General features: G+C 67.9%; 56 protein-coding genes and 1 pseudogene (1 of these 57 running past the window's edge). 31 read left to right on the top strand and 26 right to left on the bottom strand.

Annotated elements, in window-relative coordinates:
* The 5 genes from D577_RS0103505 to D577_RS0103485 form a co-directional block, all read right to left on the bottom strand.
* Positions 1-170, bottom strand: partial view of a glycine zipper 2TM domain-containing protein gene (locus D577_RS0103505; protein WP_018946192.1) — the 5' end (the start) only. The gene continues 295 nt to the left of window position 1, outside the view; only the first 170 of its 465 coding nucleotides appear in the window; it begins with the start codon at positions 168-170; its stop codon lies off the left edge, out of view.
* Positions 167-2,017, bottom strand: coding sequence for a DHH family phosphoesterase (locus D577_RS0103500; protein ID WP_018946191.1), 1,851 nt, complete (start codon positions 2,015-2,017; stop codon positions 167-169). The genes D577_RS0103505 and D577_RS0103500 overlap by 4 nt, the downstream gene beginning before the upstream one ends.
* A gap of 118 nt (positions 2,018-2,135) precedes the next feature.
* The gene (locus D577_RS0103495) at positions 2,136-2,810 is read right to left on the bottom strand and encodes a thioredoxin family protein (protein ID WP_026288890.1); all 675 of its coding nucleotides are present in this window, start codon (positions 2,808-2,810) and stop codon (positions 2,136-2,138) included.
* Between the two features lie 14 nt (positions 2,811-2,824).
* On the bottom strand, positions 2,825-3,271 hold the full coding sequence (locus D577_RS0103490) for a glycine cleavage system protein H (protein WP_018871202.1): 447 nt from the start codon (positions 3,269-3,271) through the stop codon (positions 2,825-2,827).
* Positions 3,272-3,273: 2 nt separating this feature from the next.
* Positions 3,274-3,672, bottom strand: a complete 399-nt coding sequence (locus D577_RS0103485) for a hypothetical protein (RefSeq protein ID WP_018946189.1) — start codon at positions 3,670-3,672, stop codon at positions 3,274-3,276.
* Positions 3,673-4,098: 426 nt separating this feature from the next.
* Here D577_RS0103485 and D577_RS0103480 point away from each other — a divergent pair, with 426 nt between their 5' ends.
* Positions 4,099-4,548, top strand: coding sequence for an Rrf2 family transcriptional regulator (locus D577_RS0103480; RefSeq protein ID WP_018946188.1), 450 nt, complete (start codon positions 4,099-4,101; stop codon positions 4,546-4,548).
* A gap of 79 nt (positions 4,549-4,627) precedes the next feature.
* On the opposite strand, the gene D577_RS0103475 is transcribed toward D577_RS0103480, so the two are convergent.
* On the bottom strand, positions 4,628-5,059 hold the full coding sequence (locus D577_RS0103475) for a DsrE family protein (RefSeq protein ID WP_018946187.1): 432 nt from the start codon (positions 5,057-5,059) through the stop codon (positions 4,628-4,630).
* Between the two features lie 288 nt (positions 5,060-5,347).
* Between D577_RS0103475 and D577_RS0103470 the strand changes: the two genes are divergently transcribed.
* The 5 genes from D577_RS0103470 to D577_RS0103450 all read left to right on the top strand — a co-directional run bounded on the left by D577_RS0103470 (position 5,348) and on the right by D577_RS0103450 (position 11,340).
* Complete coding sequence (locus D577_RS0103470) at positions 5,348-7,462, top strand: S9 family peptidase (RefSeq protein ID WP_018946186.1); 2,115 nt, start codon at positions 5,348-5,350, stop codon at positions 7,460-7,462.
* Positions 7,459-8,118, top strand: coding sequence for an ADP-ribose diphosphatase (gene nudF / locus D577_RS0103465; RefSeq protein ID WP_018946185.1), 660 nt, complete (start codon positions 7,459-7,461; stop codon positions 8,116-8,118). The genes D577_RS0103470 and nudF overlap by 4 nt, the downstream gene beginning before the upstream one ends.
* A 101-nt stretch (positions 8,119-8,219) precedes the next feature.
* Positions 8,220-8,519, top strand: coding sequence for a circadian clock KaiB family protein (locus D577_RS0103460; RefSeq protein ID WP_018946184.1), 300 nt, complete (start codon positions 8,220-8,222; stop codon positions 8,517-8,519).
* Positions 8,516-10,009, top strand: a complete 1,494-nt coding sequence (gene kaiC, locus D577_RS0103455; RefSeq protein ID WP_018946183.1) for a circadian clock protein KaiC — start codon at positions 8,516-8,518, stop codon at positions 10,007-10,009. Before D577_RS0103460 ends, kaiC begins: the two co-directional genes overlap by 4 nt.
* A complete protein-coding gene (locus D577_RS0103450) occupies positions 10,006-11,340 on the top strand; it encodes a diguanylate cyclase domain-containing protein (protein ID WP_018946182.1) in 1,335 nt (444 codons plus the stop codon). The genes kaiC and D577_RS0103450 overlap by 4 nt, the downstream gene beginning before the upstream one ends.
* 27 nt (positions 11,341-11,367) lie before the next feature.
* On the opposite strand, the gene D577_RS0103445 is transcribed toward D577_RS0103450, so the two are convergent.
* From D577_RS0103445 to D577_RS0103425, 5 genes are all read right to left on the bottom strand, one after another.
* Complete coding sequence (locus D577_RS0103445) at positions 11,368-11,568, bottom strand: hypothetical protein (protein WP_018946181.1); 201 nt, start codon at positions 11,566-11,568, stop codon at positions 11,368-11,370.
* A gap of 98 nt (positions 11,569-11,666) precedes the next feature.
* On the bottom strand, positions 11,667-13,064 hold the full coding sequence (locus D577_RS0103440) for a sigma-54 dependent transcriptional regulator (protein ID WP_018946180.1): 1,398 nt from the start codon (positions 13,062-13,064) through the stop codon (positions 11,667-11,669).
* Positions 13,061-14,599, bottom strand: a complete 1,539-nt coding sequence (locus D577_RS0103435) for a HAMP domain-containing sensor histidine kinase (RefSeq protein WP_018946179.1) — start codon at positions 14,597-14,599, stop codon at positions 13,061-13,063. The genes D577_RS0103440 and D577_RS0103435 overlap by 4 nt, the downstream gene beginning before the upstream one ends.
* Entirely contained in the window at positions 14,583-15,428 is an 846-nt protein-coding gene (locus tag D577_RS0103430) for a PhnD/SsuA/transferrin family substrate-binding protein (RefSeq protein WP_026288889.1), read from the bottom strand. Before D577_RS0103430 ends, D577_RS0103435 begins: the two co-directional genes overlap by 17 nt.
* A gap of 149 nt (positions 15,429-15,577) precedes the next feature.
* Positions 15,578-16,048, bottom strand: coding sequence for a peptidylprolyl isomerase (locus tag D577_RS0103425; protein WP_018946177.1), 471 nt, complete (start codon positions 16,046-16,048; stop codon positions 15,578-15,580).
* A gap of 359 nt (positions 16,049-16,407) precedes the next feature.
* On the opposite strand from D577_RS0103425, the gene D577_RS0103420 reads away from it, so the two are divergent.
* The 13 genes from D577_RS0103420 to D577_RS0103360 all read left to right on the top strand — a co-directional run bounded on the left by D577_RS0103420 (position 16,408) and on the right by D577_RS0103360 (position 33,896).
* Complete coding sequence (locus D577_RS0103420) at positions 16,408-17,397, top strand: MBL fold metallo-hydrolase (RefSeq protein WP_026288888.1); 990 nt, start codon at positions 16,408-16,410, stop codon at positions 17,395-17,397.
* A gap of 269 nt (positions 17,398-17,666) precedes the next feature.
* On the top strand, positions 17,667-18,926 hold the full coding sequence (locus D577_RS0103415) for a 4Fe-4S binding protein (protein ID WP_018946175.1): 1,260 nt from the start codon (positions 17,667-17,669) through the stop codon (positions 18,924-18,926).
* Positions 18,923-21,463 carry a molybdopterin-dependent oxidoreductase gene (locus D577_RS0103410; RefSeq protein ID WP_018946174.1) on the top strand — a complete coding sequence of 847 codons (2,541 nt, stop codon included), beginning with the start codon at positions 18,923-18,925 and terminating at the stop codon, positions 21,461-21,463. The genes D577_RS0103415 and D577_RS0103410 overlap by 4 nt, the downstream gene beginning before the upstream one ends.
* Positions 21,464-21,497: 34 nt before the next feature.
* Positions 21,498-22,244: a 4Fe-4S dicluster domain-containing protein gene (locus tag D577_RS0103405; protein ID WP_341853163.1), complete on the top strand. Its 747-nt coding sequence runs from the start codon at positions 21,498-21,500 to the stop codon at positions 22,242-22,244.
* 12 nt (positions 22,245-22,256) lie between these two features.
* Positions 22,257-23,468: an NrfD/PsrC family molybdoenzyme membrane anchor subunit gene (gene nrfD, locus D577_RS0103400; RefSeq protein WP_018946172.1), complete on the top strand. Its 1,212-nt coding sequence runs from the start codon at positions 22,257-22,259 to the stop codon at positions 23,466-23,468.
* Between the two features lie 87 nt (positions 23,469-23,555).
* The gene (locus D577_RS0103395) at positions 23,556-24,491 is read left to right on the top strand and encodes a molecular chaperone TorD family protein (RefSeq protein WP_018946171.1); all 936 of its coding nucleotides are present in this window, start codon (positions 23,556-23,558) and stop codon (positions 24,489-24,491) included.
* Complete coding sequence (moaA, locus tag D577_RS0103390; RefSeq protein WP_018946170.1) at positions 24,484-25,491, top strand: GTP 3',8-cyclase MoaA; 1,008 nt, start codon at positions 24,484-24,486, stop codon at positions 25,489-25,491. Before D577_RS0103395 ends, moaA begins: the two co-directional genes overlap by 8 nt.
* A gap of 144 nt (positions 25,492-25,635) precedes the next feature.
* Positions 25,636-26,931 (top strand): TlpA disulfide reductase family protein, encoded by a 1,296-nt coding sequence (locus D577_RS0103385; RefSeq protein ID WP_026288887.1) that lies wholly within the window; start codon positions 25,636-25,638, stop codon positions 26,929-26,931.
* Positions 26,932-26,953: 22 nt separating this feature from the next.
* Positions 26,954-29,485, top strand: a complete 2,532-nt coding sequence (locus tag D577_RS0103380) for an ABC transporter substrate-binding protein (protein WP_018946168.1) — start codon at positions 26,954-26,956, stop codon at positions 29,483-29,485.
* Positions 29,478-30,587: an ABC transporter permease gene (locus tag D577_RS0103375; protein ID WP_018946167.1), complete on the top strand. Its 1,110-nt coding sequence runs from the start codon at positions 29,478-29,480 to the stop codon at positions 30,585-30,587. Before D577_RS0103380 ends, D577_RS0103375 begins: the two co-directional genes overlap by 8 nt.
* Positions 30,584-31,912: an ABC transporter permease gene (locus D577_RS0103370; RefSeq protein ID WP_018946166.1), complete on the top strand. Its 1,329-nt coding sequence runs from the start codon at positions 30,584-30,586 to the stop codon at positions 31,910-31,912. The genes D577_RS0103375 and D577_RS0103370 overlap by 4 nt, the downstream gene beginning before the upstream one ends.
* Positions 31,912-32,901 carry an ABC transporter ATP-binding protein gene (locus tag D577_RS0103365; protein WP_018946165.1) on the top strand — a complete coding sequence of 330 codons (990 nt, stop codon included), beginning with the start codon at positions 31,912-31,914 and terminating at the stop codon, positions 32,899-32,901. Before D577_RS0103370 ends, D577_RS0103365 begins: the two co-directional genes overlap by 1 nt.
* Positions 32,898-33,896, top strand: a complete 999-nt coding sequence (locus D577_RS0103360) for an ABC transporter ATP-binding protein (RefSeq protein ID WP_018946164.1) — start codon at positions 32,898-32,900, stop codon at positions 33,894-33,896. The genes D577_RS0103365 and D577_RS0103360 overlap by 4 nt, the downstream gene beginning before the upstream one ends.
* Before the next feature lie 96 nt (positions 33,897-33,992).
* Here the strand turns inward: D577_RS0103360 and D577_RS0103355 are convergent, their stop codons facing one another.
* The 3 genes from D577_RS0103355 to D577_RS0103345 form a co-directional block, all read right to left on the bottom strand.
* The gene (locus D577_RS0103355) at positions 33,993-34,196 is read right to left on the bottom strand and encodes a DUF2892 domain-containing protein (RefSeq protein ID WP_018871287.1); all 204 of its coding nucleotides are present in this window, start codon (positions 34,194-34,196) and stop codon (positions 33,993-33,995) included.
* Positions 34,197-34,309: 113 nt separating this feature from the next.
* Positions 34,310-34,513: a DUF2892 domain-containing protein gene (locus tag D577_RS0103350; protein ID WP_018946163.1), complete on the bottom strand. Its 204-nt coding sequence runs from the start codon at positions 34,511-34,513 to the stop codon at positions 34,310-34,312.
* Between the two features lie 81 nt (positions 34,514-34,594).
* Positions 34,595-35,899, bottom strand: coding sequence for a citrate synthase (locus D577_RS0103345; protein ID WP_026288886.1), 1,305 nt, complete (start codon positions 35,897-35,899; stop codon positions 34,595-34,597).
* 130 nt (positions 35,900-36,029) lie between these two features.
* Between D577_RS0103345 and D577_RS13930 the strand changes: the two are divergent.
* The 3 genes and pseudogenes from D577_RS13930 to D577_RS0103330 form a co-directional block, all read left to right on the top strand.
* A pseudogene (locus D577_RS13930) lies at positions 36,030-36,125 on the top strand (nucleotidyltransferase domain-containing protein); the annotation flags it as partial.
* Positions 36,126-36,237: 112 nt separating this feature from the next.
* Positions 36,238-37,470: an AAA family ATPase gene (locus D577_RS0103335; RefSeq protein WP_018946160.1), complete on the top strand. Its 1,233-nt coding sequence runs from the start codon at positions 36,238-36,240 to the stop codon at positions 37,468-37,470.
* Positions 37,467-37,979 carry a hypothetical protein gene (locus D577_RS0103330; protein WP_018946159.1) on the top strand — a complete coding sequence of 171 codons (513 nt, stop codon included), beginning with the start codon at positions 37,467-37,469 and terminating at the stop codon, positions 37,977-37,979. The genes D577_RS0103335 and D577_RS0103330 overlap by 4 nt, the downstream gene beginning before the upstream one ends.
* A gap of 19 nt (positions 37,980-37,998) precedes the next feature.
* Here D577_RS0103330 and D577_RS0103325 read toward each other — a convergent pair whose 3' ends face one another.
* The 6 genes from D577_RS0103325 to D577_RS0103300 form a co-directional block, all read right to left on the bottom strand.
* Positions 37,999-38,958: a GGDEF domain-containing protein gene (locus tag D577_RS0103325; RefSeq protein ID WP_018946158.1), complete on the bottom strand. Its 960-nt coding sequence runs from the start codon at positions 38,956-38,958 to the stop codon at positions 37,999-38,001.
* A gap of 44 nt (positions 38,959-39,002) precedes the next feature.
* Positions 39,003-40,481, bottom strand: a complete 1,479-nt coding sequence (locus D577_RS0103320; RefSeq protein WP_018946157.1) for an FAD-linked oxidase C-terminal domain-containing protein — start codon at positions 40,479-40,481, stop codon at positions 39,003-39,005.
* 58 nt (positions 40,482-40,539) lie between these two features.
* The gene (locus D577_RS0103315; RefSeq protein WP_018946156.1) at positions 40,540-41,352 is read right to left on the bottom strand and encodes a creatininase family protein; all 813 of its coding nucleotides are present in this window, start codon (positions 41,350-41,352) and stop codon (positions 40,540-40,542) included.
* Positions 41,339-42,139 (bottom strand): FkbM family methyltransferase, encoded by an 801-nt coding sequence (locus tag D577_RS0103310; protein ID WP_018946155.1) that lies wholly within the window; start codon positions 42,137-42,139, stop codon positions 41,339-41,341. Before D577_RS0103310 ends, D577_RS0103315 begins: the two co-directional genes overlap by 14 nt.
* A gap of 70 nt (positions 42,140-42,209) precedes the next feature.
* Positions 42,210-42,713 carry a hypothetical protein gene (locus D577_RS0103305; protein ID WP_018946154.1) on the bottom strand — a complete coding sequence of 168 codons (504 nt, stop codon included), beginning with the start codon at positions 42,711-42,713 and terminating at the stop codon, positions 42,210-42,212.
* The gene (locus tag D577_RS0103300) at positions 42,704-43,006 is read right to left on the bottom strand and encodes a nucleotidyltransferase domain-containing protein (protein WP_019570532.1); all 303 of its coding nucleotides are present in this window, start codon (positions 43,004-43,006) and stop codon (positions 42,704-42,706) included. The genes D577_RS0103305 and D577_RS0103300 overlap by 10 nt, the downstream gene beginning before the upstream one ends.
* Before the next feature lie 272 nt (positions 43,007-43,278).
* Between D577_RS0103300 and D577_RS0103295 the strand changes: the two genes are divergently transcribed.
* Together D577_RS0103295 and D577_RS0103290 are read left to right on the top strand one after the other, a co-directional pair.
* Positions 43,279-44,343 carry a ChaN family lipoprotein gene (locus tag D577_RS0103295; RefSeq protein WP_018946152.1) on the top strand — a complete coding sequence of 355 codons (1,065 nt, stop codon included), beginning with the start codon at positions 43,279-43,281 and terminating at the stop codon, positions 44,341-44,343.
* Positions 44,343-46,439, top strand: coding sequence for a hypothetical protein (locus D577_RS0103290; protein ID WP_018946151.1), 2,097 nt, complete (start codon positions 44,343-44,345; stop codon positions 46,437-46,439). The genes D577_RS0103295 and D577_RS0103290 overlap by 1 nt, the downstream gene beginning before the upstream one ends.
* A 13-nt stretch (positions 46,440-46,452) precedes the next feature.
* On the opposite strand, the gene D577_RS0103285 is transcribed toward D577_RS0103290, so the two are convergent.
* Positions 46,453-47,157: an SDR family NAD(P)-dependent oxidoreductase gene (locus D577_RS0103285; RefSeq protein WP_018946150.1), complete on the bottom strand. Its 705-nt coding sequence runs from the start codon at positions 47,155-47,157 to the stop codon at positions 46,453-46,455.
* Positions 47,158-47,254: 97 nt separating this feature from the next.
* Here D577_RS0103285 and D577_RS0103280 point away from each other — a divergent pair, with 97 nt between their 5' ends.
* Genes D577_RS0103280 through D577_RS0103265 form a run of 4 tightly spaced genes read left to right on the top strand, consistent with a single transcriptional unit; the run spans position 47,255 to position 50,805 of the window.
* The gene (locus D577_RS0103280) at positions 47,255-48,775 is read left to right on the top strand and encodes a DUF1538 domain-containing protein (RefSeq protein ID WP_026288885.1); all 1,521 of its coding nucleotides are present in this window, start codon (positions 47,255-47,257) and stop codon (positions 48,773-48,775) included.
* Complete coding sequence (locus D577_RS0103275) at positions 48,772-49,119, top strand: P-II family nitrogen regulator (protein WP_018871355.1); 348 nt, start codon at positions 48,772-48,774, stop codon at positions 49,117-49,119. Before D577_RS0103280 ends, D577_RS0103275 begins: the two co-directional genes overlap by 4 nt.
* Before the next feature lie 27 nt (positions 49,120-49,146).
* Complete coding sequence (locus D577_RS0103270) at positions 49,147-49,539, top strand: CBS domain-containing protein (RefSeq protein ID WP_018871354.1); 393 nt, start codon at positions 49,147-49,149, stop codon at positions 49,537-49,539.
* A complete protein-coding gene (locus tag D577_RS0103265) occupies positions 49,540-50,805 on the top strand; it encodes a sensor domain-containing diguanylate cyclase (protein ID WP_018946148.1) in 1,266 nt (421 codons plus the stop codon).
* Positions 50,806-50,859: 54 nt separating this feature from the next.
* Here D577_RS0103265 and D577_RS0103260 read toward each other — a convergent pair whose 3' ends face one another.
* Positions 50,860-51,621 carry a class I SAM-dependent methyltransferase gene (locus tag D577_RS0103260; protein ID WP_020679154.1) on the bottom strand — a complete coding sequence of 254 codons (762 nt, stop codon included), beginning with the start codon at positions 51,619-51,621 and terminating at the stop codon, positions 50,860-50,862.
* A 521-nt stretch (positions 51,622-52,142) separates the two neighbouring features.
* Here D577_RS0103260 and D577_RS0103255 point away from each other — a divergent pair.
* Genes D577_RS0103255 through D577_RS0103245 form a run of 3 tightly spaced genes read left to right on the top strand, consistent with a single transcriptional unit; the run spans position 52,143 to position 54,044 of the window.
* Positions 52,143-52,370: a hypothetical protein gene (locus D577_RS0103255; protein WP_018946147.1), complete on the top strand. Its 228-nt coding sequence runs from the start codon at positions 52,143-52,145 to the stop codon at positions 52,368-52,370.
* On the top strand, positions 52,348-52,686 hold the full coding sequence (locus D577_RS0103250; protein ID WP_256377167.1) for a type II toxin-antitoxin system RelE/ParE family toxin: 339 nt from the start codon (positions 52,348-52,350) through the stop codon (positions 52,684-52,686). Before D577_RS0103255 ends, D577_RS0103250 begins: the two co-directional genes overlap by 23 nt.
* Positions 52,683-54,044, top strand: a complete 1,362-nt coding sequence (locus D577_RS0103245; protein ID WP_018946145.1) for a phosphomannomutase/phosphoglucomutase — start codon at positions 52,683-52,685, stop codon at positions 54,042-54,044. Before D577_RS0103250 ends, D577_RS0103245 begins: the two co-directional genes overlap by 4 nt.
* A gap of 105 nt (positions 54,045-54,149) precedes the next feature.
* Here D577_RS0103245 and D577_RS0103240 read toward each other — a convergent pair whose 3' ends face one another.
* The 4 genes from D577_RS0103240 to D577_RS0103225 all read right to left on the bottom strand — a co-directional run.
* Complete coding sequence (locus D577_RS0103240) at positions 54,150-54,593, bottom strand: transposase (protein WP_018946144.1); 444 nt, start codon at positions 54,591-54,593, stop codon at positions 54,150-54,152.
* Between the two features lie 233 nt (positions 54,594-54,826).
* Complete coding sequence (locus D577_RS0103235; RefSeq protein WP_018946143.1) at positions 54,827-55,111, bottom strand: type II toxin-antitoxin system HicA family toxin; 285 nt, start codon at positions 55,109-55,111, stop codon at positions 54,827-54,829.
* An 18-nt stretch (positions 55,112-55,129) separates the two neighbouring features.
* A complete protein-coding gene (locus D577_RS0103230) occupies positions 55,130-55,477 on the bottom strand; it encodes a type II toxin-antitoxin system HicB family antitoxin (protein WP_018946142.1) in 348 nt (115 codons plus the stop codon).
* Positions 55,478-55,584: 107 nt separating this feature from the next.
* The coding region (locus tag D577_RS0103225; protein WP_026288884.1) for a transposase at positions 55,585-55,859 on the bottom strand (275 nt) is incomplete at its 5' end.

Genomic DNA, 55,859 nt, shown 5'->3' with positions numbered 1-55,859 from the left:
GCGGCCATCTGCCCGCGGCCGCCGCCGATCTGGCTGCCGATGACGCCCCCGGCAGCACCGCCGATGACCGCGCCAGTCTGTTCGCGGGTGGGTGGATGGGTGCAGGCGGCCAGGGCCAGGGCGGTGCCGCCGACGATGGTGACGATGAGGGACTGGCGAACGAAGTTCATGGTTTTCTCCCCACGGCCGCCGACCGCGCCGCGTGAATGCGGACCTGCAGCCTTGACGTGCCGTTGTAATGGTTCCATTCAGGAGACCCCGCAAGCTGTATCCGGGTTCCCGGCGGCCACGGATCCCGTGCATCCGGTTCCAGCGCATTGAACCAGATCCCCTGCAGGTCGCCATCGGCCGTCTCCAGGCGCAGCCGCAGATGGCGTCCGTCGCCCATCCGGCGCAGGCCGTGCAGCTCGCCTTCCCAGACGAACACCGGGCGCGGGAAACCGCGACCCCAGGGGGCGAGGGCGTCGATCTGCTCGAGGGTCCCGGCCACCAGGGCACGCGGGGACGGGCCCTCGCCATCGATCTCCAGTACCGGCCCGGGTGTCCAGCCGTGCTCGCGCTGGCTGTCGGCACAGGCCCGTTCCCACGCATGGGCCAGGCGTTCGCGGTCGGCGCGGGCCAGCGTCAGGCCGCCCGCCTGCGCGTGGCCGCCGTGTTTCTCCAGCAGGTCGGGTTCGGCGGCGGCCATGGCCGCGAATGCATCGGCGACATGGAACCCGGGCACCCCGCGCGCGGAGCCGGTCACCCGCCGGTCGCACTCCCACACCGGCGACACGCAGAGCACCGGCAGCCCCCGGGCCTCGACCATGCGCGAGGCGATGATGCCGTGTACCCCCGGGTGGCCGTCGGGCAGCCACAGGCACAGACCCGAGACCCCGCGGGCGGCGGCCCGGGCGGCCTCCTCGCGGGCACGCACGGTGAGCTCGCGCTCGATGCGGCGCCGGTTTTGGTTCTCTTCGTCCAGCAGGGACCACCAGTGTTCGGCCTCCGCCTCATCCTCGGCCAGCAGAAAACGGACCCCGGCCATCGCCTCGTCCAGGCGGCCGCGGGCGTTGATGCGCGGCCCCAGGCCGAAGGCCAGGTCGGATTCGTCCAGCGGGCGCTCCCCGCCGGTGAGCCGCCGCGCCGCGACCCGCCAGCAGGGGCGGGTGTCGTCGGCGTTCATGCGCCGCAGGCCCTGATGGACCACCACCCGGTTGTTGAGGCTGTCGCCCAGCGTCACGCAGTCGGCCACGGTGCCCGCGGCCACTTCGGCCAGCAGGTCGATCAGCAGCGTGCGTCCGGCGGGGTCCTCACGTCCGGTGTCCTGCTGGCGCAGGCGGTGGACGCGCATCAGCAGCAGCCAGGCCACCATGCAGCCGGCGATCGCGGGGTCGCCATAGCGGCTGTCGCTGCGCGCCGGACTGACGCAGGCCAGTGCCGAGGCGGGCACGCCGTCCGCCGGGATTACGTGATGATCGGTGACGATGGTGTCGATGCCGGCGGCCCGCAGGCGGGCGATGCGCGCCTCGTCGCCGGAGCCGTTGTCGGCGGTGATCACCAGATCGGGCCGGGGGCGGGCGGCGAGGATGCGCTCGGCCAGGGCGTCGGACAGGCCGTAGCCCTCGCGCAGCCGGTGGCCGATCCAGGACTGCAGACGCGCCTCCGGGTGGCCCAGTACCCGGGTCAGGCCGCGATACAAAAGCGCGTGACTGGTGACCCCGTCGACGTCGTGGTCAGTTTCCAGGGCCACGGTCTCGCCGGCCTCCAGCGACCGCAGGATGCGCCGCGCCGCCGTATCCAGATCGGGCAGGGCGTCGGGGGGTGTCAGGGCGCGCAGCGGGCGTTCGACAAAGCCGGCCCGCAGGACATCCGGGTCGGTCTCGCTCACCCGGGCGGCGATCAGGCGGGCCTGCAGCGGGGTCAGTCCGGCCGCGCGCGCCGCGGCCTCCACGTCCGGGTCCGGCCGGCGCCGGACCCAGGCCGGCTCCGGCGGGGGCGCAAGGTTCTGATCAGGCAGGGGATCCGTGCTGGACATCGGGGCACCGCGACCGTGGGTCGTCGGGAAACGGGCGCACAGGATAGAGGGCGCGGCGTCTGCCGAGAAGTGTCCCGTCCGCGGGCAGGGCAACGCCCGTCCCGGGCAGCGCGGTCCGTCAGTGGTCGGACGCCGCCGCGGGCCACAGGGCCGGCCACAGGCGCAGGGTCAGCAGCGCCAGCCCGGCCGTGGCGAGGGCGATCCCGGTGGCGGCCAGTGCCGGGCCGACGAGCCAGCCGCCGATGGCGGTGACGGCTGCCCCGGCGTTGAGCAGGCCCCACTGGGTCCAGGACCACGGGCCCGCGCGCACCGGCCGCTCCATGAACCGCGGGATCATGTGTTCCGCCAGTCCGGCGATGAACGGGGTCACGAACCCGAGCAGGAAGACATGCAGTGCACCCGGCCACGGCCCGTCGGCTGGCAGCAGGCCGCCGTGCAGGGCCAGCAGGCCCCCGGCGATCGCCAGCCATACGACCGCGGACAGCAGATGGGCGCGGCTGGCCGGCGCCAGGGCGATGCCCACCGGCGTCGAGTGGCCGCTGCGCTCGGGCGTGCCGGCCACGATTTCGCGCGCCTCCTCCGGACTCTGCACACCGACCCCGCGCAGTTCGCCGTCCACGACCAGTGCGGGGACGGTCTTCAGGCGCAGCCGCTGGACCAGTTCGCGGCCTTCGGGCGTGCCCATGTCCACCACGCTGAAGTCGAACTCGCGTTCGGCCGCGATCCGGCTCCACACGGCCTCGGCCGAATCGCAGGAGGGGCACCACTGAGAGACCAGAAGCTGTACGCGCATGCGTGCCTCCGGGATCAGTCGGCGCAGCGCATGCACTGGACGCCGTAACGTTCGATCCACTGTTCCAGCGACTCGCGGGCCCGCTCCCCGGTGTACAGGTGCTCGCGCGCGGTCTCCGGGTCGTCCGGGCGCAGGCGCAGCAGCCAGGCCTCGTCGTAGGGTGCACGGTTCACCAGGTCGGGCTGTGCGGTCACCGCGGCATTCACCTCCTCGATGGTGCCGTCGAACGGTGCGGGCACTCCGCCGGCCCATTTGCCGGATTCCAGCCGTGCCAGTGTCTTGCCGCGCCTGCGGTGGGTGCCGGGGCGCTTGAACGTGGTGTACTGCAGGCGCCCGGCCATGGTCTGCGCCGGGTCGGTCAGCCCCAGGGTAAAACTGCCGTCGGCCTCTTCGCGGGCCCACAGGTAATCCAGATCGTAGTAGAGATCCTCGGGGATCTCGCAGCCGCGATATTCGCTCATGATCAGGCCTCCCCGGGACCGCGCCGGCGCACCGTGAGCAGGATGTTGAGGGTGAACAGCAGCATGGCCGCCCAGGTCAGCAGGCCCCCCGCGAGCAGGATCTCGCGGCTGCCGGCCAGCCAGCCGGCGGCCATCGCCGGCAGACCGGCGTTGGCCAGCACGAACTGGGCATCGGCGGTGCGCTCGGAAAACAGGTTGCGTCCCGAAAAGCGGGGCAGGGCATGGAGGCCGATCCCGTAGATCATCATGGTGACGAAGCCCAGCAGCATCAGGTGGGCATGCAGGCGCACCGCATCGCCGGTGATCGTGCCCGGCGCCAGCAGCCAGAGGACGGCCACCCCGCCACCGAGCAGGGCATAGACGAGAGCGATGGTGATGAACAGACGGTTGCGTGCAAGCATCCTGCGTCTCTAGAAGATGTAAAATAAATACATCATCAGTGTATTGTAGATTGGCGTCAAGCAGATCATAAAACCGTTTCGTCGGTTTTTTGATTGATTAATAAAGGGTAGTCTGTTTGCAGGTTCATCAGGGTCCGCGGCTTCGTCTTAATGACCGGGGAGTGTTCGCATGCTTGAACGCGAGAGTCGCGAGATCACTCGTTCGAGCTGGTGCCGGAAGACAGCGAGCCGGTTCCCGGGCATCGGCCGGGGCCGTATGTCTCGGTACGGCTGGAGCTGCCCGACGAGGGTAATGTCACCGGAGGCGACGGGCGCGGTATTCGACGCGTGCCGCCGGGTACGGGGCATGATAAATTAGTCGAAGCTAATACAAGGGCCGGCCCCGGCGTTGCGCGCGGGCCGGCCTTTCTGCAAGAGGTCGGTGCCATGCAGCTTACCCGCCATACGGACTATGCGCTGCGCGTGCTTCTGTTCGTGGCCGTGCAGCCCGAGGGTGGCCGCACCACGGTCTCGGAGATCAGCGAGCGCTTCGAGGTCCCGCGCAACCACATGGTGAAGATCGTCCACCGCCTGGGGCGGCTCGGTTACCTGGCCAACCGGCGTGGCAAGGGCGGCGGGATCTGGCTGGCGGTGGCGCCCGAGGAGATCAACCTGGGCGAGGTGGTGCGCAACATGGAGCCCACGCTGGACGTGATCGACTGCACCCGGCCATGGTGCCCGGTCGCGCCGGCCTGCCGCCTCAAGCCCCTGCTCGACGAGGCGCGCGACGCCTTTCTCGCCGTGCTCGACCGCTACACCCTCGCCGACATCGTTCGCAACGAAGCCCGTCTGCGAACCCTGCTGCAGATCGAACCGCACGCTCCCGACGCCGGCTGAGCCGACCCGCCCATAAAAAAGGGCCCTCCGGATGGAGGGCCCTCTGGCGTCTGCCCGGATTGGCCGGGCAGCGTGCGGCTTAGTTGGAGAAGTAGCGCACGTTGGGGTCGGCCATGTAGGCGCCCACGTCTTCCGGGTCGGCCGGGGTGACGCCGTCGATCAGGTCTTCCTCGGTGTAGTCGGTATTCGGCAGGAAGATGGCGCAGGTCTCGACCTTCGCCCCGTTGTTGATCAGGTTCATCAGCAGCTGCTGGGCGTTGCGGTCGGCGGGCTGCATGGTCGGGCCGTCAAAGTCGTTGGTCGCCATCTTGGCGGCCGGGCCGCACAGCAGCACGCGCACTTCCTGACCCTGACCCATGGCCTGGTTGCTCAGCACCATCGACATGAACTGGGTGTGGCTGTCACCGGAGGTGAGGCTGGAGAACATCTTCGAGGGTTCGTCGGCCTGAACGGCGCTGGCGCCGGCAAAGGTCAGGACGGCGGCGGCAGCGAGGGTCTTCATGGTACGCATGGGGTACGTCTCCCGTTTGGGTGGTATGTAAGCGTTTTCGAATGTAGTTTAATGCTTATATGGAATGCAAATCAGACTGCGTCCATATGTCGATTGCGTCGCATCGGGTGATTCGTTGTTCGGGCGGATTCCCGGCGGGTGCGGCATGCGGCTCCTTTCGGGAAGCTGGCCTGTCGCCGGAATCTCTCCGGTAGATGGGGGACGGGGAAAGAAGTTCCCGGGGCGGCGGCGGAACCGTGAACCGGCCGATGCTGTCATCCTGTATTCAGAGCGACTGGGGAGGACGTAATGCAGGAGACGCTGGACAGGACGAACCGGCGCGGCGTGCGCGACCGAGCAATCGGGGTGCCGGCGCGAACCGCGATCATGGGGGCGCTGCTGCTGACGCTGCCGGCCCTGGCCGGTGCGCAGATCGAGACCGCGCCGGCCGAGGAGGGCGTCGGGCCGTGGACCGAGGAGGCGCCGCCGCTGGTGAAGCTGGAGCGATTCTTCCGCGACCCGGAATACGCCTCCGCGCGGATCTCCCCGGACGGCGATCGTGTCGCCTTCCTGCGACCGTACGGGGGGGCGATGAACATCCATGTGGTGGCGCGGGGCGAGCCGGTCGAGCAGGCTCAGCCGGTCACCACCGAAGAGCGTTCCATCTCGGGCTTTTTCTGGTCGCGCGATGGCGAGTACCTTCTGTATGCGCGCGATGCCGACGGCGACGAGGACTTCGAGATCCGCGCGCTGCAGGCCCCGGCCGAACCCGACCCCGAAGCCGGTGAATACCCCGAATCCCGTCACCTGGCCGGCGGGGACGGTGTGCGTGCACGCATCTTTCACGTGCCCCGCGAAGCCCCGGGCGAACTGTTCGTGGGGCTGAACGACCGCGATCCCCGGCTGCACGATGTCTACCGGGTCGACATCGCCTCGGGCGAGCGTGAGCTCGTGGCGGAAAACACCGCGGAGATCGAGGGCTGGCATTTCCACGAGGGCGAGCTGCGCAAGGCGACGCGCACCACCGGTGATGGCGGGAGCGAAATCCTGCGCGTGGATGGCGAGGATGATTTTCGGCAGGTCTACGCCTGCGAGTTCGGCGAGAGCTGCTCGCTGGCCGGCTTCCACGCGGACGGCGCCAGGCTCTATCTGCGCACCAACGCGGGCGAGGATCGCGATCTGAGCGAGCTGGTCCTGTTCGACCCGGATTCCGGCGAAGAGACCCGGGTGCACCGCGACCCGGAAGGTGAGGTGGATCTCGGTCGCGCGCTGTTTTCCGACGAGGACCACCGCTTGCTGGCCACGCTGTACACCGGCGACCGGCAGCGGATCTACGCGCACGACGAAGAATTCGAGCAGGCGCTGGACTGGCTGCGTTCGGAGCTGGGTGACGCGGAGCTGTCGTTCACCTCGCGGACCCGTGACGAGGACGTGTGGACCGTGGGCGTGCAGCGCGATGTGGATCCCGGCAGTGCCTGGGTGGCGGATCTGCGTGAACGCGAGCTGGAACGCCTGTATCGCACCCGGCCGGATCTTCCCGAGAATGTGCTGGCGTACATGGAGCCGATCCGTTATGAAGCCCGCGACGGGACCGAGATCCCGGGCTACCTGACCCTGCCGCGCGGGGCCGGGGCCGAGGATCTGCCGCTGGTGGTGATGCCGCATGGCGGCCCCTGGGTGCGCGATACCTGGGGCTACAGCGGACAGGTGCAGTTCCTCGCCAACCGTGGTTACGCCGTGCTGCAGCCGAACTTCCGCGGTTCTTCGGGCTTTGGCAAGGCGTTTCTCAATGCCGGCAACCAGGAGTGGGGCACCGGCGTGATGCAGCACGACGTGACCGACGGGGTGAAACATCTGATCGACGAGGGCATCGCCGATCCGGACCGGGTGGCGATCTACGGCGGCTCCTACGGGGGTTACGCAACCCTGGCCGGGCTGACCTGGACCCCGGAGCTCTACGCCGCCGGGGTGTCGATGGTGGGGCCGTCCAGCCTGATCACCCTGATGGAGTCCATCCCGCCGTACTGGGAAGCGGGGATCAAGCGCATGCACGGTCGTGTGGGTGACCCGGACGATCCGGAGGACCGCGAGCGGCTGAAGGAGCAGTCGCCGCTGTTCCATGTTGACCGCATCGAGTCGCCGCTGCTGGTGGCCCAGGGGGCCAACGACCCGCGCGTCAAGCAGGCCGAGTCGGACCAGATCGTGGTCGCGCTGCGCGACGCCGGGCATCCGGTGGAGTACCTGCTGGCGCTGGACGAGGGCCACGGTTTCGTCAACGAGACCAACCGCCTGGCGTTCTTCGCCGGGCTGGAGGGCTTCCTCGCCGAGCACATCGGCGGGCGTCGCCAGGCGGAATACCCCGAGCCGGTACAGGAACGCCTGGAGCTGCTGCGTCAGGACATCGACGAGGTCGAGGCCCCGTGAGCGCCGGCGATGGCCGCCGCCCGGGCCTGGGGCCCGGAGACGTCGAGGTCCTCGAGCGCGAGTCGCTGTTCGAGGGCTTCTTCCGCATGGCCCGCTATACGGTGCGCCACCGGCTGTTCGGCGGTGGCTGGAGCCGGCCGCTGACGCGCGAGCGCTTCGAACGCGGACATGCGGCGGTGCTGCTGCCCTACGACCCGGTGGCCGACCGTGTGGTGCTGATCGAGCAGTTCCGCATCGGCGCGCTGGAGAAGCCGGCCGGACCCTGGCTGCTGGAGTTCGTCGCCGGGGTGATCGAACCGGGCGAGGAGCCGGAAGCGGTGGTGCGGCGCGAGGCCTTCGAGGAGGCGGGGGTGAACCCGGCGCGCATCGAGTTCGTGCAGGAGGTCTATGTCAGCCCGGGCGGCAATTCCGAGTCGCTGCGGATCTATTGCGGCGAGGTGGACAGCCTCGGTGCCGGGGGCGTGCACGGACTGGATGCCGAAGACGAGGACATCCGGGTGTTCACCGTGCCCTTCGACGAGGCGATGCAGCTGCTCGGGGACGGGCGTATCGACTCGGCGGCTCCGGTGATCGCGCTGCAGTGGCTGGCACTCAATCGCGAGCGGCTGCGGTGCGAATGGGGAGCGGGCGCCCGGGTGGATGAGCCGCGTCGCTGAAGACTCCCCCGCCCGGACCGGGTTGCGTTGACGCATGGCCGGAGGCTTCCGGATAATTCCCAGCTCGAGACAAGGGCGCAATCGCCGTCCGGGGAGGATACGTGGCGCAGGAATACCTGCTCCGCCTGTACGTGACGGGGCAGACGGCCCGGTCCGCACGGGCACTGGCCAATCTGCAGGCCATCTGTGAAGAGGAACTCCAGGGACGCTATCGGATCGAGGTGATCGACGTGCTCGAAAATCCCGAGCGCGGCGAGAACGAGCGCATCGTCGCCACTCCCACCCTGATCCGTGAGCTGCCTCCCCCGATCCGCCGCATCATCGGCGATCTCTCCGACCGCGACGAAGTGCTGCACGGGCTGGAGCTGGTGTCACCCGGGCAGCGGGAGTCCCTGCAATGAGCGCGGACGCACTGCCGGGGATCGACAAGCTGGCCACCGGGATCCCGGGTTTCGACGCGATTGCCCGGGGCGGTCTGCCCGAGGGGCGCACCACGCTGGTTGCCGGTACGCCGGGCAGTGCCAAGACGGTGTTTGCCGGCCAGTTCCTGGCTGCCGGTATCCAGCGCGACGACACACCCGGCGTGTTCGTGACCTGCGAGGAGGCGCCCGCGGACCTGCGGCGCAATTTCGGCGCCTTCGGCTGGTCGATGGCGGACTGGGAAGCCGACGGGCGCTGGACCTTCGTGGACGTGTCGCCGGATCCGGACGAGGAGACGGTGGAGGCCGGCAGCTACGACCTCGGGGCCCTGGTGGCGCGCATCGAGCATGCGGTGGAGCGCAGCGGGGCCCGCCGTCTGGCGATCGACTCCCTGGGCGCGATGTTTTCGCGCTTCCCGGATACGCGCCAGGTACGCCGTGACCTGTTCCGCATCGCCTCCCGGCTGAAGGCCCTGGGCGTGACGGCGGTCATGACCGCCGAACGCGAGACCGAATACGGCCCCGTTGCCCGTCACGGGGTCGAGGAGTTCGTCGCCGACAACGTGGTGATCCTGCGCAACATCCTGGAGAACGAAACCCGTCGGCGGACGCTGGAGATCCTCAAGTTCCGCGGTACGCAACACCAGAAGGGCGAGTACCCGTTCACCATCCTGCCGGAGGGCGGGCTGATCGCCATCCCGCTGTCGGCGATGGAGCTGACCCAGCATTCCACCGACGTGCGCACGACCTCCGGCAACGATGAGCTGGACCGGATGTGCGGCGGTGGTTTTTACCGCGACTCGATCGTGCTGGTATCCGGTGCCACCGGCACCGGCAAGACCCTGATGGCCACCGAGTTCACCGCGGGCGGGCTGGCGGCCGGCGAACGCTGCATGCTGTTCGCCTTCGAGGAAAGCCGCGAACAGCTGATGCGCAATGCGCGCGGGTGGAATGTGGACTATGCCCCGGCGGAGGGGGCCGGGAACCTGGCAATCCGCTGCGATTACCCCGAGGCCGCCGGGCTGGAAGACCATCTGGTCCGCATCAAGCAGGAAATCGACCGTTTCCGCCCGGACCGGGTCGCGCTGGACAGCCTGACCGCGCTGGAGCGGGTGGCCAGCCCGCGCGGTTTCCGCGAATTCGTGATCAGCCTGACCTCGTTTATCAAGGAGCGTCAGATCGCCGGACTGTTTACCGCTTCTACGCCGTCGCTGATGGGCGGCGCCTCGGTGACCGAGGCGCACATCTCCACCCTGACCGATTCCATCATCGTCCTGCGCTATGTCGAGATGCGCGGCCGGGTCGAACGCGGTCTGGCCGTGCTGAAGATGCGCGGCGCGGGCCATGATGCCGGGATCCGGTGCTTTAACATCGACGATCGCGGTATGCATATCGGCCAGCGCTTCAGCGGCGTGGAGGGCATCCTCGAAGGGCATCCCGTGCATGTGCAGCAAGGAGACGAGGACACATGATGCCGAATCCGGACCTTTCGATGCCCCCGGCCGCAGTGCCCGGCGCCGTGCTGTGGGCGGGCGACGGGGGCGGCGACTTCGCCGGCTCCGGTCCGTCGGGCGATGGCCTGCGGGCGATCCTCGAGGCCTCCGCCGATGCCATCATCGTGGTGGACTCGGCGGGCGTTCTGCGCTATGCCAACCCGGCCGCCAGCCGACTGTTCGGGCGCGACCTGCAGGCCCTTAGGGGCACCGGGTTCGGTTTCCCGACGGCTCCCGGACGCACCGAGATCGACGTGCTGCCTCCCGGCGAGGCCCCGCGCGTCGCCGAGATGCACGTGACCGCCCTGAGCTGGGACGGGGATGACGCCAGCCTGGCGATCCTGCGCGATGTCACCGAGCGCAAGGCCATGGAAGACGAGCTGCGCCTGGCGGCCCAGGTATTCGAGAACGCCTCCGAGGGGCTGCTGATCACCGATGCGGGGCAGCGTGTGCTGAAGGTGAACCCCGCCTTCATGTCCATCACCGGGTACCAGCCCGGCGAGGTGCACGGACGGCCGATGGGCGAACTGCTGGATTCCGAGCATCAGGACCCGGCCCTGCTGGAAACCATCGAAGCCGCGGTGCGCAGCGCCGGCCGCTGGGAGGGCGAGCTGGTCAAGCGGCGGCGCGACGGCGGGCCCTGCTACACCTGGACCACGGTGATCGCGGTTCGCGGCGAGATGGGGCAGCCGACCCATTTCATCGTGACCTTCGAGGACATCACCCGCTGGAAGGAGGCCCAGCAGCGCCTGGACCATCTGGCGCACGCCGATCCGCTGACCGACCTGCCGAACCGCACCGCCTTCCATCAGCATCTCGATCTGGCGCTGGGGCAGGCGCGGCGTCATGGCGATGTCGTGTCCGTACTGTTCGTGGATCTTGACCATTTCAAGCCCGTCAACGACGCTCTGGGCCACGCGGTGGGGGACGAGATCCTGCAGGCCGTGGCCGCACGCCTGCGCGAGACCGTGCGCGAGAGCGATCTGGTGGCCCGGCTGGGCGGGGACGAGTTCATCGTGCTGGTGCGGGACATCCGGCGCGAGGCCGATGCGGGAATCGTGGCCCAGAAGGTCATCGACGCACTGCAGGCTCCGTTTTACGTGCGCGATCACGAGATCCACATCGGGTCCAGCGTGGGCATCGCCATGTATCCGGATGATGGCCACGACTGTGACGGCCTGATCCACCAGGCCGACCAGGCCATGTATCGCGCCAAGGATTGCGGGCGCGGCCTCTTCGCATTCGCGAGCGAAGTCGGAGACAAACCGTCCCCGAAGCCGCCCCGGGGAGAGTCGACCGACTGCGCCTGAGCCCGGCCGCGGGGTTGCGGGATTCCGTCAGGCCGGGCAGGACTCGTCCGGGATCCTGCGCCGGTCGCCTTCATCGTCGCGTGCCTTGGCGGGCGTACCGACCGTCTCCAGTGGGGTCGCCGAGCGCTCGGTGTCGGCGACGGCGGAGCCCGCCCCGGTGATGAACAGGCCCAGTGCGGCCGCACCGGCGACCGTGATGGCGGTGTAGCGGGTGTAGCGATGGTTCATGACGCGCCTCCCGTGTTCCCTGCCCCGGAGATCGCTCGGCGGCGGTGACCCGGCGGCGGGAATGTTGCCTCTCGGTGGGTGACGGCCCGGCGCAGGGTTTATTCCGCCCCGGGTCCCTGCAGCCCGTGCCGGCGCATCTTCTCCCACAGGTTCTTGCGGCTGATGCCCAGGTGCTCCGCGGTCTGCGTGATGCGCCATTCGTGGTGTTCCAGCGCCTGGCGGATGTAGGCGGCCTCCTGCGCCTGTAGGTAGTCGGCCAGCGGAGGGCGGGATGCCGGGTCTGTCGCTTCGGTTGACGGGTCCCCGGAGGGCGGCAGGTGATCGGGGTCGGCCGGGTCGCACAGATCCGCCTCGCCCAGCACCGGGGCCGGGGAAAAGATGGTGGCCCGCTCCAGGCAGTGGCGCAGTTCGCGGACATTGCCCGGCCATTCGTGTTCCAGCATCGCCTGTTCCGCGTCGGCGGCCAGACGTCGGGGTTCGCCTCCTTCCCGGCGGGCCAGGTCCTCCAGGGTCTGGCGGGCCAGCCACAGGATGTCCTCGCGGCGGTCGCGCAGCGGAGGGATGCGCAGGTGCACGACGTTGATGCGGTAGAAGAGGTCCTCGCGGAAATCACCACGATCAACGTACTCGCGCAGGTTGCGATGGGTGGCACAGACCAGCCGCAGGTTCACGTCGAGCGGGTTTTCCGAGCCCAGCGGAGTGACCTGGCGCTCCTGGATGACGCGCAGCAGCTTGGCCTGCATGGCCAGCGACATGTCACCGATTTCGTCGAGGAACAAGGTCCCGCCGTCGGCCTGTTCAAAGACCCCGCGACGCTGGCGCGTCGCTCCGGTGAAGGCCCCCTTCTCGTGGCCGAAGAGTTCGGCCTCCAGGAGATTCTCGGGCAGGGCGGCGCAATTGACGGCCACGAAAGGGGCATCCGGATTCGGCCCCGCGTTGTGCAGGGCATGGGCGACGAATTCCTTGCCCGCACCGGACTCGCCGGTGATCAGCACGGTGGTCGCACGGGCGGCCACGCGTGGCAGCATCGCCGCCATGCGCTGCATCGGCAGTGACTTGCCCAGGGAAAGATCCGCTGCCGCAGAAACGGCATCAGCCGTTTGCATCCGCGGGTCTTCCTCGGCGCATAGTCCGCGGATCTGCCCGATCAGCGCGTCGAGGTCGAAGGGCTTGGTGATGTAGTCGGCCGCCCCCCGCTTGAGCAGGTCCACTGCGGTTTCCACCGCGCCATACCCGGTGATGAACAGGGTTCGCGGGGTCTCCTGGGCGAGGGTCTCCTGGAGTTGCGCAAACAGGGCGTCGCCCGTCAGGTCGGGCAGGCGGATATCGCTCACCATCAGGTGAAAGTGACGGTCGCCTTCGAGTGTCTCCCGGGCCGCGGCGGCGGTCTGGCACCAGGTGACTTCGAAGCCTTCCAGTTCGAAGCGGTCGTACAGCGATTCCCCCATGATGGGATCGTCCTCGACCAGCAGGATGCGGCAGGAAGATGTGGTCATGAGCGTTCCGAACGGTTGTCAGTGGGCGGCAGCGCGGGCTCCAGGGCCTCGGCCCGGGGCAGCCGGACCCGGAATTCGGTCCAGCCGGGCCGACTGTCGACGTCGATCGTCCCCTTGAGCTGGGTGGTGATCTGCCAGGTCATCCAGAGGCCGATGCCGCGTCCCGCGGCGGCTTCGCGCGGTTCGGCCCCCGGCGGGGCATCGGGTTCGAACAGGCGGGCGAGCCGGTCTTCCGGGATGTGCTGGCCGGTATTGCCGACCTGCAGGTTCAGGACATCGCCATCGTACCGGATGCGGCACTCGACCCGCCCGCCGTTCTCCACGGCCTGGGTGGCGTTGAGCAGCAGGTTGATGAGGATCTGCCGCACCAGCGCGGCGGGCAGGGGGATTGTTTCGCGCAGACCGTCATGCCAGTCGAGGCGCGCCTTCCTGCGCTGGATGTTCGGCTGGATCAGCGTGCGCACGTCCTGCAGGTCGGTGGGCGCCAGTGGCTGGCGTTCCGGACGTGCCTCGACCAGCAGCGCGGAGACGGTGTCGCGGATCTGCAGCAGGCCGCGTTCCAGCAGGTCCAGGGTGCGTGCTGTGCGGGCGTCGGTGTCACCGTGGCGTTTCTGTGTGCTGATGGCGTTGAGCATGCCGCCCAGCGGATTGTTGATTTCGTGGGCGATGCCGCCGGTGAGCCGACCGACGGCCGCCAGACGTTCCGAGGCCATGACCTGCTGCTCCAGGAGCTCCTTCTGGCGCAGTTCGGCGAGCATCTCGCGCAGGCGGCGGGAGAGCTGTCCGATCTCGTCGTTCGACTCCTGCAGCCGGCATTCCGGTTCTTCAGGGATGCGGTCACCGACGCGTTTCATGCAGTCGGCGAGGGTGGTCAGCGGGCGGGCCATGCGCCGCCCCCACCACCAGCTCAGTGGCAGGAGGGCCAGCAGGACCAGCAGGGTCACCGTCGCCGCGCGTTCCACCATCCCCACGAAGCGTGGCCAGTGGATGTCCCGCGGATAGCGCAGGATCAGGGTGCCCATCATGACCCCGTCGGCCATGACCGGCTGGAGCATGAAATAGTGTTCTTCCCCGACCAGACGTCGTGGAGCGGGCGGGGTGGCATCCGATGTTTGCGGGCGGCTGAACATGTCCTCGATGGCTTGCGCCACCGGGGTCGGGGATGCGCCGGCCTCCTCCAGCGAGGCGAGCATGCGGGTTTCCCCGGGCTGGCTGGAGACGAAGATGCGTTGCCGGTCGTCCACCAGCAACAGCTTGTCCGCGCCGTTGTCGCCCGCGACCAGGGGTGCGCGGATGATCTCGTAGGCGCGCCAGACGTCGTCGTTGCGCATCGGCTCGACCAGGGTCTCGCTCAGTACGCCACCGAGGATCTCGGCATTGTTGAACAGATCCTGGCGGAGCTCGTCATAGACTCGGGTCACGATCGCGCTGGTCAGCGCGATGGCCGTCACCAGCATCAGGGCCGTCGCCCGGGCCGGGATCTTGTAGCGCAGACTGAGGTTGGCCGGCGAGGGCCATTCAGATAGCCATTTCATCGGCGATCCGGCGCACGCTGTCGTAGAGCTCGGGACTCGTGGGGTCGAACCCGTCGAGCCCCAGGGCCGCAAGGATCCCGCGCCCCTCGTCGTGATCGGACATCGAGTCCAGCACCTCGCGACAGTGCCGGGCGTCCTCCTCGGGAAAGGCGTCACGCGCGACGATCGGCGGGAAACCGTGGTAACGCGAGCGCGAGACGATCCGGGTACGCGCGACCACCGCGGGTTCGTGTTGCTTCAGCATGTCCCAGACATAGCCATCCACGGCGGCTCCGTCCACCAGGCGTTCGGCCACGGCCTTGATGGCGTTGCGATGGGTCCACGACATGATCGTACGGGCAAAGTAGCCATCCGGATCCGCGCCGGTGGCGAAGATCGCATGACGGGGAAGGTGGTAGCCGGACAGCGAGTCCGGGTCGCTGTAGGCAAAGAAGCGGCCCTGCAGATCGGTGATGGTGTGGGTGTCCTGATCGGAGTCAGGAACAATCAGGTACGAACGGTAGAGGGGCCGTCCGTCGTAAACCGGGGTGACCAGCAGCCGTAACCGCTCTTCCTCGAGCACATAGGGGTAGCTGCACAGCCAGGCGACGTCGAGGTCACCCAGGCGCAGCAGCTCCATGACCTCGGCATAACTCCCCCGCTGGATAAAGCGCACCGGCCTGAGCAGTCGCTGTTCCAGGAAGTGCCGCCAGCGCCGCAGCAGCGCTTCGCGGTGGTCGAGAAAGACCGGCGTAAGACCGAAACGCAGCACGCGGGTTTCCGGACCGTCGGCCAGCAGCTTTCCGGCCGGCGCCGCCAGCGCCATTCCGAGAAAACCGCGTCGATTCAATATTCCCTCCAGCCGAACTCGCGGCGCGCCCCTTGGGAAACACTATTGATCAGTGTTTCCCCTGGTGAACGTTCGTGAACATTCTGTAACGTGGTGAACAGACTGTACACCGGTAAACGGGGCGGCCGGAACGGTCGTCGGTTCGAGTTTCAGTCCTTGATGGCCAGGACCGTCGCACGGATACGCAGCGGATGGCCGGCCAGCGGGTGGTTGCCGTCGAGCAGTGCGCCGCGCTCGGTCAGTTCCACCACCCGCAGCTGCCATGCACGCCGGCCCGACTCGTCTCCGGTGTACAGTGGCAGTCCGGGTTCCAGGCGTACGTCGGCGGGCAGGTTGTCGCGCACCGCCTCGAAAACCAGTTCCGGACGGCGTTCGCCGAAGGCGCGGGCCGCGGGGATTTCCAGCTCTTCCGGCTGTCCCGTCGCCAGGCCGAGCACGGCTTCGTCGAGCCCCGGCAGCGGGGGTGTTTCGGCCCCGATGCGAAGGCGGATTTCGTGTTCGTCCGCATCCAGTCCGGCAGTATTCAGAGGCAGTTCACCCTCGGGTCGGATACTGTAGCGAAGGTGAACGTGATCACCGTTGCGCACGCAGCGATCGGAGGCTTCGTGATTCGGCGGCATAGGGTGTCCCGTTCAGGAAATAAAAGGGTCAGGGCCCGCACGGGGCGGGCCGCCTGACAAGGCCCACAGGAGGAGCACGCTTCACCGGCTCCGGAAGCAAGACTCGGACCATGTTGAAATACGGCTATTATTCAATGGCTTGGGGTTTTCCTGTCGGCTGTCGATTACCGCGGGGTAACATCGCCCGCGGTTCGATGGCGCCGGAGGTTACACTCCGGTAACGGGTTTACGGTGCGCCATGACCCCTTGTCCCTGACAGGCATGAGGGAAGAGACCGGCCCGAACCGGCGTCCTGTCAGGGTGGGGCCCGGACGAACCGGGCTGGACAGAATTTCGCAAAGAACTGGGGAGAACGATTGATGACGATGAACAGATGGCTCGTGACGGGGTGCCTTTCCCTCGTCATGGCCACCACGGCGGCCGCCGGGGTGGAGATCCCGGCGGACAGTGAACGCCTGAGTGATGCGCGCACCTCCGATCTCGAACGGGTGGACGCGCTGCAGCCCGTGCGCGTGGCCGAAGATATCTACGCAATCATTGGTTCCGTGGAGAACCGCACCTACGAGAACGAGGCCCTGAACGTGAATCTGGGCTTCGTGGTCACCGAAGAAGGCGTGGTGCTGATCGATTCCGGCCCCTCCCGGCGTTTCGGCGGGCTTCTGGAAGAGGCGGTGTCCGAAGTGACCGAAAAACCCGTGACGCACGTGATCGGGATCGGCGCCCAGGACCACCGCTGGCTGGCCAATGGCTATTTCGAGGAGCAGGGTGCGGAGCTGATCGCGCTGGAACGGACGGTCGCGACCCGACTGGACTTTGCCGACCGTCATATGGACCGGCTCTCGGGCGTGCTGGATGATCGGTTCGAGGGTAGCGAGCCGGTGGTGACCGATGCGCCGCTGGAAGGCGACCGGCAGGTGCTGGAGATCGGTGGTACCGAATTCCATCTGGAATACTGGGCGGATGCCCACTTCCCGGGTGACGCGGTGCTGTATCTGCCCGCAACCGACGTTCTGTTCTCCGGCGACCTGGTCTACGTCGACCGTATCCTCGGTATCCATCCGTGGAGTGACCCCGTGCAGTGGGTGGAAGCCCTCGATCAGCTGGAAGAGCGCGCCCCGGCCGCCGTGGTACCGGGGCACGGCGACGTGGCCGACATGGCGCGGGTGAAGGCCGACACGATCGATTACATGCGCTACATCACCGAGGGTTCGGCCCGGCACATTGAGGACTGGTCCAGCCTGGACGAAGCCGTGAACGATCTGGCGGATGCTCCGCAGTTCGAACATCTGCTCCATTTTGATCAGTGGCACCGGACGAACGTGAACCGGACGTATCTTTTCATGGAGTGACGGCGGCCCCGCTTCGCCCGACAGAGGCCCCGGTACCGGAAACGGTGCCGGGGCTTTTTTGTGTGCTTTCGTTGAACGCTCCCGGCGTCACCGTGAGGTAACCGGCGTCCGGCCGCTCGTGTACGCCCTCGTCACCGTGCAGTAACGCCGGGCGAAAGGAAAAGATCGCATGGCGCGCCATGGAGGCATTTCGGGAACACGGCATGTCCCTTGCTTCGGATTGGGTGATTGGTGGCCCCCGGGCCCTGACTTTCCGAGCCGGAGCGTTCATGTCATCAGCCGATACCGCCGAAATCCGGTTTCGCCGGTTGCACCCGGATATCTCCGAACTGGCCTTTCTGGCCGAGGACTGCCTGCCGGCGCGTTCGCCGCTGTCGCGCTGCGATGACTGCGCGCGCGCCTGCCCGGTGGATGTCCTGACGGCGGTCAAGGGGAAGCTGGAGCTGAGCGATGGCTGTCTGCGCTGCGGACGTTGTGCTGCCGCCTGTCCCACCGGTGCCCTGCGCGCGGCGGATTTCCCGCGCACCGAGGCCATGCAGGAGATGCCCCCGGCCCGCGACGAACCCCTGTATGTGGACTGCTGGCGGGTGCCGGAGGAGGTATCTCCGGAAGGGGCCCTGCGCGTGCCCTGTACCGGCGGACTCGACGCGGGGGCGGTGGCCGAGCTGACGAGTCTGCGTGATGGCCCGGTGGTGGTGCTGGATCGTGGCTGGTGCGAACGGTGTCCCGCCGGGGGGTGTGCCCGCCCGGCGCAGACCGCCCTGGAAACCGCGGCCGCGGCCCTCGACGCCGCGGAGGCGATGGAATCGCTGCTGCCGCGGTTCGAGGCGCGCGGGTTGCCGCGCGAACGGGCACGGGGCGACGGCCCGCCGGCGCGTTCGGCCATGACTGCCGTGAGCCGTCGCGGCCTGTTCCGGCGCATGGCCGGGGAGGTCGCCGGAGCGCTGGACGACACACCCATGGAGGCCGAAGGCGAGGGCCCGTCGCGCCCGTTGCGCGATCGCATCCCCGCGCCCCCGCGACAGCGCATGGTGCGCGCGCTCGAGCGTTTCGATGAAACGCTCCCGGCCAGCCAGCGCCCCGGACTGAACGTGGATCAGGACGCCTGCTGTAACCAACGGGTGTGCGCCTCGCTGTGTCCCACCGGGGCGCTGGAGGCCTTCGATGCCGAGGGCGGGAGTGGACTGCACTTCCGTCCGGAGGAGTGCATCGGTTGCGAATTGTGCGTGCGCGTATGTCCCGAGCGCGCGCTCACCTCGTACCCCGAAGGGGGGCAGTCGGGAGAACTGACCCGGCATGCATTCCGCCGTTGTCCGGAATGCCGGAGACCGTTCGCGGGCGGCGAAGGACGTTTCTGTCCGTCCTGCGACAAGAAATACGGCCTGCTCGCGGGGGGTGGTTACGAGCTGCTCTTCGGGCAGGCCCCCGATTCCCGGGCGCCCGATGGCTGCGGTGCCCGGGTACAACAGGCGAGTCGCGATGCGGCCAGCGCCGATGCGAAGACGAGAGGGAGTGAGAGTCCGATATGAAGAATATCCTCGAGAGCATGTTCACGCGGAGGCGGTTTCTGCAGACCTCCGGGGCAACCGGGGCCGCGGCGTTCGGCGCCGCCGGCATGGCCAAGCTGACCGGCTTTTCCGCGGCCGGGGCGGGCGGGGCTGCACCGTCGAATGCGGCCGCGGCCTCCAACGGCAGCTGGAAGGACCTGCAGATGACCAAGAACATCTGCCACCAGTGTCCGGCCCGCTGCGGCATCAATGTCTACACCCATGAAGACCCGTCCACCGGTAACCGGCGGGTGACGAGCATCTACGGCGACCCGGGCAATCCGATCGCCAACGGCAAGCTGTGCCCGAAGGGGCATCTGGGAACGTACTTCCTCTACGACCCGGACCGCTTCAAGCAGCCCATGCGCCGGACCAACCCGAACAAGGGTCGGGACGAGGATCCGGGATGGGAGCCCATCTCCTGGGACGAGGCCTACGACGAGATCGCCGGGCGGATCAACGAACTGCGCGAGAATGGCGAGGCTCACAAGATTGCGCATCTGTACGGTCGCGGCTGGGGGCCCTCGGACGCGGGCCTGTATGGCGACTGGGGCAAGCTGGTGGGCACCCCCAACGCGGCCATTGGTCATGCCTCCATCTGCGCGGAAGGTTCCAAACACGCCAAGGGCGCACTGGAAGGCAACGTGTCGTACAACTCCTACGACTACAACAACACCAACTACCTGCTGATCTTCGGCGCCGGCTTTCTCGAGGCCTTCCGCCCGTACAACTACCTGATGCAGGTCTGGGGTCACATCCGCACCAAGAGCCCGAAGACCCGGGTCACCACGGTGGACGTGCGCATGAACCCCACCATGGCGGCATCGGACCGCTACCTGATGACCAAACCCGGCACCGACGGGGCCCTGGCCCTGGCCATGGCCCACGTGATCCTCACCGAAGGGCTGTGGGATCGCGAGTTCGTGGGGGACTTCGACGACGGCGAGAACCGCTTCTCCACCGGCTCCACCGTGGACGCGGAGCGCTTCGAGGAGGTCTGGACCCGGGGGCTCGCCGACTGGTGGAACGCCGAGCTCAAGGACCGCACGCCGGAATGGGCGGCCGGGATCACTGGCGTTGACGCGGACGACATCCGCCGGACGGCGGTGGAATTCGGTTCCACGCGCCCGGCCATGGCGATCTTCGAGCGCGGCCCCACCGCGCACACCAACGGGGTCTATAACGGCATGGCGATCCATGCGCTGAACGCGCTGTCGGGCTCGATGTTCGCCGAGGGCGGGCTGTTCTACCAGATGGGCCCGTCCTATGCTTCCGGGCCGGCCGATGCGGACGACTACCGCGACGGGATCTCGCGGACCATGGAAGGCCGCTATCCGCGCATCGACATGGCCGGCACCGAGCGCTGGCCGTTCGCCGGGACCATGATGCAGGAGGTCGCGAAGAACCATAACGCCGGCGACCCCTACAAGCTGAAGATGGCGATGTTCTACACCACCAATCCCATCTGGACCGCGCCGGATGCGCCGGAGTGGGAAAAGATGATGAGCGAGATCTTCGTGGTGGACACCTCGCCGTATCCCGGCGAGACCGCGAAGTTCGCCGACATCGTGCTGCCCGAATCGACCTACCTCGAGCGCCTGCAGGACTCGCCGACCTATCCGTTCGAGGGCTGGCCGATGACCGCGCTGCGCGTGCCGGCGGTGGAGCCGATCTACGACACCACCGAGTTCGGCAACATGATGATCGAGATCGGCAAGCGGATTAAGGGGCCCACCAGCGACTACTACCGTCAGGTGGATAACGTCGAGAACCTGCTGAAGCACCTGGCCCGCGGATTCGAGGATGATCCCGGCGACAACGGCGTCGACGGCTGGGAGGCCTGGAAAGAGCAGGGGGTCTGGTACAAGAAGCCCTACCACTGGAAGCAGCACCGTGGCGTGTTCTACGAGTGGGATGGCGAGGGCTACAACATCGAGATGACCGAGGAAGAGGTCAGGGAAAAGCTCATGCCCACCGAATCGGGCAAGTTCGAGTTCGATTCCTCCTACCTGCGCGCTGAGGTCGACTACATCACCCAGCATCTGAACGTGAGCCGGGACCGGGTCGGTTTCCCGCAGTGGCTGGATCCGGAATACACGGGCGGCAATCGGGACCTGCACTTCGTCACGCCCAAGACCCCGATGACCGCCGAGGGTCGCAGCGGGAATATCCCGCAGGCCACGGCCCTGATGCAGCCCAGCGTTGGCGGCAACGATCGCTGTTACGTGGAGATGCACCCGCAGACGGCGCGCGAGCGCGGCATCAAGGACGGCGACCGGGTCCGGATCACGGCGGATCTCGGCAGTATCGAGGCCTACGTGCGCCTGATGCCGCAGAACCGTCCGGACACCATCATCCTGCCCTACGAGCACGGGCACTGGGCCCAGGGGCGCTGGGCCGAGGCCCAGGAGCGTGCCACCGCACCGGGTAACCCCAACGAAATGACCGAAAACGTCTCGGACCCGATCTCGGGCCTGGCGGCCTATTACACCGGCCGGGTCGATGTCGAGCGCGTCTGAGCGCGCGGTCCGGAACGCAAGAGGAGACTAGAGAATGGCGAAATGGGGAATGGTCATTGACCTCGATAAATGTACGGGCTGCCAGGCCTGTACCACGGCCTGTGACATGGAGAACGACACCCTGCCGGGCGAGAGCTGGCAGGACGTTCTGTACTACACCGAAGGGGAGTATCCCAGTGGTCAGATGAAGTGGCTGCCACGGCCCTGCATGCAGTGCGAGGACCCGTCCTGCGTGCATGTCTGCCCGACCCGGGCCACCTACAAGGACCACGATGCGGGCGGCATCGTGTTCATCGACTGGGACAAGTGTATCGGCTGCAAGTACTGCATGATCGCCTGCCCCTACGGCGTGCGGTTCTTCGCGGATGAAAAGCCGCTGGTGGAGCCGGATCTCAAGGAGGTCTTTGCCGGCAGCGGCGGGCAGCTGTGGGATCCGCCGGGGCAGAGCCCGGATACCGACTATCGCCGTGGCATCGGCGTGCAGCCCAAGGGCGTCGTGTCCAAGTGCACCTTCTGCTACCACCGCGTGAAGGAAGCCCCCGAAGGGGTCCCGGACCTCGACGAGGATGATCCCGAGCTGGTCGATTACGTTCCGGCCTGTGTGCGGACCTGCCCGCCCAAGGCCCGGTTCTTCGGCGATCTCGACAATCCCGCCAGCAATGTCAACAAGCTGATCGGGAACAAGAACGGCATTCGCCTGAAGGACCACACCGGCAACCGCCCGCAGGTCTACTACCTCGGCGCCGGCGCGGGCATCCCCGCGTTCCAGCCCAAGTCGTAAGGGAGACGATTCATGACTGCGCAAGACAACCAATCGGGCAATCCGGCGCTGTTCACGCCGATGCTCTACGTCGGAGCGGCGATCGCGATCATCGCGTTCGTCTTTTCCGGCTTCATGCTGATGACCCAGGGTCACGCCGCATTCAACATGGATGCGAACGTGGCGTGGGGTCTGCCCATTTCCACCTACGTGTACTTCGCCCTGATGTCCTCGGGGCTCACGCTGCTGGCCGCGCTGGCCATGGTGTTCGGGTTCAAGCAGTACTACCCGCTGGTGAAGCGGGCCATCTGGCTGGCGATCATCACCCTGGTCGCCGGGCTTGCGGTGCTGGCCATGGAGATCGGTCACACCTTCCGCATGTTGTGGGCCATCCCGCTGAACCTGCAGGTCGAGTCGGCCATGTTCTGGATGGGCGTGTTCTATCTGGCGGATCTGATCTTCCTGCTGTGGAAGTTCCAGCGCATGGAACGCGGCGACTGGAGCAGCAAGCTCAGCCGTCAGGTCGGAATCGCGGGTTTCATCGCCGTGGTGCTGGCCGCCGGGACGCTGGCGCTGGTGTTCGGCATGATGAGCATGCGTCCGTTCTGGTACGACCCGACCCTGCCGGTGTGGTTCTACGCCACCGCCGCGCTGACCGGTGTCGCCGCTCTGGTGTTCTTCACCTACCTGAGCTACGGCATGAATACCGAACGCATGCCGAAGGCGCTGCGCATGGACATGGAAGGCCCGCTGCCGCGGCTGTTCCTGATCCTGCTGTTCATCACCCTGGTGATGTTCCTGGCGCGTCTGACCACCGGGCTGTATGCCAATGCGACCGAAGTGAACGTGGTGTGGGCGGACTACCTGCTGGCTTCGGGCTGGTTCCATCTCGGCGTGTGGGGCGGCATCCTGCTGCCGTTCGTGCTGTTGCTGGCACGCGGCCTGCGCCAGTCGCCGGCGATCCAGATGCTGGCCGCGGTGCTGGTGCTGGTGGGCATGTTCATCGAGCGCCTGTATTTCGTGGTTGGCGGTCAGGTGGTCCCGCTGTTCAAGGGCACCTGGGAGCGTGACCTGGTGGCCTACGTGCCGTCGCCGACGGAATGGGTGCTGACCGTCATGGGTATCGCCCTGGTCTTCGCCCTGTATGCCCTGGGCGAGCGGCTGTTCAACCTGAGCGACATGCCGCAGGCAGAGCCGGGCGAGGCCGAAGCCGAACCCGAAGCCACGGCCGAAGCACGCTCTTGAGCGGCCGGCCATCCGCGTGAATGTGGCACGGCCACAGGGACGGGCCGGGGTACGCCTCCGGCCCGTTTTTGTATACAAGGAGCGAAAATGAACCTTGAAGCAACGCAAACCGAAACCGATTTCCTGGTCCCCTTCGGCGAGACCCTGCTCTGCCTCGGGCAGGCGTTCCTGACGCCGAAGGAATCCGAGCGGGCGAATGCCCTGCGGGACGACCTGGTTCCGGATCTCGAAGCCCTGCGGGAAGCGACCGGAGTCCCCGCAGCCGGGGCACTGGACGCCCTGGCGTCGGCACTGCGGTCCACCGCGGACGCCGAGGGCGGCCTGCTGCGCGTCTACAGCCGACTGTTCCTGGCTCCTCCGTTTCCGGCTCCTCTGAATGCCGGCATCCAGCTCGACGGGGCCCTGATGGGGCAGAGCACGGTGGAGATGGAACGTTTTTACCAGCGCCACGGCCTGACCCGGGACCGCGAATTCCGCGATCTTCCGGATCACCTGGCCCTGCAACTCCAGTTCGTCGCTTTCCTGCACGCGAAGGCCGCGGAGACGGAGGACCGGGAGGAATGCGCCGCGATCGCCGGTGATGCGCGCTATTTCGTGCGTCAGCTGATGCTGTCGTGGTTCCCCAGATGGCTGGAACAGCTGGACGAGGCGGTAACGCACCTCCCGACCGCGGAAGCCTGGCGCCAGCTGGGGCGGGTGACCCGCGACGTGCTGGAGGCCGACGTGGTCTACCTGGAGGCCCTGGCTCCCGAAGTGCACGCCGAAACCGCCGCCAGGCCGTCGCTGGAAGAGGCACTGGACGCGCGCATGGCGCCCGAGCGCTCGCTGGAGGCCCCGGCCGCCTGCCGGGTGTGCGGCAAGGAATTCGCCATGGGCCGCGACATGGTGTTCATGCTGCAGCAGCTGCAGGCGCGCGGGCTGGAGACCGAACACCTGGAGGCCTGTCCGGATTGTCGTGCCGGCGAGATGGGACTGTCGGAAACCACGGTGGAATTGCCGGCGGCGGTGAGCAAGCATGTCTGACCAATCCAGGAACGGCGATCGGGGTCTGGTCGACCGGCACGGGAGGCGCATCGAATACGTACGCGTGTCGGTCACCGACCGCTGCGACCTGCGCTGCTTTTACTGCATGCCGGAGGGCTTTCGCGATTTCGAAGTGCCCGAGCACTGGCTGACCTTCGACGAGATCGAGCGGGTGATGGCGGCCTTCGGGCGCCTTGGCACCCGACGCGTGCGCCTGACCGGGGGCGAGCCGCTGGTGCGCCACAACATTCCGGATCTGGCGGCGCGGCTGAACGCCCTGCCGGGCATCGACGACATCTCGCTGTCCACCAATGCGGTGCGTCTGGCGAAGCACGCCGACGCGCTGGCCGCGGGCGGGGTCGGGCGCATCAACGTGAGCCTGGACACCCTGCGCGCGGAGGTCTTCAAGGACGTGACCGGCGGCAAGCTGGAGAAGGTGCTGGACGGGCTGATGGCGGCGAAGCGCGCCGGGCTGGACCCGATCAAGATCAACATGGTGGTGATGGGCGGCATCAACGATATTGAGGTCGGCGACATGGTCGACTTCTGCATCGAGCACGGTTTCACCCTGCGTTTCATCGAGACCATGCCGGTGGGCGACACCGGGCGCGCGGCGAACGAAGGCCACTACGTGAACCTGCAGGACGTGCGCCGCGACCTGGAGCAGCGTTTCGAGCTGCTCCCCGGGGTGATGCCCGGCGGCGGCCCGGCGCGCTATGTGCAGGTGGCGGGCACGGACATCCGCATCGGCTTCATCACGCCGATCTCGCAACACTTCTGCGACACCTGCAACCGCGTGCGGCTGTCGGTGGACGGCACCATCCATACCTGTCTGGGCAACGAGCACAGCCTGGCGCTGCGCCCGCGGCTGCGTGACGGCTGCAGCGATGCCGAGCTGGAAGAGGCAATCCTCGAGGCGATCGCGCTGAAGCCCGAGCGCCACGAATTCAACGAGCGCCCGGAGAAGGTCATGCGCTTCATGTCCATGACCGGGGGGTGATCTCCCGCTGACGCTCGGGGGGCGGCCCCGCCCGGCCATTGCAAGGCGACGGGCCATGTCGGATGATCGGATCCTGCCCGGGGAAGCGGACGGGCCCCGGGTGCGTCTTTCCCGCGGTGGATCCTTTCTTTCGCGAGGTTCAATGTGCGGTCGATTCCGTGGTCCCGGACGGGGCGTGCGCTGTTGTGGCTGGTCTTTCTCCTTTTGCCGTTGGGCCTGCTGGCCGACGGCGCGGCGAAGGAGTTCACCATCGAACTGGATGGCGGGGATCTCCTGGAGGTAGAGACCCTCGGCGAGGCCGAAGGCACGGGTCCGCTGTTCATCTGGCTGATCCCGGCGGCCGAGGAGCTGGATGCCCCGCGCGAGCTGCTGGGCGAACTGGCGGAGCAGGGCGCCACGGTGTGGGTGGTGGACCTGCTCGATTCGCTGTTGCTGGAACGCGCCAGTTCCACCGTGCGCGGGCTGGAGGGCAAGCCCGCCGCGGCGCTGCTGGAGGAGGCCGGGGCGCAGGGTTATGCCCCGGTGACGCTGGTGGCCTCCGACCGCATGGGCGTGCCCGCGCTGCGCGGGCTGCGCGAATGGCAGGCGGCGACCGACGATCCGGATGCCGTGGCCGGCGCGATCCTGCTGTTCCCCAATCTGTATCGCGGCACCCCTGCCGCCGGCGATGACCCGGAGCTGTTCGGGATCGTGGACGCAACCAACATGCCGGTGGCGGTGTTCCAGCCCGCCGACGGGGCCCATGCGGCCCGCCTGCCGGAACTGATGCGGCATCTGTACGCGGCCGGCAGCCCGGCGCTGGCGCGCATCATCGCCGGCGAGCGCGACTACTACATGCGCCCCGACGAGGCGGGCAGTGACGCGGTCGGGCGAACCCCGCAGCAGCTGCTTTCGACGGCGCGCGTGCTGGCGGGCCTGCCGCGCCCGGGACAGGTCGCCGAACTGGACGAGGAGCGCGACCAGCCGCTGGGCAGCGAGCACGGGATGGTCGAGCGCGAGCCCGAGGAGCCTCCCGGCTACGAGCTGACCGCCGCGCGCGGCGAGACCCACCGGCTGGAGGATCGTGCCGGTCAGGTGACGCTGGTGAACTTCTGGGCCAGCTGGTGCCCGCCCTGCGTGCACGAGATCCCGTCGATGAACCGCCTCGAAGGCTCGTATGACGAGGACGAGTTCGCGATCGTGTCGATCAATTTCCGCGAGTCGCCCGAGCACATCCTGGAATTCATGGAAGAGGTCGAGGTCGATTTCCCGGTGCTGATGGACGAGGATGGGGCGGTCTCGCAGGAATGGGGCGTGTTCGCCTTCCCCAGCTCGTTCCTGCTGGACCGCGAGGGCCGGGTGCGGTATTCCGTGAACGAGGCCATCGAGTGGGACACCGACGAGGTGCGTGAAGTGATCGACGAACTGCGCGACGAACCCGCCCCCAACGACACGCCCTGACCCAACGGCCCGAGGAGACCCCTTGTTCGATCTGCGCCGCCTGCTGCCCCCGCTGATTCTCGGCCTGTTCGTGCTGGCGATCGCGGGCACCCTGTGGATGGGGGATCGCAGCGAAGATACCGCCGCCCCGCAGCCCGTGCCGGGCGATCCGGCGGAGCGGAAGGGGGCGCTGGTCGACGAGGTGGTGTTCACGGTGGAATCCGACCCCGGCCGCATCACCGCACTGATCGAGCGCGGTTCGCATCACCTGTTCGGTCAGGGGCTGGATTCGGCCTCGTTGTTCCGCCAGATCCAGGCCTCGCCACGGGTGGGCCACCATTTCTCGCGCGGATCCGTGTCCGAACTGACCCTGAACCCCGCGGTCACCGATGACGGCGCGCTCAACCCCTTCTCCGACCGCCGGATCCGCGAGGCGATGAACTGGCTGGTCGACCGTACGCATATCGCCGAGGAGCTGTACGGTGGACTGGCGGCGCCGCGCTATCTGCCGCTGAATACCGCGTTCCCCGACTATGCCCGCCTGGCCGATACCGCGCGCGAACTGGAGATCCGCTATCGCCACGACACCGAACGCGCCGAGCGGGTGATCGGCGAACGCATGCAGGCCCTGGGCGCGGAGCGCCGTGACGGCCGCTGGTATTACGAGGGCGAGCCGGTGGTGATCAAGGTCCTGATCCGCACCGAGGACAACCGCGAGCGGGTGGGTGATTACGTGGCCAACCGGCTGGAGGATCTGGGGTTCGAGACCGAGCGGCTGTATCGCACGGCGGACGAGGCCACCCGGCTGTGGATCGCCAGCGATCCCGCCGAGGGCCGCTGGCACGTGTACACCGGGGGCTGGGTCTCCACCGTGATCAACCGCGATGTCGGCGACGACTTCAGCTACTACTACACCCCCCGAGGGCGCCCCGATCCGCTGTGGCAGGCCTACGATCCCGATCCGGAGCTGGATGAACTGGCCGAGCGTCTGGAGCGCCGCGAGTACCAGTCCGTGGAGGAGCGCGAGGAGCTGATGGGGCGCGCGCTGGAGCTGGCCATGGAGGATTCCGTGCGGATCTGGCTGGTGGACCAGCAAAGTGTCTGGCCGCATGCCGAAAACGTCGAGGTGGCGGTGGATCTGGCCGGCGGAGTCACCGGGTCCGGTCTGTGGCCGTATACCCTGCGCTTTCGCGACGGCTTGGGCGGCCGGGTGGTCATCGGTACCCCCAGCATGCTCACCGAGCCCTGGAACCCGGTGGCGGGATCCAACTGGATTTTCGACCAGATGATCCTGCGCTCGCTGTCCGATCCGGCGGCGCTGGCGGATCCCTTCACCGGGCTGTACCGGCCCCAGCGCATCGAACGCGCCCGGGTCACGGTGGAAGAGGGCGCCCCGGTCGGGCGCACCCTGGACTGGGTGGAGCTGGAGCATGTGGAGCGCATCGAGGTGCCCGGGGATGCCTGGCTGGACTGGGATGCCGGCGAGGGGCGCATGGTCACCGTGGACGAGAAGGAGCCCGACGGTATTACCGCGCGCTCGCGCACCGAGATCGAGTTCGAGTCGGGGTATCTCGAGCGCTACTGGCACGACGGCTCGCGGGTGTCGGTGGCCGACATGATCCTGCCCTGGATCCTGACCTTCGAGCGTGCGAACGAGGACAGCCCGCTGTTCGATCCCGGGCACGTACCCACGTTCTCGGTGTACCAGCGGCATTTCCGTGGCTGGCGCATCACCGACACCGATCCGCTGACCGTCGAGGTCTACAGCGACCAGGTCTACCCCGATGCCGAGAGCCTGGTGGCCAACCGCGTGCCCTCGGTGCAGCCATGGCATGTCCTGGGATTGGGGATCGAGGCGGAACGCCAGGGCGATCTGGCCTTCTCCACCGGGCAGGCGGACCGGCGCGGCGTGGAACAGACCCACCTGGTTTCCGGCCCGGCACTGTCGATCCTGCGCGACTACCTTGAGGGCGCGGCCGCCAGCGGGCGGGTACCTTATGCCCCGGTGCTGGGGGAATGGGTGGCGGACGACGAGCCGGCGCAGCGCTACGCCGCACTGCAGGACTGGTACGCCGAGCGCGGGCATTTCTGGGTCGGCGACGGCCCGTTCTATCTGCATCGGGTGCGTCCGGTGGAGGGCAGCCTGGTGCTGCGGCGCTTCGAGGACTTCCCGGATCCGGCCGACAAGTGGCTGCGCTTCGCCGAGCCGCGCATCCCGGAGCTGGTGGTGGAGGGGCCGCTGATCGCCGAACTGGGCGAGTCCATGAATGTGGATCTGGACATCGGCTTCGCCGGCGAGGCCTATCCGCCGGAGGACATCGAGGAGGTGCGCTGGATGCTGTTCGACGGGGATGACGAACTGGTGCGGCGAGGTGCGATCGAACCCGGGGAGGACGGGGGCTGGCGCCTGGAGCTGGATACGGAGACCCTGGAGGCCCTGGGGACCGGGGCCAACAGCCTGGAGATCGCGGTGACCGCGAGGCCGGTGGCGCTGCCGGCATTCGCCTCGCATGCCTTTGCCACGGTGCCGGGCGGGCGCCTGCCCGAGGTCCTGCCGGAGGGCGCTGATGACTGAGTCGGCCACCGGCATGCGGCGCGGGCTGGGGCGGGATCTCCGGCGACTGACCGTGTTCACCGGCAAGCGCCTGCTGGCCCTGCTGGTGACGGTGCTGATCGGGGTCTATCTGACCATCGTGATCGCTAACATGGGCGGGCAGGTGGATGACCTGCGCCTGGCCCAGATCGAGACCGATGCGGCCGAGGCGGTGCGCGCCGATCCCGCTTTCCATGACCTGCCGTCGGAGGAGCGCAACGAGCTGATCGAGGAGCAGGTGGCCCTGGAGGTCGAGCGCCTGCGCCTGGACGAGCCCTTCATCTGGCGCAGCTTCGACTATCTCTATCAGGCGATGATCCTCGATCTCGGACGGGCCGAGGAGATGCATTCCGACGCCGGCTCGCGCGAGGTCTACCAGATCATCGTGGAGCGCCTGCCGGCCACCCTGCTGCTGTTCGGCACCGCCAACCTGCTGGTGTTCTTCGTGGCGGTGTTTGCCGCCCTGGGGCTGTCGCGGCGCTACGGCTCGGCGCTGGATCAGAGCGTCATCGGGCTGGCGCCGAGCTCGGCGGCGCCGGGCTGGTTCTACGGCATCTTCCTGATCCTGCTGCTGGCGTTCATCTGGCCGCTGTTTCCCACCGGGGGCATGGTCGCCGTACCGCCTCCGGAGGACGGCTGGGCCTATGCGGCCTCGGTGCTGCGGCACATGGCGCTGCCGGTGCTGGCGATGTTCATCTCGCAGATCTTCATCTCGATCTATTCCTGGCGCACCTTCTTCCTGATCCACTCCAGCGAGGACTACGTGGAGATGGCACGCGCCAAGGGGTTGCCGGATCGCCTGATCGAACAGCGCTACATCCTGCGGCCGACGCTGTCGCCCATCGTGACCAGTTTCCTGCTGATGCTGATCGGGCTGTGGAGCGGCGCGATCATCCTCGAACAGGTGTTCAACTGGCCGGGTCTGGGCACGCTGCTGTTCGAGGCCATCGGCCATCGCGATACCCCGGTGATCATCGGATCGGTGGTGATCTTCGCCTACCTGCTGGCCATTACCGTGTTCGTGCTGGACTTCCTCTACGCCATCCTCGATCCGCGCGTGCGCATTGAAGGAGGTCGTTCATGAGTCCCTGGAGCGAGGGCCTGCGTCGGCTGCGACGTTATCCGTCGGCGGTAGCGGGGATGCTGATCATCCTCGCCCTGCTGGGCACGGCGATCTACGCGGTCACGGCCATCCCGTACAGCGAGGCGCAGGAGCTGTGGCGCGGCGGCGAGGAATGGCAGGACCTGCCGGTGAATGCGTCACCGGCCTGGACCGACCGGCTGACCGGGGGCAACGCGCCGCCGACCCTCAGTGTCGGGGCGGATGCGGAACAGCGCAGCATGGCCCCGTTCGAGGGCGGCCGCATCGAGGAGCAGACCCTGCACTTCGAGTTCGACTACGACGACTTTCCCAGTGAGCTCAACCTGTTCCTGGATGCGGAGTTCGAGAGCCGCGCGCCGTTCGTGCGCATGACCTGGGAGCGCCCGGACGGCACGGAGGTGGCCCTGGGTTCGCGCCGTGTGGGGGCCCGCGAACGGGTGTCGATCTCGCAGGACAGCGCGCTGGAGGCCCGTCTGCGGCAGGCGCCGCAGGTCGGGCTGTTCAGCGACCCCGAAGCCGCGGAGCCCGAGGTGATGCCCGGGACCTATCGCCTGGTGCTGGAAGCAGTGCATTTCGAGGAAGAAGGCCGGCTGGATCCCGAGCTGGTCGCCTACGGGCAGGTCCACGGGCTGTTCGGCACCGACCATCAGCGCCGCGATCTGTCCGTGGCCCTGCTGTGGGGCACCCCGGTGGCGCTGGCGTTCGGGCTGATCGCCGCGGTGGGGACCACCATCACCACCCTGATCATCGCCGCCGCCGGCGTGTGGTACGGCGGCTGGGTGGATGCCGCGATCCAGCGCCTGACCGAGGTCAACATCATCCTGCCGCTGCTGCCCATCCTGGTGATGGTGGGCACGCTCTATTCCACCAGTATCTGGCTGATGCTGGGCGTGGTGGTGGCCCTGGGGATCTTCTCCGCCGGGATCAAGATGTACCGTGCGATGCTGCTGCCGATCCGCCAGGCCCCGTACATCGAGGCGGCGCGCGCCTACGGCGCCGGCAGCCCGCGGATCGTGCTGCGCTACATGGTGCCGCGCATCCTGCCGGTGCTGATCCCCACGTTCGTGACCCTGATCCCGACCTACGTCTTCCTCGAGGCGTCGCTGGCGGTGCTGGGCCTGGGGGATCCGGTGCTGCCGACCTGGGGCAAGGTGCTGCACGACGCACAGGCGCAGTCGGCCCTGTACCACGGGTTCTACTACTGGGTGGTGAGCCCCGCGGCGCTGCTGATGCTGACCGGACTGGGTTTCGCCATGCTCGGTTTCGCCCTGGATCGCGTGTTCAACCCCCGGCTGAGGAACCTGTGATGACGGTGGCGGCCAACCCCGACAGCCCTCTGCTGGAGATCGAGGACCTGCGCATGCAGTACCGCACCGAGCAGGGGCCGGTGAACGCGGTGGACGGGGTCAATCTGGAGATCCGCCGCAACGAGGCGCTGGTGGTGCTGGGCGAGTCCGGTTGCGGCAAGTCCTCGCTGGCCAAGGTCCTGCTGCGCACCCTGCCGCGCAATGCCGGGCGACCCACCGGCCAGGTACGCCTGGACGGGCGCGACGTGCTGGGCCTGTCCGAGGAACGCTTCCGCCGCGAGGTGCGGTGGACCCGCATCGCGCTGGTGATGCAGGCGGCGATGAATGCGCTGAACCCGGTGGTGCGGGTGGGCGAACAGGTCGCCGAGCCGCTGCGCATCCATCGGGGGTGGTCGCGGCGGGCGGCCATGGCCCGTGCGGCCGAGGCATTCGAGGAGGTCGGCATCGCCACGGACTTCCTGCAGCGTTATCCGCACGAGCTGTCCGGCGGCATGCGCCAGCGCGCGGTGCTGGCCATGGCCCTGGTGACCGACCCGGACCTGGTGATCCTCGACGAGCCCACTTCGGCGCTGGATGTGCTCACCCAGGCCTCGATCATGAACGTGCTCAAGCGCATCAAGCGCGATCGCGGCACCAGCTTCGTGCTGATTACCCACGACGTGGCCACCTCCAGCGAGCTGGCCGACCGCGTGGCGCTGATGTATGCCGGGCAGGTGGTGGAGGAGGCGTCCGCCGAGGCCTTCTTCACCGCCCCGGGGCACCCCTATTCGCAGATGCTGATGGCCTCGGTGCCGCGGCTGCGCCAGGAAGAACCGCCGGTGCCCATTCCCGGGCGTCCGCCCAGCCTGCAGGATCCGCCGACCGGCTGCCGCTTCGCCGAGCGTTGCCCGCGGCGGTTCGAACGCTGCGCCGAGGACCCGGCGGTGTTCCACCCGGATGCGCGCCATCGCGTGCGCTGCTGGCTGCACGAAGCGGGAGGGACCGGATGAACACCCGTGACCGCAGTGAACCCCTGCTGGTCGCCGAAGACCTGCAGACCCATTTCGAACTGCGCCAGTGGGGATTCATCCGCACCGGGACCGTGCGCGCGGTGGACGGGGTGCGTTTCACCCTGGATGCCGGCGAGGCCGCCGCGGTGGTGGGCGAGTCCGGCTGCGGCAAGTCGTCGCTGGCGCGCACCCTGCTGGGGCTCAACCGGCCCACCGGCGGGGCGGTGCGCTTCGAGGGACAGTCGCTGGCCGATCTGAAGGGAGCCGACCTGAAGGCGTACCGCGCCCGGGTGGGGTACGTGCAGCAGGATCCCTACGGCGCCCTGCCGCCGTTCATGGACATCCGCCGCGCGCTGGAGGAACCGCTGGTCGTGCACGGGATCGGCCCGCGCGCCGAGCGCGAACGGCGCATCGACGCGGCGCTGGAGGAGGTCGGCCTGACCCCGGTGGCCCAGGTGCGCGGCAAGTTCCCGCATCAGCTGTCCGGCGGGCAGCAGCAACGGGTGGTGATCGCCCGTGCCCTGCTGCTGCGGCCGAAGCTGATCATCGCCGACGAACCGGTGTCGATGCTGGACGCCTCGGTGCGGGTGGAGATCCTCGACCTGCTGCACCGGGTGCAGCGCGAGCACGACATCGCGCTGCTCTACATCACCCACGACCTTTCCACCGTGCGTCACTACGCCGGGCGGGTGATGGTGATGTACGCCGGCCGCATCGTGGAGCAGGCGCCGGTGGACGCACTGCTGGACGCCCCGCAGCATCCCTACACCGAGGCGCTGCTGTCGGCGCTGGCCGACCCCGACCCCGCCAACGCTCGGCAGATGCGCGAGATCCCCGGCGGCGAGGCCCCCAGCCTGGTCAGCCCGCCGCCGGGCTGCCGTTTCCATCCACGCTGCCCGCAGGCCATGGCCGGCGTCTGCGAGACCCGCGACCCGCCCGATTTCCGCCCCGCGCCGGACCACCGCGCCGCCTGCTGGCTGCGCGAACCGGAGTAAACGGCCCCGGCACGAAAAAGGGCCCGGACGGAGACGTCCGGGCCCTTTTGTGCGCCCGCCGGTCGGGGCGGGCGCGGGGTGTTTGCCGGGCTGGCCTCAGCTGAAGGCTTCGCCCGGCTTCACGCCCAGGGCCTTGAGGATCATGGCCAGCGGGCAGAAGCCGGTGAAGGCGGACTGCAGCAGGTTGAGGCCGACGAAGCCGGTCAGCAGGAGCCACAGCGGGCTGAACTGCCAGGCCAGGATGGCACTGATGATGATGACGGTGCCGGCAAAGGCCATAACGATGCGGTCAATACTCATGGGATGTTCTCTCCTGGTGAAGCATTAGTGTTTATTAATATGAGCGCTCGCGCCCGCAAACACAAGGGGGTCCCGGGGTTCTGTCCGGCACCCCGACGGTGGCGCGACCGACTTCAGCGAAAGATCTCGCCGGGTTTCAGTCCCGTCGATTTCAGGATCTTCACCAGGGGGCAGAAGCCGGTGAAGGAGGCCTGGATCAGATGCACGCCAATGAATACGGCAAGCAGCAGCCACCACGGACTGGCTGCCCAGGTCAGCAGGGCGCTGATCAGGACCACGATACCGGCAAACAGCATGAAAAACCGATCGGTGGACATGGGTCGTTCCTCCCTTGTGTCCGACACATGTCCTGTACATAGCACCTGCCCGTCGCTTCGACAAGCCCGCTCCGGACAAGGCTAGCGCTCCTCGATCGGCCGGTACTCCCGTTCGGGGTAACCCGTGTAGAGCTGACGCGGGCGGCCGATGCGCGATTCGGGGTCCTGCATCATCTCGTTCCAGTGCGAGATCCAGCCGACCGTGCGGGCCAGGGCGAAGATCACGGTGAACATGTTCAGGGGGATTCCCATCGCGCGCAGGATGATGCCGGAGTAGAAGTCGACGTTGGGGTAGAGTTTGCGCTCGATGAAGTAGTCGTCCTCCATCGCGATGCGCTCCAGCTCCATGGCCACGTCGAACAGCGGCTGGTTGTCGGCGCCCATGTCGCCCATCTCTTCCAGCAGTTCGTGGCACATCTTGCGGATGATCTTCGCGCGCGGGTCGTAGTTCTTGTACACCCGGTGGCCGAAGCCCATCAGGCGGAAGGAGTCGTTCTTGTCCTTGGCCCGGGCGACGAAGTCCTCGACGCTCTTGTCGGAGTGCACGATCTCCTCGAGCATGCGGATGACCTTCTCGTTCGCGCCGCCGTGCAGCGGACCCCACAGCGAGGCGATGCCGGCGGAGATCGCGGCGAACGGGTTGGCCTCCGAGGAGCCGGACAGGCGCACGGTGGAGGTCGAAGCGTTCTGCTCGTGGTCGGCGTGCAGGATCAGGATCAGGTCCAGCGCGCGCACGAACACCGGGTTCGGCTGGTACGGCTCGCTGGGCACGCCGAACATCATCGACAGGAAGTTGGCGGTGTAGGACAGGTTGTTGTCCGGGTACATGAACGGCTGGCCGTTGGCGTACTTGTACGACCAGGCGGCGATGGTCGGCATCTTGGAGATCAGCCGGTGCGCGGCGATGCGCCGGTGTTCCGGGTTATGCACGTCCACATTGTCGTGGTAGAAGGCCGACAGCGCCCCGACCACGCCCACCATGATCGCCATCGGGTGCGCATCGTGGCGGAAGCCGTCGAAGAAGCGGCGCACCGCCTCGTGCAGCATCGAGTGCTCCTTGATGATGCGCGAGAAGTCGTGCAGCTCGTCGGAGGACGGCAGGTCGCCGTTGAGCAGCAGATAGCACACCTCCAGATAGGTGCTCTGGCCGGCAAGCTGCTCGATCGGGTAGCCGCGATAGAGCAGGGTGCCGGCGTCGCCGTCGATGAAGGTGACGTCCGAGCGACAGCTGGCGGTCGACATGAACCCCGGGTCGTAGGTGAAGTAGCCGAGCTCCTTGTACAGCGCGCGGATGTCGATGCAGTTGGGCCCGTGCGAACCCTCCTGCAGCGGCAGCTCGATGCTCTTGCCGGTGGAGTTGTCGGTCAGCGTGACGGTCTTGCTCATGGAACGGCCTCGCGTGGAATCGATGATGGCGACCAGACCCGAATGGTAAACCAATCGTCTCGCGGCCACAGCCGCACATGAAAGCGACTCGAGCGCGAGCGTGCACATGGATCAGCGTTTCCCTAGAATCCGGGACATGACCCGCCATCTGTTCGATCAGGCCGATTTCCTGCCGTACCGTGATCGCATCCTCGCCGCGCGGAGGGATGCATGGATCAACGGGTGATCGAACAGAAACTGGAGACCCTGAGCTACTGCGTCGAGCGCGTGGCCCCGTTCGGAGGGGCCGGTGTCGCAGGGTCGAATTCACTTCGACTTAACAACAGGAACACCGTGCCGTGAGGCTGCAGCTGGCGACGTTTGACAATTTTCGCCTGTGGGAGCGGCTCGAAGTTGAACTGGGCTCGCGATTGACTCTCCTGATGGGCGAGAACGGTTCCGGGAAGACGGCCATACTGGATGGTGTCGCCATCGGGCTTGGCGAGATCCTGAAGCATCTTCCCGGGGTCACGGGCATTGATTTCAGAAAAAGAGGCGAGATTCATCAAAGCGGCAACCGGGTGCGGCCCTATACGCGGGTGGCGCTGAAAAGCACCATCCCGGGGCTGGAATGGGAACGGGTTCAGCGTCGGGATCGAAGCCGCACCACGGCGGCTGCCGTCCCGACCGGTCCCGGAGTTCGGTCCCTGCGCAACCACCTGGACGAGAAGGTGATTGACCCCTCGCAGGAGGACCGGGATTTCGAGATGCCGGTCGTGGCCTACTACGGCGTGTCCCGTGCCGTGCTCGATATTCCGTTGCGGCGCCGCAACTTCCCTACCGATTACAGTCGATTCGATGCCCTGGTGGGTGCCCTGGAGGCCAGCACCCGGTTCAAGTCGGCTTTCGCGTGGTTCTATTTCAAGGAAAACGAGGAACATACAAGGCAGAAGGCTGCCCGCAGCTTCGACGTGACCCTGCCGGAACTCGATGCGGTGCGTCGAGCCATCACCCGCGTGTTCCCCGATCTATCCAACCCGCGGATCGAGGTCAACCCCTTGCGGCTGGCGGTCGACAAGGAAGGCGAGACCTTTGATATCGCGCAGCTGAGTGACGGTTACCAGACCCTCCTTGGGCTGATCATGGACCTGGCCGCTCGTATGGCCATGGCCAACCCGGATCAGGACGATCCACTGGCTGCGGAAGCCGTGGTGATGATTGACGAGGTGGATCTGCATCTGCATCCGGCGTGGCAGCGTCGTGTCGTGGGTGACCTGCTGGCCACGTTCCCCCGCACCCAGTTCATCCTGACAACCCACAGCCCCTATATCGTCGAGGCCTTGAACAACCACCTGCAGCGATATCGGATCGAGGGGCTGGTGCGTGATGACGGGGAGGCGGAGGTCCGGGATTTGATGGCGCTGGATCCGGCGGACGTTGCGGCCTATGGCATGCAGGGGCGCGAGGCGGTTGAGCTGCTGGACGGGTCTTCCGGACTTCTGGATGACCGGTTGCTGCAGCATTTCAACGAGATCAATCAGCTCTATGACCGTATGCGGGATATCGAGTGGGAGCATGGGGGGGAGGCATGACGTCCGGCTACGCGGATCAATGTAGCTGCCGGCGCATGTGGGCACATCAGCCCTCCACGCTCTGTACGGATCAGTACACCTTTGCCGAGAATGGCAAACAGGTTCGTTACGCGCCGCGTCAGCAGGAAGAAACCCGGGCCATCGTCCTGGATGACTGTGTCTTTAGCGACAACGAGATGCGCTGCGATGGCCTGTTCCTCTGGTGGCAGGTTCGCGGGGGGCGGAAGGTTGCTGCGCTGGTCGAATTGAAGGGTGCCGGTGATATTTCGCACGGCTTCGAACAGTTGGCGCATGTGCGCAGCCAGCGCCCGGAGTATCGGGAAATGGTCTCGAGCCTTGGCAAGGACGTTCCCGGTGGGCCGGCCCTTGAACGAGCCGTGATTGTTACCAGCGGCCAGATGACCAAGCCCGAGCGTGTGCGCCTGGAAACGCAGTACGGGATTCGTGTGAGAGTGATTACGCACAGCGTGCCTACCCGTCCCGTTCCAGACCTGCGGGACGAGTTCTGAAGGACTTGTGACTCCTGATTCAGCGGGTGTGGCGCTGGCGCAGGAGGTCGCGTTCGGCGAGGTGGGGAGTGTGCTGCAGGCCCTCGCCCGGGTGGCGCAGGGCGCGGCCGGTTTCGATGGCGGGGTGATGGTCCCGCAGGGCCGTGCGGATCTCGGCGTGGCGTCGTTCCAGGGCGTCGGGGCCGGTGTCCACCAGCAGCAGGCCGAACCGGTTGCCGGCGATACGCGCCACACGGTCGCCGGGGAGCAGCAGGCCCTGCAGGATCGGCCCGAGCTCGGCCAGCAGCCGGTCGCCCTGGCCGATGCCCGCCTCCCGGTTGATGGCCTCCAGATCGGTGACCTCGGCGAGGACCACCGCGCAGGGCTGCCCGTTGCGCTGGCAGCGTTCTTCCTCGCCTTCCAGGGCCATGTCCCATCCGCGCCGGTTCAGGGTGCCGCTCACCGGATCGGAGCCGGGCAGCAGGGCCGTGGCCTGGCGTTCGCGGTCGAGGATGTCGTTCTCGCGCTGCAGGGCCAGCAGGTGGCCCGCGGTGTCGGCCAGGGCCTTCAGGGCGGTGTGGCGGTCGTGGAGCTGCGGGTCCACGGGCTCGGGATGCACGCCGCACAAAGTGCCGAACAGGTTCCCGTCGCGGTCGTGCAGCGGAAAACCGACATAGGCGCCCACCGGGAGCTGGTGGTTCACCGGCGCGTCGCGATAGACCGGGATCCCGCTCGTATCCGGGGCGATGGACGGGGCGTCGCCGCAGGCCATGTGGATGCAGCAGGAGCCGTGCCAGTCGAGGACGATGCCCGGGGCGATCGTGCCGCCCTGATCCAGGACGTGCAGGATGATCCAGTCGCGTCCTTCGACCCGGGTCAGCAGCCAGGTGTCCAGCGGGGCTATGGCGTACAGCGCGTCCATCAGCGAACGGACGGCGCCGGAGAAGGCGTCGGTGCCGGGCTCGGTGTGCTGCGGGGGGCGGGGATTCGGGGCTTCCATGCGCGGATTCCGGGTCGGGTTGTCAGGGGGAACGGCCGTGATGATCAGAACCGGGGCAGGTCCGGGTGCGGTGGCTGCGCCGAACGCACGTGCTGGCGGCCGAATTCGGCGCAGCGCGCCAGCGTGGGCACCGCCTTGCCGGGGTTCAGCAGGCCGCGGGGGTCGAATGCGCGGCGCAGGGCGTGGAACTGCTCCAGCTCGGCGGAGGCGAACTGCACGCACATGCCGTCCAGCTTTTCCACCCCCACGCCGTGCTCGCCGGTGACCGTGCCGCCCACCGCCACGCATAGCTCCAGGATCGCCTCGCCGAAGGCCTCGGCGGTCTCGATCTGGCCCGGCTGGCTGGCGTCGTAGAGGATCAGCGGGTGCAGGTTGCCGTCGCCGGCGTGGAACACGTTGCACACGCCCAGCCCGTGTTCGGCGGAGAGTGCCTCGATGCGTTCGAGCACGTGCCCGAGCTGGTGGCGCGGGATGGTGCCGTCCATGCAGTAGTAGTCGGGGGAGATGCGGCCGGCGGCGGGGAAGGCGGCCTTGCGCCCGGCCCAGAAGCGCGCGCGCTCGGCATCGTCCTGCGCGGTGCGGACCTCGCGGGCGCCCAGCTCCAGCAGCTTCTCGCGCACAAACATCACGCTCTCCGAGACCTCGCTGTTGCTGCCGTCCAGCTCGCACAGCAGGATGGCCGCGGCATCCACCGGATAGCCGGCATGGACGAAGTCCTCGGCCGCGCGGATCGCGGCGTTGTCCATCATCTCCAGACCCGCGGGGATCAGCCCGGCAGCGATGATGCCGGCCACCGCGGCGCCGGCGGTCTCCACGTCGTCAAAGCTCGCCATCAGCACCTGGGTGCGCTCGGGGCGCGGCAACAGACGCACGGTGACCTCGGTGACGATCCCCAGCATGCCCTCGGAGCCGATCAGGAAGGCCAGCAGGTCCAGGCCCTCGGTGTCCAGGGTCTTGCCGCCGACACGGATGACCTCGCCGTCCAGGGTTACGAACTCCAGCCCGGTCACGTTGTGGACCGTGAGGCCGTATTTCAGGCAGTGCACGCCGCCGGCGTTCTCGGCCACGTTGCCGCCGATGGAACAGGCGATCTGCGACGAGGGGTCGGGGGCGTAGTACAGCCCGGCAGGTGCCGCGGCCTCGGAGATCGCGAGGTTGCGTACGCCCGGCTGGACCACCGCGCAGCGGTTGTCGGCGTCGATCTCGAGGATGCGGTTGAAGCGTGCCATCGACAGCAGCAGGCCCTCGGCGCTGGGCAGCGCGCCCCCGGACAGGCCGGTGCCCGCGCCGCGTGGCACCACCGGCACGCCGTGCTCGCGGCAGGCCGTCAGGCACAGCTGGAGTTGTTCCATGCTGGCGGGCAGGGCGACCGCGCCGGGAACCTCGCGAAAGGCCGAGAGGCCGTCGCATTCGTAGGCACGGCGCTCGCTTTCCTCGACGATCAGGGCCTCCGGCGGCAGCTGCTCGCGCAGGGTGTCGATCACGGCGGCCAGACCGGCCTGCGGGGGCGTTACGGCGCTCATGCCCGCGATGGTAGACCGTTGCCCGCCGGCCGGGACAATTCCGCAGTTTCCGGAGGGCTCACGCGAGCCGGTCCAGGGGGAAGGCGCGGGCGTCGCGGAGGGCGGCGGCCAGGTGGGTGGCGTAGTGGTCCACCAGGGCCGCGCCCTCGGCGGCGGTGGCCGCTGCCGCATTCCCGGTGGTGCCGGCGGGGTTGAGGTCGCCGGCCAGCCAGGCGAATCCGGCCGGTCCCTCGGGTCGCAGGACCTCCAGCGAGGCCTCCAGCTCCTCGCCCAGCGATCCCGCGTGGCGGGCCTCGGCGTCGTGTACGCTGGCGGGCGCCAGATGGCGCATCATCGCCGTCTCGATGCGCCCGCCGTGCAGGCCATGGCGGCATTCCGCGGCCGGAATGCCGGCCTGCGCCGGCGGATCCTGCAGGAAATAGTGATGCCGCACGATCAGCATGCGCTGCCGGCGACGCAGTTCCAGCGCCGCGGTGTCGGCCACCGCCCGGTTGCCGCCATGGCTGTTGTGCAGCACCAGGCGGCGCACGCCGGCGCCGGCCACGGCCCGGCCGGTTTCCACCAGCACGCGGATGGCGGTCTCCGGTGTCAGGCTCAGGGTGCCGGCGAAGCGGGCATGTTCGGGGCTGGCCAGGATCGTCAGTGGCGGCAGGGCCAGCAGGGGGAAATCCGCGGGAAGCTGCGCCCACGCCGCCTGCAGCAGGCCCTCGCCGATGCGCAGGTCGGTGTCCAGCGGCAGATGCGGCCCGTGCTGTTCGATGGCCGCCAGCGGCAGCACGGCGACCGGGTCGCGGCCGGCGAGTTCGGCCGCCTCGGCGGTGGTCAGGTCCTGCCAGCGGGGCAGGGGGCGGGGCGCGTCAGGATCGGGCATGCGGCATGCGCAGGCGGGCGTAGAGATCGCCGGAGCCGTAATCCGCGGCGTGGGCCTCCAGCCACAGCCGCACCCGACCCCGGTCCTGCCAGCGGGCGAAGCGGTACTCGCGCTGCTCGCCGGCGATCACGTTGAATTCGTAGTCGCCCAGCTCGGCCAGGCGCTCCATGCCGGCAATGGCAATGTCCAGCGCGCCGGCGACGAACTCGAGTGACAGCGCCGGGATCGGCTGGGACAGCCCGGACAGAACCTCGACTTCATAGCCTTCGACGTCGATCTTGCAGAATGCCGGCAGACCGTATTCGGCGATCAGATCGTCGAGGGTGATGACCGGCACCTGCAAATGATCTTCCCAGCGCACGCTCCGAAAACCGTCGTTGCGCCGTGGCAGCTCGTCAGTCCAGCGCTGCGACAGCGTGGAGACCGTGGGAGTCCGGTGGCTGATGTGCAGGTCGGCCGTGCCGGGTTCGGCGCCCACCGCCTCGCCGCGCACGGTCACGTTGCGCCGCCGGCCGGGGCCGCGCTCGAGCCAGCGGCGCAGCACGGGCTGCGGCTCGACCGCGATCACGTGTCCGCCGAGGCGGGAGAAGGCCAGCGTGCGATCCCCCAGATGGGCGCCGATGTCGAACACCCGGTCGTCGCGCCCGATGAACGGACGGTACAGCCGGCGCAGCGCCCGCTGGCGCCCGGGGCGCCGGTAGATCGCCAGCGAGCGCAGCAGGCCCAGGGTAGCGTTCAGCCGCTCGCGCGCGGCCGGAGACGGGTCGGGATTCGGGGGCGCGTCCATGCTTCCCAGCTTAGGGAAACGCGGATCAATGTGCACGCCCGCCCGGTCCTGTTCGCCTGCAAGCAGGCTCCTACGGGCGCGCAGCGGCTGGGTCGGGAGGGTTTGGCAGCAGATCCTGCGCAGCCCGTTCCAGGCGGTCGCGCGTTTGTTCCAGCAGGGCCACGAGTTCGAGCGCCCGCTGCAGTGCCTCGGCGAACTCCTCCGGGTCGCGCATGTATTCATGGACCAGGCGGTTGCGGAGGTTGCGGGCCTCCATCCAGTCGTCGATGGAATCCAGGTGTCCAAGACGCTCCATGCGACTCAGGTTGTCGAGGGCGGGGCCTACATGTTCCAGCCAGTGTCGCAGGAGCTCCGGGACCAGTTTGTCGCCAAGGGTGTCCTGCAACCGACCGAAGCGCGCCACGAACGCATCCAGGCGTTCGGAAAGCTCCGGCTGGTTCTCGAGACCGGCAACCCAGTCGGCGGAGATGGGTTCGGATGCCAGTCGGTCAACGGTCTGGCGCAGGTGTCGGGCCTCCTTGCGTGTGGTCTCCAGCAGAAATTTCAGTCGTTCCGGATCCGGGTTCAGTGCCACAGGACAACCCCCTGTTCGCGCGCACGGTCGTGGATGGGCTGGTGCCGGGTATTGGGATCGACGATGAGGACGTCGATGTGCTGATCGCCGAGCGCCCTTTGCAGGCGAGCCGTGTAGCGGGCCGCCATCGCCGCCCGGTTTTCCACCGGGCGGGGCGTTTCCACCAGCAGGTCGATATCGCCACCGCGGGCCGCATCGTCGACGCGCGATCCGAACAGATAAACGGTACAGTCCCCGAACAGTTCGTGGGCGGTGTGGTGGATCGTTTTACGCTGGTCTTCGCTCAATCGCATCGTGGTCCTCCGGGTCCCGGATGGGATTGTAGGCCGAGTACGGGCCGGAACGCTCGGGGGCGGGGCCGGTCCCAATGGACATTGCGTATTCTGGCTGGAGAAGCTTGATGAGGCTGTTTCCGAAGTGTGAGTGGCGGACCCTCGTGGCGCCGTCGTTGCTGGCCCTGACGGCCACCGTGTTCGCTCTGGGGCCCTCTGCACCCCATGCAGATGTGCCATCGGGCGCGGACTGTGTGCAGCCCGGACAGTGGGCCACGCCGGAGGGTGAGGACGTGGATGCCGCGGAGCTGTTCGCCGAACTGGCCGGCGCCGATGCGGTGCTGCTGGGCGAAACCCACAACCGCATGGACCATCATCGCTGGCAGGTCGGGACCCTGGCCGCGCTGCACGGTCAGCGCCCGGACATGGTGATCGGCCTGGAGATGCTGCCGCGCTCGGCACAGCCGGTGCTGGATGACTGGGTGGCGGGCGAACTGGACGAGGAGCAGTTCCTGCAGGAAAGCGACTGGTACGAGCACTGGGGCTTCAACCCGCGGCTGTACTGGCCGATCCTGCATTTCGCGCGGGTGCACGACGTCCCGCTGGTGGCGCTGAACGCCGAGCGCGACCTGGTGCGTCGCCTGGGCCACGAGGGCTGGGACAGCGTGCCGGCCGACGAGCGCGACGGGGTCTCCGCCCCGGCCGAACCCGCCGAGGCCTATCGCGAATATCTGGAGGAGGTGCTGGCGCGCCATCCGGCCGCGCCGGGGGACAGTGATGCGTTCATCGGTACGCAGCTGGCCTGGGACCGGATGATGGCCGCGGCCATCGCCGGGGTGATCGAGGCGGGCGGTGACGAGCCGCCACTGGTGGTCGGGATCATCGGCTCCGGACATCTCGAATACGGCCACGGCGTGCCGCATCAGCTGGCGGACCTGGGCGTGGTCAATGCCCCGGTGCTGCTGCCACGCGAGAGCGACGGGGCGTGTACGAGGCAGGATCCGGAGCTGGCGCGGGCGGTGTTCGGTGTGCAGGGCGGCGAGCGCTTCCAGCCGCTGACCCCGATCCTGGGGGTGCAAATGCAGCACCCCGAAGAGGGCGAAGGGGTGGAGATCCGCGGCGTGATGCCCGATTCGGTGGCCGGCGCCGCCGGCATCGAGAGCGGCGACCGTCTGGTCGAGGCCGGTGGCCGCGCGGTGGACACGCCGGCCGATCTGCAGCGCATCGTTCAGGCCGTGACCCCGGGCACCTGGTTGCCGCTGGTGCTGGAACGCAACGGCGAGCGCCAACAGGTGATCGCGCGCTTCCCCTGGCAGGAGAGCGCGGGGGCGCGGCCGGCCGCGGGGAACGGTCACTGATGGCCCGCCTGCGGCGTACCCCGGGGCACAATCGGCCCGGCACCACCGCGCTGGTGTGCCTGCTGAGCGTGCCGCTTGCGGGGTGGGCGGCACCGGTCGTCGCCGGCGAACCGCCCGCCCGCGAGCTGACGATCGAACTGTTCCCCGCCGAGCAGCGGCTGCAGGGTCGTCTGAGCCTGCCCGCCGCGATGCTGGAAGACGCGGACGGGGATCTGCGCTTTCGCTTCGCACGTGGCCTGCGGGTGGACGCGGTGGAGCGGGGCGGGCACGCGCTGAACCACGAGCACAGCGACGCGGGATACCTGCAGGTGACGCTCGATGGCGACGGGGACGTCGCCCGGGATCTCGACGGCGGGCCGCTGGTCATCACATACCGTGCCCGGCTGCAGGCCCCCGAGGACGCCGGACCCGGAGGCGGATTCCTCGGCGCGGCCGGCGGCTTCCTGCCGGCGGGGGCCGACTGGTATCCGCGGCGGCCGGACGCCGAACCGGCGCCGGTGCGCCTGGAGGTGCTTGCGGCCGATGGCCATCGCGTCGTGGCCTCCGGGTCCTGGCGCGAGGAGGCCGCCGAAGACGCGGACGCGGAGGGCGTGACCCGGGCGGTGTTCGAGCATCCCGGCGGCCGCGCGCTGGCGCTGGCCAGCGGCCCCTGGGAGGAGGGGCGCAGCGAGACCGCCGATGGCGTGGAGGTGCGCACCCTGTTCCCGGCGGAGCTGGAGGACGCGTTCGGCGCGACCTACCGCGAGAAGACCGTGGAATACCTCGAGCGCTTCAGCGACCGGATCGGGCCGTATGCCTTCGACAGCTTCACCGTGGCGGCCAGCCCGGCGCCGGTGGGGCTGGCCTTCTCCGGATTCACCCTGCTGGGCGAACGGGTCATCCCGCTGCCGTTCATCCCGCACACCTCGCTGGGGCACGAGGTGCTGCACAACTGGTGGGGCACCGGAGTGTACGCCGATCGCCGCCAGGGCAACTGGACCGAGGGTCTGACCACCTTCATGGCCGATTACCGGTTCGCCGAAGAACGCGGCGAGGCGCGCGACGAACGGGGCCAGTGGCTGCGTGACTACGCCGCCCTGCCGGAAGGCGAGGACTACCCGCATGGCGAGTTCGTCGGCGGCAATGCCGGGGCCGACCGCATCGCCGGGTATCACCGCGGGGCGATGCTGTGGCGGATGCTCGAGGACCGCATCGGCGAGGCGGCGCTGCACGCGGGGCTGGCCGACTTCTACGCCGAATACCGGCATCGCGAGGCCGGCTGGCCGGAGCTGATCGCGGCCGTGGACGCGGCGACCGAAGATGATCTGGAAGCGTTCTTCGAGCAGTGGATCGGCCGGGCCGGCGCGCCGCGCCTGGCGCTGGAGAACCCGGCCGCGCGTGAAGACGCCGACGGCTGGCGTGTGACCGCGCGGCTGGCACAGGCGGATACCGACCATCCCTGGCGGGTGCGCGTGCCGCTGGTGGTCGAGTTCGCGGAGGAGGACGGCCGGGAGACGCACTGGGTGGATCTGGAGGAGGCCGCCATCGAGCTGGAACTGGAACTGTCCACCGACGCGCGGCCCGCGCGCATCGCCGTGGACCCCGACTGGCGCGTGTTTCGCCACCTGGCGGCGGAGGAGTACCCGCGCATCCTGCGCGAGGCGGAGCTGGACCCGGCGACCCGGGTGATCTCCCTCGGCGGGGCCTCGCCCGCCGAGCTGGCGCCGTGGCTGGGACGTATGCCGGAGACGGCGGCCCCGGATACCGATCCCGATTCCGATTCCGGGGCGGGAGCCGAAGCACCGCGGGTGCTGCTGGGTTCGCGCGCGGCGGTCGCTGAATGGCTGAGCGAACGCGGACTGCCGACGCGCCCGCAGGAGGCGCACACGGATGCGGGTGACCTGCCCGATGACGGATCCGATGTCGAGGCCCTGGCCTGGACCGTACCGGAGACCGGCATCACGGTGATCGCGGCCGACTCGCCCGGCGAGCGGCGCGCACTGGCGGGCGCGCTGCGACACCGCGCGCAGGAGAGCTATCTGCTGCAGGACGATGGCGAGCTGGTGGCGCGCGGGCTGTGGCCGGTGCCGGGGCCCTGGCGGGCGCTGGCGGATTGAGCTCCCGGCCCGATCAGTACGGCAGGCGCTGGTGTTCGAAGTCGAACAGCCCGCCGGAGTCCTCGGGACCGAGGGCGTCCAGCACCTCCAGCAGTGCGCCGGTCGCGCGTTCCGGCGTCAGCACCTCGGGGGCGCGGGCGCGGTACGGCTCCGACAGCGGGGTCTCCACCGTGCCCGGCTGCAGCGCCGCCACCACCGCCCGGCGATGGCTGAAGCGCAGTTCCAGCGCCGTGGTGCGCACGATCTGGTTGAGCGCGGCCTTGGAGGCGCGATAGCTCAGCCAGCCGCCGGAGTGGTTGTCGGCGATGGAGCCCACGCGCGCCGACAGCGTCGCCAGCACCGCCTTGCGGTCCTTCGGCAGCAGCCCTGCGAAGTGCTTGAAGATCAGCGCCGGGCCGATGGCGTTGACCGCGAAGGCCTGCGTCATCACCGCCGGGTCCAGCTCGCGCAGGCGCTTTTCCGGCCGGTAACCGTCGATGGTGAGCACCCCGGTGGCGTCGATGATCAGGTCCCAGTCGGGCGCCTGCTCCGCCAGCCATGCGGCTGCGTGGCGGATGCTGTGCTCGTCGGTGAGCTCCAGCGGCGGGTCGGTGGAACGACCGAGCGCCACGACCTGCGCGCAGTTCGGGTCGTTCTCCAGATGGGTGACGAAGGCGCGGCCGAGGCCGCCGGAGGCGCCGATCACCACGGCGCGGAAGGGGTGTGCGAGCGAGTCCATGCGGGTGTGACCATCGCGGGCGGGAAACGATCCCCGCGTCGTGTATGCTGTGCGCACAGGCGTACTGACCCATGATCGCAGCCCGGACCGCGCGCGCATGAACTTCCTCCACACTCTCGGCCACGCCGCCCGCAACCTGGCCCCCATCGTGATCGTGGTGGTGGTGTTCCAGATGTTCGTGCTGCAGACGGTGCCCGAGGGCGTGCTGTCCATGGCCATCGGTCTGGTGATCGTGGTCTTCGGGGTGGCGCTGTTCCTGCAGGGGCTGGAGATGGGGATCTTCCCCATCGGCAAGAACCTTTCCAACGCGCTGGCGCGGCGCGGCTCGCTGATCCTGCTGATGGCCTTCGGTTTTACCCTGGGCTTTGCCACGGTGATCGCGGAGCCGGCGCTGATCGCCGTGGCGGAACAGGCGGAGACCATCTCCGAGGGGCACATCCAGGGCTTCATCCTGCGCCTGATCGTGGCGCTGTCGGTGGGTGCGGTGGTGGCGCTGGGCATCCTGCGCACGGTGCTGGGGCATCCGCTGCACTGGTACATCCTCACCGGCTACGTACTGGTGGTGCTGGTCACCTTCTTCGCGCCCGAGGAGATCGTGGGCCTGGCCTACGACTCCGGCGGCGTCACCACCAACATCGTGACCGTGCCGCTGGTGGCCGCGCTGGGGCTGGGGCTGGCCGCGTCGCTGGCCGGGCGCAACCCGCTGCGCGACGGTTTCGGCCTGGTCGCGCTGGCGGTGATGGTGCCGATGATCACGGTGCAGCTCTACGGCATCGTGGTGTTCGCCGGGGCTGACATCGACGGCCCGGCACCCGGCGCCGGCGACGGAGCGGCCATGGATACCGACACGGATCTGCCCGGGGCGGGCGAGGAACGCCACTTCCTCAGCGCCATGGGCATGGACCTGCTGCTGATGCTGCGCGACGTCGCGCCCATCATCGGCGTGATCGTGGTGTTCCAGTATTTCGTGCTGCGCAAGCACATTCCGTATCTGCCGCGGGTGCTCTTCGGCTTCGCCCTGGTGGTGTTCGGCCTGTATGCCTTCGTGGTCGGGCTCAAGCTGGGCCTGTTCCCGATCGGCGAGAGCATGGCGGAGCAGCTGATCGCCAACGACCGGTTCGTGTGGGTGTACCTGTTCGCCTTCGCGATCGGCTTTGCGACCACCATGGCGGAACCCGCGCTGATCGCCATCGGCCAGAAGGCGGAGGAAGCGGCCAAGGGCTCGCTGAAGGGCAGCGCCATCCGCATCCTGGTGGCGCTGGGGGTGGCCGTGGGCATCACCATCGGGGTGCACCGCATCCTCAGCGGGGACTCCATCCACCTGTACATCATGGCCGGGTATGTCCTGGTCATCGTGCTGACCATCCTCGCACCCAAGGACATCGTGGCGCTGGCATTCGACCTCGGCGGGGTGACCACCTCGGAGGTCACGGTGCCGCTGGTGACGGCGCTGGGGATCGGGCTGGCGACGCATCTGGAGGGACGCAACGTGCTGATCGACGGCTTCGGCCTGATCGCGTTCGCGTCCATCTTCCCCATCGTGACCGTGATGCTCTATGCCATCGCGGTCGATCTTTACGAACGCTTGATCCGCAAGGACAGGAGGGACACGGCATGAGATTCTCGGCCCTGGTGGCGGTGCTGCCCGACGAACTGGAACAAAAGGCTGTGGATGCGGCGCGCGAGGCCGGTGCCGCCGGCGTGACCATCATGGATGCGCGCGGCATCGGCGCGGAGGCGCGCAAGACCTTTCTCGGCATGACCTACGAGGGCAGCCAGTCGGTGTTGCTGTGGATTCTGGAGAAGCGCCTCGCGCTGACGGTGCTGAAATCACTGTTCCGCGAGCTTGGGCTGGACGAAGACCCGCGCGGGGTGGCCTTCATCACCGACATCTCGCATCTGGCGGGCATTGACCGGCGGCAGATCGACCGCTTCGAGGAACAGGTCAAGGACGAAATCTGACCCCAACTCCGACCGGAGGGAGACTTCATGCTGGTTCGCGACATCCTGACCGAGAAAGTCATCACCGTGGCCCCGCTGGCCCCGCTGCGCGAGGCCATGCAGCTGATGCGCGACAACAACGTGCGCTCGCTGGTGGTGGACAAGCAGCACCCGCACGATGCCTACGGCATCATCACCTACACCACCATCCTCAAGACCATCGTGGCCGAAGAGGGCGACATCGACCTGGCCAACGTGTACGACGTGGCCACCAAGCCGGTGATCACCGTGCCCGCGGAGATGGACGTCAAATACGTGGCGCGGATGATGGTCAACATGGACGTGCGCCGCCTGGTGGTGCTGGAGGGCAACCAGCTGGAGGGCATCGTCACCACCAGCGACATCGTGGGCTCGATCCTCGGCATGCTGGACGAGGTCTGAATGACCATCCCGCAGGGTCTCGCGCGGCTCGAGCTGCTCAATGCCGCGATCGAGGACACCGCGCACAGCGTGTTGATCACCGACGCGGATCTCGAAGCGGGGCCGCGCATCGTCTACGTGAACCGCGGCTTCGAGCAGATGACCGGCTACCGCCGGGACGAGGTCCTCGGCCTGACGCCGCGCATCCTGCAGGGGCCGAAGACCTCGCGCGCGGTGCTGGATGACCTGAAGGTGACCCTGGAGCGCGGCGAGGGCTTTGACGCCGAGACCATCAACTACCGCAAGGATGGCGAGCCCTACAGCGTGCGCTGGCATATCTCGCCGATGCGGGTGCCCGAAAACAGCCCGAGCATTACCCATTACGTCTCGGTGCAGCGCGACGTGACCGAGGATCGCCGTCGCGAGGAGCAGCTGCGGCTGCTGTCCGCCGCGCTGGAGGCCTCCGGGGACCCGGTGATGATCACCGACCCCGAGGGCGTGATCGTGTTCGCCAACACGGCTTTCCTGGATCTCAGCGGTTTCGATGCCGACAGCGTCATCGGCGCGACACCGGCGCTGTTCAAGTCGGACGAGCACGACGATGATTATTTCGCCGCCATGTGGCAGCAGCTCCGCCGGGGCGAGACCTTTCGCGGCGAGTTCGTGAACCGGCGCCCCGACGGCGAGAAGGTCAATCTGGAGCAGACCATCACCCCGATCCGCGATGACTGCGGCGAGATCACGCATTTCGTGGCCTTCGGCAAGGACGTGACCGAACGCGTGCGCATGGAGGACGAAGTGCGGCGTCTGGCCGAGACCGACTGGCTGACCGGGCTGGCCAACCGGCTGACCCTGGGCCGTCGCCTGGAGGCAGAGCTGGAGAGGTGCGAGCGATACGAACGGCCGATGGCCGTGATCATGTTCGACATCGACCACTTCAAGGCGGTGAACGACGAACACGGCCACGACGCCGGTGATGTGGTGCTCAAGGCGGTGGCCCGCACGGTGGGCGAGCAGCTGCGCGAGCAGGACACGCTGGGACGCTGGGGCGGGGAGGAATTCCTGATCGTGCTGCCGGAGACGGACGGCGAGGGTGCCGCCGCGGCGGCGGAGAAACTGCGCCGTTCGATCGCGGAGATGGAGGTTCCGGATGCGCCGGCGGTGACCGCCAGTTTCGGGGTGACCGAGCGGCAGCCGGGCGACACGCCGCGCGCGATCACGCGGCGGGTCGATCAGGCGATGTACCAGGCCAAGGAGGGCGGACGCGACCGCGTCGTCCTCCTGTAATGGCCCCTTCCTGACGGCCCCGTGCCCCGGTGACCCGAGGCGCGAGGCGGGGTATCAGGCCTTGCGGCGCAGGACCCAGATCTCCAGCAGCGCCCATTCCTCGCCCGGATAGTTTTCCTGCTCCAGCTCGGACATGCGGCGGTGACGGCTGGCGGTGCTGCCCACGAACTCGAAGCGGTCCAGCAGCATGCGCTTGGTCTCGTCGGCCTTCTCCAGCGCGAAGGGGTTGAGGAAGTTCACCAGCAGGTAACCTTCGCCCTCGCCACGGCGGAACGCATCCAGCAGCGACGCGATGGCCGGCGGATCCAGATACACCAGCGACGCGGTGGACAGCAGGATGTCCGCCTCTTCCAGCGACTTCTCGATGGCGTCGCGGGTTTCCGGGGGCGGGTTGTTCAGGTCGGCCGCATGGGTCTCGTCGAACAGGCCGGCGCGCTGACCGTAGGCCAGGGCGTTCTCGGAGATGTCGATGCCGGTGGTGTGCATCGGCAGGCGGCGCGGCTTGCTGATGGTGTTGCAGACGGTCTCCGAGGCCCAGTTCTCGCGGATCTCGTCCACGGTCATGTTGTGCACCGCCGCCATCGTGGTGTTGCCGAAGCAGCAGGCCAGGTCGACGTAGTTGAGGGTGCGGCCGCTGGCGGCCTGCTGCTCGGCCCACGGCAGGATGAGCCGGTCGAAGGTCTGGCGGTTGAAGTCGTCGGAGATGTAGTCCAGCGCATCGATGATGCGCTCCTTGAACGGCACCGGCGTCTCGGCGACATAGATGTCGTCAAAATGCTGTTTCTTCTCCTCGGTCTTCACTTCGGACTGGCTCATCGGGGCAAACCCTCATCATTGGAAAGCACACCAGTCTCCGGCCAAGCCACCCGACCGTCAAGCAAACACGCCCCGATCGGCCCCGCACCAGATCGGTAGGAGGCCGGCCCTCCGGCCGATTCGGCGCCCTGCCGATCTCCTGGGCCCGATCGGCCAGAGGCTGGCCTCCCACGGCCCCCGGCCGGTAGGAGGCCGGCCCCCCGGCCGATTCGGCGTCCGGCCGATTTCCTGCGCCCGATCGGCCAGAGGCTGGCCTCCTACGGCCCCCCGCCGCGTAGGAGGCCGGCCCTCCGGCCGATTCCACGTCCGAGCAATGTCCTGCGCCCGATCGGCCAGAGGCTGGCCTCCCACGGCCCCCGGTCGCGCAGGAGGCCGGCCCCCCGGCCGATTCCACGTCCGGGCGACTTCCTCCGGCGTGGTTGACCCCGCCCCCCGTCCGCCCTAAAGTCCGATCTAGTGCGACAAATTGTCGCAATCATCCACGCTTGTCATCGCGTCGAAGGGCGCAGGAGATGCCACCCATGGCCCGAAGCGTTCGTCTGGACGACACCCTGGTCCGTGATGCACAGGTCTATGCGGAGGCCAATCACCGCAGCCTGCCCAAGCAGATCGAGCACTGGGTGCAGATCGGCCGCACGGCCGAAGACAACCCGGATCTGCCCTATGAATTTATCAGGGACGCACTGACTGCAACCGCCGAGATCGACGCAGGACGGGTCGAGCCGTATGTCCGCCGAAAGAAGGATTGAGATACGGCAGACGCCGACCTTCCGCAAGGCGTTCAAGCGTTTGAGCGAAAAGCAGAAGGACCGGGTGGACGACGAGATCGACCGGCTGGTCGAGAATCCGGAACTGGGGACGCGGAAGCGGGGCGATCTCGCACATCTTCGGGTGCATAAATTTCGGCTGGAGGGGCAGGAGATCCTGCTGGGTTACGCATGGGACGAGGGACAGCTCGTCCTCACGCTGATGAATCTGGCCCCGCACGAGAATTTCTATCAGGCCGCCCGCAAACGCAGGGACGCGGACCTCAAGTTCCTGCACGAACCGGACCCGGGCACATGAACCTGGACTGTTTCAAGGCGTACGACATCCGCGGACGGGTGCCGACCCAGCTGAACGAGCGGGTGGCGTACACCATCGCGCGGGCCGTTGCGGAGGAGCTGGGGCCGCGCATGGCCATCGTGGGGCGGGACGTGCGCCTGACCAGCCCGGCGCTGGCGGCGGCGGTCATCGACGGGCTCTCCGCCGGCGGCTGCAACGTGGCCGATATCGGCCTGTGCGGCACCGAGGAAGTTTACTTCGCCACCGCCTACTACCGGGCCGGGGCGGGGATCATGGTCACCGCCAGCCACAACCCCATGGACTACAACGGGCTCAAGATCGTGCGCGAGGGCGCGCGGCCGGTGAGCGCGGACACCGGGCTGGAGGCGATCCGCTGGCGGGCGGATCGGGGCCAGTTTAGCCCCCGGGTGCGCGGGCGCACCGGGCGGCTGTACCACCGCGAGGCCTATATCCGCCACCTGCTGAGCCTGGTGGATCCCGAGGTGATGCCGCCGCTCAACCTGCTCGTGAACCCCGGAAACGGCGGAGCCGGTCCGGTCCTGGACGAGCTGGACGCGCATCTGCCGATCCAGCTGATCCGGGAGAACGCCGAACCCGACGGGAACTTCCCCAACGGTATCCCCAACCCCATGCTGGAGGAGAACCGCCGCTTCACCAGCGACGCGGTGCTGTCCTTCGGCGGCGATCTCGGCCTGGCCTGGGACGGCGACTTCGACCGCTGCTTCTTCTTCGACTCGCACGGCGAGTTCGTCGAGGGGTACTACATGGTCGGCCTGCTGGCCGAGGCCAGCCTGCGCGCGCAGCCGGGGGGCGGGCAGGGGACCCGGGTGGTGCACGACCCGCGCCTGACCTGGAACACCATCGAAATGGTCGAGGCCGCCGGCGGCGTACCGGTGCAGAGCAAGGCCGGCCACGCGTTCATGAAGGAGAGCATGCGCCGCGAGAACGCCGTGTACGGCGGCGAGATGAGCGCCCACCACTACTTCCGCGATTTCTACTACTGCGACTCCGGCATGCTGCCCTGGCTGCGCGTGGTCGAGCTGATGGGGCGGCGCGAGCAGTCCCTGCGCGAGATGGTGCGCGAACGCATGGAGCGCTTCCCCTGCAGCGGCGAGATCAACTTCCGCGTGGACAACATGATGGATGCCATCCACCGCGTCATGGTCGCCACCGATGCCCGGTCCGGCCACATCGACCGCACCGACGGCATCAGCGTCGAATTCCCCGAATGGCGTTACAACCTGCGCGGCTCCAACACCGAACCCCTGCTGCGCCTCAACGTCGAGACCCGCGGCGACCGGCGCCTCCTGCGCCGCCAGGTGGAACACATCTCCGCCATCATCGAAGCCGGGGAATAACCCCTGATGCCCGATCGGCCAGGGGGCTGGCCTCCTACGAGGCGGGGCAAACGGTAGGAGGCCGGCCCTCCGGCCGATTTCGGGCTCGCCTCCTGCAGGGCGCGGTTAAAGCCATATCGCGTCCCAGTGCGGATAATCGCCGAGGTTTCGCACCAGCCCCGCACGCAGCGGATTGGCTGCGATGTACCGGGCGATCGGCAACAGCTCCTCCTCCCGCCGCAATGCTCGGTCATGGAACCCCGGCTGCCATACCGCATGCCCCAGACGCCTGGACGTGACGGCCTTGATCGACCGAACCACCGTGGATAACGATTCCACCTCGCCCAGCGACATCAACCAGTGCAGATGGTCGGGCATCACCACGAAAGCGAGGGTCTCCGCGTGGTTCTCCCTGTCCGCGTAACGCAGCGTACCGATCAGGGCGCGGGCGGCCCACAGATCCTGAAAAACCGGTTTGCGGTCACGCGTGACCGTGGTCACCAGATAGATACGGCCGGGTTCGGAATACCGGCCCCGGCGAAGGGCCTCGGCATGAGGGCGGCCATCCATGGCGCGTTTCTCCAGCTTGTGTCCCCTGAGCCAGAAAGCCTATCGCGCTCCCGGATGCCCGCCAACCCCCGACCCGGTAGGAGGCCAGCCCCCTGGCCGATCCGGCGTTCGGGCATCCAGCGCGGCCCCATCGGCCGGAGGGCCGGCCTCCTGCCGGTCCGGGCGAGGGGTTTGTAGGAGGCCAGCCCCCTGGCCGATCGGGCGCCGGGGCTGTCGGCCGGAGGGCCGGCCTCCTACCTTTCCAGGATCTCCATGGCACGTTTGGGGTCGTCCAGGCAACGGTAGAATTCCTGTGGCTTCAATCCCGTCTGGTCGATCATCGTGCGCAGGATGCCTTTCGCAAATGGCTGATTGTGTTCACTGACCAGGACCACGCGTTTCGCGCCGCGAAAACCGGGGTGCACCCACTTCTCATGGGCGCCCTTTCCCTGTTTTTTGTTCACCTCAAAACCAAGTTGTCGAAGCACGCGGGTGAATTCGCGATGGCTTACCTGCCGTTTGTTGGCGCCGAATCCCATGGCACATGGAGCGGTGGGTTACGCGACGGCGCTCGGGATATCGGCATCCTCTTCGAAGCGTTGTCGATCGCGCGGCCCCTGGCCGTTGTGTCGCAACCAATCCATGAGCCGTACCCAGTGAAATTTCAGAAAAACTCCGGGTCGTGCCTTGCGCCGGAGAAGCTGCTTCGCTTCTTCAAGATTACCGGCCTCGGCGGACGCGGCCACCTCTTCCAGGTGGTTCTGGATCATGGCGTGGAGCTGTTCGCGTACATCCTCCAGCGAATCCCCTTGAGCAGCAATCGCAAACTCGAGGGAATATCCCACATACAGGTTGTCAGCCCGCCGCTCCAGCAGGCAGCGAACATGAATACGCTTCTGTTCCATGGTTATCGGCGCTCCCTGTCCCCGATTCAAGGTCAAAATGCTACGCCTCCGCAACGGGGCTGTCACCACGGCATTGCCTTCCCCGACCCGTAGATACCGTGTCTCGCTTACTGGTTGCAACCGGTGCTACAGCGAGGTTGGTACGGCTGCTGCGACTTCAGCACACCGAAGGCGATGTGGAGCAACTTCCGCATTGCGGCGCCGATCGCGGCCATCTTCGCCTTCCCACGCCGCAACAGGCGCTGGTATTGATCCCGAACGTCGGCGTTGTGATGCGCGGCGGCGATCGCTGCCATGTAGAGCTTGCGTCGCAGACCGCTTGACCCCGTCTTCGCCAGCCGCGGTTGCCGCTGGATCGAGGTGCCCGACTCCTGCTGGACCG

This window comes from Thioalkalivibrio sp. AKL17, from assembly GCF_000377885.1.
GTDB classification, from domain to species: domain Bacteria; phylum Pseudomonadota; class Gammaproteobacteria; order Ectothiorhodospirales; family Ectothiorhodospiraceae; genus Thioalkalivibrio; species Thioalkalivibrio halophilus.
This window is presented reverse-complemented; position numbering and strand designations above follow the sequence as displayed.

Bases quoted from the DNA above. Each gene is read 5' to 3' on its own strand.
- D577_RS0103440 (WP_018946180.1), bottom strand. From the start codon at position 13,064: ATGACCACATCTTCCTGCCGCATCCTGCTGGTCGAGGACGATCCCATC.
- D577_RS0103230 (WP_018946142.1), bottom strand. From the start codon at position 55,477: ATGGAACAGAAGCGTATTCATGTTCGCTGCCTGCTGGAGCGGCGGGCT.
- D577_RS0103450 (WP_018946182.1), top strand. From the start codon at position 10,006: ATGATGCCGAATCCGGACCTTTCGATGCCCCCGGCCGCAGTGCCCGGC.
- D577_RS0103280 (WP_026288885.1), top strand. From the start codon at position 47,255: ATGAACTTCCTCCACACTCTCGGCCACGCCGCCCGCAACCTGGCCCCC.
- moaA (WP_018946170.1), top strand. From the start codon at position 24,484: ATGTCTGACCAATCCAGGAACGGCGATCGGGGTCTGGTCGACCGGCAC.
- D577_RS0103325 (WP_018946158.1), bottom strand. From the start codon at position 38,958: ATGGAAGCCCCGAATCCCCGCCCCCCGCAGCACACCGAGCCCGGCACC.
- D577_RS0103420 (WP_026288888.1), top strand. From the start codon at position 16,408: ATGACGATGAACAGATGGCTCGTGACGGGGTGCCTTTCCCTCGTCATG.
- D577_RS0103410 (WP_018946174.1), top strand. From the start codon at position 18,923: ATGAAGAATATCCTCGAGAGCATGTTCACGCGGAGGCGGTTTCTGCAG.
- D577_RS0103250 (WP_256377167.1), top strand. From the start codon at position 52,348: ATGTCCGCCGAAAGAAGGATTGAGATACGGCAGACGCCGACCTTCCGC.
- D577_RS0103350 (WP_018946163.1), bottom strand. From the start codon at position 34,513: ATGTCCACCGATCGGTTTTTCATGCTGTTTGCCGGTATCGTGGTCCTG.
- D577_RS0103260 (WP_020679154.1), bottom strand. From the start codon at position 51,621: ATGAGCCAGTCCGAAGTGAAGACCGAGGAGAAGAAACAGCATTTTGAC.
- D577_RS0103445 (WP_018946181.1), bottom strand. From the start codon at position 11,568: ATGAACCATCGCTACACCCGCTACACCGCCATCACGGTCGCCGGTGCG.
- D577_RS0103275 (WP_018871355.1), top strand. From the start codon at position 48,772: ATGAGATTCTCGGCCCTGGTGGCGGTGCTGCCCGACGAACTGGAACAA.
- D577_RS0103490 (WP_018871202.1), bottom strand. From the start codon at position 3,271: ATGAGCGAATATCGCGGCTGCGAGATCCCCGAGGATCTCTACTACGAT.
- D577_RS0103240 (WP_018946144.1), bottom strand. From the start codon at position 54,593: ATGGATGGCCGCCCTCATGCCGAGGCCCTTCGCCGGGGCCGGTATTCC.
- D577_RS0103255 (WP_018946147.1), top strand. From the start codon at position 52,143: ATGGCCCGAAGCGTTCGTCTGGACGACACCCTGGTCCGTGATGCACAG.
- D577_RS0103480 (WP_018946188.1), top strand. From the start codon at position 4,099: ATGCAGCTTACCCGCCATACGGACTATGCGCTGCGCGTGCTTCTGTTC.
- D577_RS0103485 (WP_018946189.1), bottom strand. From the start codon at position 3,672: ATGCTTGCACGCAACCGTCTGTTCATCACCATCGCTCTCGTCTATGCC.
- D577_RS0103235 (WP_018946143.1), bottom strand. From the start codon at position 55,111: ATGGGATTCGGCGCCAACAAACGGCAGGTAAGCCATCGCGAATTCACC.
- D577_RS0103320 (WP_018946157.1), bottom strand. From the start codon at position 40,481: ATGAGCGCCGTAACGCCCCCGCAGGCCGGTCTGGCCGCCGTGATCGAC.
- D577_RS0103500 (WP_018946191.1), bottom strand. From the start codon at position 2,017: ATGTCCAGCACGGATCCCCTGCCTGATCAGAACCTTGCGCCCCCGCCG.
- D577_RS0103470 (WP_018946186.1), top strand. From the start codon at position 5,348: ATGCAGGAGACGCTGGACAGGACGAACCGGCGCGGCGTGCGCGACCGA.
- D577_RS0103285 (WP_018946150.1), bottom strand. From the start codon at position 47,157: ATGGACTCGCTCGCACACCCCTTCCGCGCCGTGGTGATCGGCGCCTCC.
- D577_RS0103300 (WP_019570532.1), bottom strand. From the start codon at position 43,006: ATGCGATTGAGCGAAGACCAGCGTAAAACGATCCACCACACCGCCCAC.
- nrfD (WP_018946172.1), top strand. From the start codon at position 22,257: ATGACTGCGCAAGACAACCAATCGGGCAATCCGGCGCTGTTCACGCCG.
- D577_RS0103330 (WP_018946159.1), top strand. From the start codon at position 37,467: ATGACGTCCGGCTACGCGGATCAATGTAGCTGCCGGCGCATGTGGGCA.
- D577_RS0103375 (WP_018946167.1), top strand. From the start codon at position 29,478: ATGACTGAGTCGGCCACCGGCATGCGGCGCGGGCTGGGGCGGGATCTC.
- D577_RS0103365 (WP_018946165.1), top strand. From the start codon at position 31,912: ATGACGGTGGCGGCCAACCCCGACAGCCCTCTGCTGGAGATCGAGGAC.
- D577_RS0103425 (WP_018946177.1), bottom strand. From the start codon at position 16,048: ATGCCGCCGAATCACGAAGCCTCCGATCGCTGCGTGCGCAACGGTGAT.
- D577_RS0103495 (WP_026288890.1), bottom strand. From the start codon at position 2,810: ATGCGCGTACAGCTTCTGGTCTCTCAGTGGTGCCCCTCCTGCGATTCG.
- D577_RS0103475 (WP_018946187.1), bottom strand. From the start codon at position 5,059: ATGCGTACCATGAAGACCCTCGCTGCCGCCGCCGTCCTGACCTTTGCC.
- D577_RS0103270 (WP_018871354.1), top strand. From the start codon at position 49,147: ATGCTGGTTCGCGACATCCTGACCGAGAAAGTCATCACCGTGGCCCCG.
- D577_RS0103290 (WP_018946151.1), top strand. From the start codon at position 44,343: ATGGCCCGCCTGCGGCGTACCCCGGGGCACAATCGGCCCGGCACCACC.
- D577_RS0103315 (WP_018946156.1), bottom strand. From the start codon at position 41,352: ATGCCCGATCCTGACGCGCCCCGCCCCCTGCCCCGCTGGCAGGACCTG.
- D577_RS0103415 (WP_018946175.1), top strand. From the start codon at position 17,667: ATGTCATCAGCCGATACCGCCGAAATCCGGTTTCGCCGGTTGCACCCG.
- D577_RS0103355 (WP_018871287.1), bottom strand. From the start codon at position 34,196: ATGAGTATTGACCGCATCGTTATGGCCTTTGCCGGCACCGTCATCATC.
- D577_RS0103370 (WP_018946166.1), top strand. From the start codon at position 30,584: ATGAGTCCCTGGAGCGAGGGCCTGCGTCGGCTGCGACGTTATCCGTCG.
- D577_RS0103345 (WP_026288886.1), bottom strand. From the start codon at position 35,899: ATGAGCAAGACCGTCACGCTGACCGACAACTCCACCGGCAAGAGCATC.
- D577_RS0103310 (WP_018946155.1), bottom strand. From the start codon at position 42,139: ATGGACGCGCCCCCGAATCCCGACCCGTCTCCGGCCGCGCGCGAGCGG.
- D577_RS0103435 (WP_018946179.1), bottom strand. From the start codon at position 14,599: ATGAAATGGCTATCTGAATGGCCCTCGCCGGCCAACCTCAGTCTGCGC.
- D577_RS0103405 (WP_341853163.1), top strand. From the start codon at position 21,498: ATGGCGAAATGGGGAATGGTCATTGACCTCGATAAATGTACGGGCTGC.
- D577_RS0103265 (WP_018946148.1), top strand. From the start codon at position 49,540: ATGACCATCCCGCAGGGTCTCGCGCGGCTCGAGCTGCTCAATGCCGCG.
- D577_RS0103245 (WP_018946145.1), top strand. From the start codon at position 52,683: ATGAACCTGGACTGTTTCAAGGCGTACGACATCCGCGGACGGGTGCCG.
- D577_RS0103360 (WP_018946164.1), top strand. From the start codon at position 32,898: ATGAACACCCGTGACCGCAGTGAACCCCTGCTGGTCGCCGAAGACCTG.
- kaiC (WP_018946183.1), top strand. From the start codon at position 8,516: ATGAGCGCGGACGCACTGCCGGGGATCGACAAGCTGGCCACCGGGATC.
- D577_RS0103395 (WP_018946171.1), top strand. From the start codon at position 23,556: ATGAACCTTGAAGCAACGCAAACCGAAACCGATTTCCTGGTCCCCTTC.